We start from the raw sequence: 55,585 nt of genomic DNA on the forward strand, positions 1-55,585 counted from the left end.
TCCGGTGTCCATCAGGGGGCATCGCCTACGGTCTGCTGCGCGACGACCTCCTCTCGATGTGTCCGGCTGCGCCGTACGGCGCTGCGCGCCCACCCCCTGATGAACACCTCCACTCGGCCTCCCGATAGGGGCGGGTGGATCAAGATCAAGAGCTGCAGGCGAGCTAACGCTCGGCCTGTTGAGTGGTGGTGGGGCCTGTTTTTGCAGACGTATGCGGACTAAATGTGGGAGCGAGCCTGCTCGCGATGGCGGCCTGACAGCCGACCAATCTCTTGCAGATGTACGCCAATCAAAACTGTGTGCTGGCTTGCCTGCGAAGGCGGCCTGACAGCCGACCTATCTCTTGCAGATGTACACCAATCAAAAGTGTGGGAGCTGGCTTGCCTGCGAAGGCGGCCTGACAGCCGACCAATCTCTTGCAGATGTACGCCAATCAAAACTGTGGGAGCTGGCTTGCCTGCGATGGCGACCTGAGAGCCGACCAATCTCTTGCGGATGTACACCAATCAAAAGTGTGGGAGCTGGCTTGCCTGCGAAGGCGGCCTGACAGCCGACCAATCTCTTGCAGATGTACACCAATCAAAACTGTGGGAGCTGGCTTGCCTGCGAAGGCGGCCTGACAGCCGACCTATCTCTTGCAGATGTACGCCAATCCATTGTGGGAGCGAGCCTGCTCGCGATGGCGACCTGACAGTCGACCAATCACTCACAGATGTACGCCAATCAAAACTGCGAGAGCGCAGCTTTCTGGCGATAGCGATTTTACCAATGCCATCGCTGGCAAGGGCCAGGCGCGCGCCTGCTCTGGGTCACGGATTGATTTCAAACGCGGTGCTTCCCAGTCGCTCGCCATTGACCATGATGTGTACCGCATGCGTGCCCGCGTAATGTTTGCGGGTGGTCAGCTCGCGGATCTGCTGGGTGCGTCTGAGAGTTTGGCGGGCGTGGGCGGGCAGGGTGAGGCCCTTGAGTTTGAAGACTTTCGCCGAGGTTGCGCCTGAGGCCTTGACGTAGTCGATGGCGTAATCGACCACCAGTTGCTGGTTGTCACTGGCGGTTGAATGAAGGTCGAACGAGAGCTTTATGGTCTCGCCGAGACTGATCACCGCCGGTTCAACCTTGAGGTTATGGATCTGGACCTCGGGTTTGCCGCCAGCGCCGAAAATAGCCAGTGCCCGTTGGTTGCCCTGTTTGATCAGGCTGCGCAGGGCGTGTTTGGCGATCCACGCGGTGCGCGGGTCTTCCAGCGACCAGCCTTCGATCAGGCTCAGCACCCACTCGGGGTGGTCCTTGGTGATGTCGTTGAGGTGATTGGCCACCGACTTGCGCACGTAAAGGCTGCTGTCGGCCTTGAGGTTGTCGAGGATTGCTGCTGCCAGCGTCGGGTTTGCTTGTACCGGTTCGAGGCGAAACGACCACGGCAGACGCGGGCGACTGCCTTCGCTGGCCAGACGGCGGACGTGTTCGTTGTCGTCCAGCGACCAGTCGTGCATCAGTGCCAGTGAGCGTTCGAAGTCGCTGCGCAAGAAATGCCGGATCGCGAACTCCGAGGATCCGAACGTGGTGAAGTACTTGAGCGCGTCCATCGACAGCTCAAACGCGTGGGCACCATAAGTGGCGACGTACTGAGGCAGGAACATGCTGACGAAGCCGCTGTTCAAGCGTGGTGCGAGCGGGCGCAGGATCTCCAGTGTCTGCTCATAGCTCAGCGGTAACACCGCGTGCAGGCACTCACCGACCCGTGCCATGCGCTGCATCACTGACAACTCGGCCAAACCTTCATTGGCCAGTTTCAGGAACGCCCTGGCGTTGAACGCGGGGTACACCGCCCGCATTTCGGTGGCGATGTGTTGCAAGCGCTCGGCGTTGAAGATTTCCTTCAGGGCGGGGGAGGATTGTTCAACGGTGCTCATCAAGGATTCCTTTGAAAAATCGTTTATCGGATAGATCGCGATGGGCATAACTATCTATACATCATTGTGTTCCTACTTCCGTAGCAGCTGCCGAGCCTGCGAGGCTGCGTTCGAGGACGAAGTCCTCGCAAATCCTGGCTCGACGTTTTACCTGGAAGAACGCGTTGCCTGATTTAACGACTGCTTTGCAGCCGAACGCAGCCTCGCAGGCTCGGCAGCTGCTACGGACATAGTCCTTCACCGTACTTCAAAGTTGCGTAGATACCTATGCCGCGATGAGCTCCTCAATGCTGCCCCGTCTCTTCCTCAATCCGATCCGCCTCGAACAACCGCGCCAGTTCGGCTCGGGCTTCCTGGGCGCTCTGCATGACTTTCGCGGCATCGTCGTAGATCGCGTGCTGGGCTTCGAGCACTTGTTCGTCGTGATGCTTGAAACGCTCGATGCGGGCGTCGGCCTGGGTCTGGCTCAGGCCTAGACCGAGCAGGGTCCGGCGACTCATTTCCAGGCTGGAATAATAGGTCTCCCGGATAGCCTCGGCGCCGAGGTCGACCAGGCGGTGCACGTGCTGACGGTTACGCGCACGGGCGATGATTTTCATGTGCGGGTAGAGCTTGCGCACCAGTTCGGCGGTCTTGATGTTGGTGTCCGGGTCATCGGTGGCAATCACAAAGAATTCCGCCTGCCCGACCTTGGCCGCGTGGAGTATTTCCGGGCGCATCGGATCGCCATAGAACACCGGCACACCGCCAAAACTGCGCGACAGCTCGATGGTTTCCACCGACGTATCGAGGGCCACGAACTGGATTTTTTGCGCCCGTAGAATCCGCGCAACGATTTGTCCCATACGGCCCATGCCGGCGATCACCACGCGGGGGGCGTCGGTGTCGATTTCGCGCAAGTGCGGCGGCACGGCGACGGGCTGGACTTTCGATTTCACCAGTCGGCCGCACATCAGCAGCAACAGCGGGGTCACGGCCATCGACAGGGTGATGGTCAGCACCTGAAGGTCGTACATCTGTGGGTCGAACAGGCCTTGATCGCGGCCGATCTTGAACACCACGAACGCAAATTCACCGCCCGCCGCCAGCACGATGCCCAAGCGCAACGCACTCAGCCGATTCAAACCGCCGGCCAGTCGCCCGACGACAAACAGCATGGGCAGCTTCAGCATGATCAGCAGCAGGGTCAGGCCCAGCACCGTTGCCGGGGCGCTGAACAGCAGGCTGATGTTGGCGCCCATGCCGACACTGATGAAAAACAGCCCCAGCAGCAGGCCCTTGAACGGTTCAATCTGCGCTTCCAGTTCATGGCGATATTCCGAATCCGCCAGCAGCAGGCCGGCGAGGAATGCGCCGAGGGCCATCGACACGCCGACCAGGTCCATCAGCCACGCGGTGCCGATCACCACTAGCAGCGCAGTGGCGGTCGAGACTTCCGGCAGGCCGGTTTTGGCGACCACGCGAAACACCGGCCGCAACAGGTAACGCCCGCCGATCACTACCACTGCGATGCTGCCCAGCACCCGCAGGACATGGTTCAAATTGTCAGCGGCGGACGTGCTGTGATCACCGCCGGCGAGCAGCGGCACCATGGCGATCAGCGGGATCGCGGCGATGTCCTGAAACAGCAGAATCGCAAACGCCAGCCGCCCGTGCGGGCTGGTCAGCTCCTTGCGTTCAGCCAGGCTTTGCAGCCCGAAGGCGGTGGACGACAACGCCAATCCCAGGCCGAGCACGATCGCACTGTTGAGCGCCTGGCCGAACACGTAGAACGCCAGAACACCGATCACCGAACCGGTCAGCAGCACTTGCGCCAGACCGACGCCAAACACCGCTTTGCGCATCACCCACAACCGTCGCGGAGACAGCTCAAGGCCAATGATGAACAGCAGCAAGACCACGCCGAGCTCGGAGATATGGCTGACGCTTTGCGGGTTGCCGATCAATCCCAGCACCGACGGCCCGATGATGACGCCGGCCAGCAGATAGCCCAACACCGCGCCCAGTTGCAGGCGTTTGGCCAAAGGCACGGTGAGCACCGCCGCGAACAGAAAGACTACAGCGGCTTGCAACAGGTTGCCTTCATGGGGCATGGCTTACTCCTGGGAAAACGTCGAACGACAAAAATTGCGGACAATCATGGGTTGGAAAGGCGACAAGGATAAAGGCTGGGCCGGCGTCAGTCAGTCATGAGTGCCGTCTATTGCGGATTTTCGCGTTACATTTTGCATCAGTTTGTTACATTCATAGGATAAGCTGATCAATTCGTTTGCCGCTGAGTGCGCTTCATGGCCATCAACTTCGACCTGAATGACTTGCAGGCCTTTCGCGCCGTGGTCGAGCAGGGCAGCTTTCGCAAGGCCGCCGACGCGGTGCGCATCTCCCAGCCGGCACTCAGTCGACGGATTGAAAAACTCGAAGATGCGCTGGGGGTCAAACTGTTCGAACGCACCACTCGCCGCGTTAGCCTGACCCAGGCAGGGCGAGCGTTTGCGCCGAGTGTCGACCGGTTGCTGGATGACCTGGATGTGGCGTTGCTGGGGATCAGCGACGTGGCGTCGACCCGTTTGGGCTACGTTACTGTGGCCTGCGTGCCGTCGGCGGCTTACTACTTCATGCCGCAGGTGGTTGCCCAATACCATCAGCGATTTCCGCGAATCAAGGTCAAGGTGCTCGACTCCAGCGCCCATGACGTGTTGAGTGCGGTGGTCAATGGCGAGGCGGATTTCGGCTTGAGTTTCATGGGCACGCTGGAGGCCGATGTCGAGTTCGAACCGCTGGTGCAGGAACGTTATGTGGTCGCTTGCCGGCGTGATCACGCCTTGGCCAACCGTGCCAGTGTGAGCTGGAGCGAGCTGTACCAGCAGGATTACATCTCCCTCGACAAGACGTCGGGCAATCGCTTCCTGCTGGATCAGGCGTTGAGCGGGATTGTTCCGGCGCGTCAGAGCATCTGCGAAACCCGACACGTCACGACCATGATCGGCCTGGTTGAAGCCGGGCTGGGTATTGCTGCGGTGCCGTTGATGGCGATGCCCGGCAGTGACCACCCGATTCTGACTCACGTACCGCTGACTGATCCGCAAGTGATGCGAAGCGTCGGCCTGCTCAAGCGCAGGGGGCGGACGCTGACGCCTGCGGCGTTGGAGCTGGAACGGCTGATTATTGAAATGAAGGTCAAGCCGGCCTCAGCCTGGATCGGCTGAGGCCGGCGCCAGGCTTATCGGCTGACCGAGTCCAGTCCGGTTGCCTTGACATCTGGCTGGGCGGCCGGGGAGGCGAGGTAGTCGAGCAAGGCCTTGGCTTGCACCGGATGTTGCGCACCAACCGGGATGCCGGCGGCGAAGCGTGTCACTGACTGCACGGATTCCGGGATCTTGCCAACGAAGGTCACGCCAGGCACCGGGAGCAATTCACTGACCTGTTGAAAGCCCAATTGGTAGTCGCCCGTGGCAACCACCGAAGCCACCGGAATTTTCGGCACCATGGTCGATTTGGCTTTGAGCTGCGGCTCGATACCCAGGCGCTTGAACATCTGGTCCTGGATGTACACGCCGCTGGCGCTGTCGGAATAGGCCACGGACTTGGCATTGAGCAATGTCGCCTTCAGCGCCTCGACCGAGCTGATGTCGGGCTTCGCCGCCCCCTCGCGCACCACCAGACCAATCCTCGAATCGGCCAGTTCAACCCGTGACCCGGGCAAGACCTTGCCTTGCTTGATCAACTCATCCAGGGCGTAGCCGACCATGATCACCACATCGGCGTGCTCGCCACGTGCCAACCGGTTGGGGATCGCTTCAGGCGCCTTGCCCATTGATGGGCCGAGCGCCGTATCGAGCGTGTTGCCGGTGGCGGCGGCGAACTTCGGACCGAGCACTTTGTAGGCGGCCGTGAAGCCACCGGAGGTCATCACGTGCAGCTCTTCGGCCTGGGCAACGCTGCTCAGACCAAGGGCGCCGATCAGGGTCAGCGCCGCAAGGTTCAGTAATTTTTTCATCGATACCTCTCTGTCAGGGGGCTTATTGCAAGGCGGCTTGTAAACGACCGGTCGAGCGCCGGTACAGGTACAGCGTTGCGCACAACGCACACAGCGCGGCGAAACTCATCCAGTAACCAGGGGCGGCCTTGTCACCGGAGTACTGAATCAGGAAGGTCGAAATCGCCGGGGTGAAGCCGCCGAACACCGCGGTCGCCAGGCTGTAGGCCAGGGAGAAACCGGCCACGCGAACTTCCACCGGCATGATTTCGGTCAGCGCTGCAACCATGGCGCCGTTGTACAACCCGTAGATGAACGACAACCACAGCAGCACCAACAGCATGTTGATGAAGCTCGGTGCCTGGACCAGATACGTCAATGCCGGGTAGGCCGTAGCCAAGGTCAGCAGGGTCATCGCCACCAGCACCGGACGCCGACCGATGCGGTCCGAGAGTGCGCCGCCCAGTGGCAGCCAGCAGAAGTTCGACACGCCGACCAGCAAGGTCACCAGCAGCGCATCGGAAGTGCTCAGGTGCAGCACGGTTTTGCCGAAGGTCGGCGCGTACACGGTGATCAGGTAAAACGCGGTGGTGGTCAGCGCCACCATCAGCATCCCGGCGATCACGATCTGCCAGTTTTGCAGCAAGGTGCCGAACACCTGACGCATGCTTGGGCGGTGGCGGCGGGCGGTGAACTCTGCGGTTTCTTCAAGGCTGCGCCGCAGCAGGAAAATGAACGGCACGATCATGCAACCGACGAAAAACGGAATGCGCCAGCCCCAGTCGGCAATCACTGTCGCCGGCATCCATTGGTTCAGCGCGTAGCCCAGCGCCGCAGCAACGACGATCGCCACTTGCTGGCTGGCCGACTGCCAACTGGTGAAAAAGCCCTTGCGGCCTGGCGTGGCGATTTCCGCCAGGTACACCGACACGCCACCGAGTTCCGCGCCAGCGGAGAAGCCTTGAAGCAGGCGACCGATCAACACCAGCGCCGGGGCAAACAGGCCGATGGTCTCGTAGCCGGGCACCAGCACAATCAGAATCGTGCCGCTGGCCATGATCGACAGGGTGACGATCAAGCCTTTGCGGCGGCCGACATCATCGATGTACGCACCGAGAATCACCGCGCCCAAAGGACGCATCAAGAACCCCGCGCCAAACACCGCGAAGGTCATCATCAGCGAGGCGAATTCGCTGCTGGCAGGGAAGAACGCCGCCGCAATATAGGTGGCGTAGAAACCGAAGAGGAAGAAGTCGAACTGTTCCAGGAAGTTGCCCGAGGTGACCCGGAAAATTGCACTGACCTTGCTGCGAGCGGATGTCGCTGGCGGATGGGTTGTAGTCTGCATGTTGTGTCTCCCGCGCTTTTATGACATGCGCAACGTGGCGCATGGATCTTATTAAGGCCGGATACTGGGGCAGGTCGATCGATATGATAAGTGCATATTTAACATCCATTGATGCGTATGGATTATCACTGCGGTGGGATCAATCACAGAATCATCGCTACAGTGAGGTGTGAGCGTTTCGAATGGCTGGACGCAAACGCGGTCCCAGAGCGGGCGCCACGAATTCACTGGAGGAATACCGATGCTACGTCAAAGAAGTCTGGCTGCCATGGCGGTGCTTGTGAGTCTTGCGGTTGTCTGCCCAACGGTCCTGGCCGCCGATACTCTGCAAACCGTCGTCCAGTCGGCGCCAATCAATGCCCGCAACCTGCACGTCGGCGACCAGGCGCCGGATGTCTACACCCGAAGCGAAAAAGCCCTGGTCGACTGGAAAAGACGCGGCTTGAACACCCCGCAAAGCCAGAGCCAGTGGGTGCAAGTCAACGACAAATACATGCTGGTGCATACCGGCAACGGGCAGATTCTGGCGATCATGCCGATTGAGCGTTGAGCCGCTGCCCGCACCAGCGTCTTCAACAGGATTGCCCTGCAAGGCGAAATCTGAGAAAACGCGGGCCGTGTTTAGAGTCATCGCTAACGTGAGAGCAGTAATGAACGAAGAATTGCAGGTCATCGACCTTGAACTGGGCGACGGCAAAGCCGCCGTCAAAGGCGCCTTGATTACCACCCAGTACCGCGGTTTTCTGGAGGACGGTACGCCGTTCGATTCTTCCTGGGAGCGCGGCAAACCCTTTCAATGCGTGATCGGCACCGGTCGTGTAATCAAGGGCTGGGATCAGGGCTTGATGGGCATGAAGGTTGGCGGCAAGCGCAAATTGCTGGTGCCGGCGCACCTGGCGTATGGCGAGCGCTCGATGGGCGCCATCCCGCCCAACTCCAACCTGGTTTTCGAGATTGAATTGCTCGAAGTGCTGACGCGCGACGACTGACCGCTGTTACGCCTCGAACCCCGGCAACTGGCTGATTCGCTCGCTGAGAAACTCGGTGAGCAACCGCGCACGCAACGGTCGGTAGCGGCGTTCGGGGTAGAGCAGGAACGCTTCGTTGGCCGGGCCGTTCCACTGCGGCAGCACGCGTACCAGTTGGCCGTTTTCCAGCAAGTCGCTGACCAGCCAGGCTGGCGTGATGCACAGTCCTGCGCCCAGCAGCAGACCGTCACGAATCGCCAATGAACTGTTGGCTCGATAGCGTCCTTGAGCAATGACGGATGCGCGTTCACCGTCGGGGCCGCTCAGCTCCAATTGATCGCCGCTGGTCAGCCAGGCGAAACGCAGGAAGTTGTGCCGGGCCAGATCCGACGGGTGCTTCAATGGCGGATGTTTGTGCAGGTAAGCAGGCGCCGCCACCAGAATTCGTGGCGATGTGGCGACACGACGGGCAATGACATTCGGCGGCAGTGCGCCTCCCAGGCGCAGGGCCAGGTCGACGTTTTCTTCGGTCAGGTCGACAAAGCGGTCATTGAGGATCAGCTCGACCTCGATCTCCGGGTACTGCGCCATGAATTCCAGCAGCAAGGCATTCAGGCGCAACACGCCGAGGCTGACCGGCGCGTTGATGCGCAGCAATCCTTGGGGGCGTTCAGTCAGGCCTCTGACGTCGGCGAGCGCTTCGTCGTACTCCTCAAGAATGCGTTTCGTGCGTTCGTAGAAGCGTTTGCCCGGCTCCGTCGGCGTCAATCCGCTGGTGCCACGGGTCAGCAGGCGCGCACCCAGTTGTTTTTCCAGCGCGGCGATCAGCTTGCTGACACTGGGTTGAGTAGTCGCAAGCTCACGAGCGGCAGCGGACAGACTGCCAAGCTCTAGTGCACGGACAAAGCACCGCATGGCTTTCAGGTCATTCATGACATTCAATTCTGGAATGGGCCGTATACGATTTAACCTTCTACCACGTCTTTTATGAATGGAGCACGCTGCTCTCCTCGAAACACGTCCTCCAGGAGATTCAGTATGAAAAACCTTCACCGCGCATTACCCGTCATTCTGTCGCTGAGCGCCTTGTTCGCCATAGCGCCGGTCAATGCCCAGGAGCATTGGGTCAGCACCTGGACCGCCAGCCCTCAGCCGATCTGGGGGCAGGAACTGCCATTGCCCACGCGCATTCCCGAAACCCTCACCGATAGCACGGTGCATCAGCGGCTACGGATCAGCAGCGCGGGCGAACGGGTGCGCGTGGTGATTTCCAACGAGTACGGTCAGCAGCCGCTGGTGATCGGCGCTGCACGGCTGAAGCGGGTCGAGGAGGGCGAGACCGGACAATCGCTGACCTTCAATGGCCAGACGCAAGTGCGCATCGCCCCCGGCGAGAAACGCACCAGCGACCCGATAGACCTTCACGTCCCGGCCCTCGCAGAGCTGCTGGTCTCGCTGTACCTGCCGCAACGCACACCGCTGACCACCTTCCATTGGGACGGCAAGCAAACAGCTTTTATCAGCCAGGGCAATCAGACCCAGGCTACACATGTGGACGGTAACAGCGAGGTCGAAGCACGGTTGTTTCTCAGTGAAGTACTGGTCGACGCTGCCCCCGAAACCCGTGGCGTGGTGGTGCTGGGGGACTCGATCACTGACGGTCGTGGCTCGACGCTGAACGGCAATCGACGCTGGACCGATTTTCTAGCGCAACGCTTGAGCACCCAGTCGGTCGCCGTGCTCAACGCCGGGATCTCCGGCGCGCGGCTACTCGACGACGGCATGGGCGTCAGTGCGGCCAAGCGCTTCGAGCGCGACGTGTTGCGCCAGCCTGGCGTCAGCAGCGTAGTGCTGATGCTGGGGATCAACGACATCGCCTGGCCGGGCAGCACCTTCGCGCCCCATGCGCCGATGCCAACGCTGGACACGTTGATCGCCGGTTATCAGCACCTGATCGCCCAAGCGCGGGAGCATAAGGTGCGCATCATTGGCACGACCTTGATGCCGTTTGAAGATGCGCTTCAGGGCACGCCGATCGTGCACTACTACAGCGCCGAGAAAGACCAACTGCGCCAGGCGCTCAACCAGTGGATTCGCAGCAGTGAGGCGTTCGATGCGGTGATCGACTTCGACCGGATCATGCGCGACCCACAGCATCCGACGCGTTTTCTGCCAGCGTACGACTCCGGTGATCACCTGCATCCGGGGGATGTCGGAAATCAGGCGATGGCTGAGGCAGTTGATCTGAGCGCCTTGTTCTAGCGCCGTTTCGCGGAGTGCTCAATGACCATTGGGTGAATGCAGGGTTGCCAATATTGACGTGATCGACGACTATCCTTTCCGCAGATAGGTATAGGGGGTATGGGTATGTCGCACATTCATGAACACAAAGACGATCTGCTGAAGCGGGTTCGTCGGATTGCCGGCCAGGTTCAAGCCGTCGAGCGGGCATTGGAGTCGGAGGCCGACTGCGCCAAAACCCTGCATCTGGTCGCGGCGATCCGTGGTGCGGTCAACGGTCTGATGGACCAGTTCATCGAAGCCCACGCCCGTGAACACGTGGCCAGCCCCGAGCTCAGCGATCAAGAACGCGCCGAAGGGCTTGAAGAGTTGCTGCAAGCGATTCGTCGTTATTCAAATTGAAGGTCATGCAACTCATGAGCAGTTCACCTCAGGTTTCACGTTATTCCCACGATCACATGTTTCTGGGAGCCACCCACGATGAGAATGCCAGACGCACGCTGTGGGTCGTTGCGCTGACGTTCGTCATGATGGTTGGCGAGATTGCCGCTGGTTACATCACCGGTTCAATGGCGCTGTTGGCGGACGGTTTCCATATGGCAACCCATGTCGGTGCGCTGGGTATTACCGCAATCGCCTACGGGTTTGCCAGACGCAACGCCGGCAATGCGCGCTACAGTTTTGGTACCGGCAAAGTAGGGGACCTGGCGGGCTTCGCTTCGGCCATGGTGCTGGGGCTGGTCTCGATCGCCATTGGCGTAGAGTCCGTCATGCGGCTGTTTCAACCGACCACCGTGGCCTTCACCGAAGCGACACTGATCGCCGTGCTGGGGTTGGCCGTGAACATCGTCAGCGCGCTTTTACTGGCCGGTAACTCTGCGCATCATGACCACGGTCACGGTCACGGTCACGGTCACGGTCACGGTCATGATCATGGCCATCATCACGACAACAATCTGCGTTCGGCCTATGTTCATGTGCTGGCCGACGCGATGACTTCCGTGCTGGCAATCGCTGCGTTGTTGGCCGGTCGCTATCTAGGTTGGGTCTGGCTGGACCCGGTGATGGGTATCGTCGGCGCAATCGTCATCGCCAATTGGGCCTATGGCTTGATGCGAGACAGCGCCGCAGTGCTGCTGGACACGACCGATGAACACGTTGCCGCCGAAGTTCGTGAGCTGCTTGAATCGACCGGCGATGTCAGCATCACCGACCTGCATGTCTGGCGCGTAGGCCCGCAAGCCCGGGCAGCGATTGTCAGCGTCGTGACCTCGGCAGCCGTCACAGCCGATGCCATCCGCGAACGGCTGGCCCCGGTCCATGAGCTGTCACACCTGACGGTTGAATATCGCAACGCTTGAGCAATCGCTTGCGATCATCACTAAACCTCCTACCGCTCGCGAAACACCGGAATCCGCCCGTTCAGTGACGGGCGGTACTCCCAGGCAAGCTGATCCAGCAAGCCGTTGTGCGTCAGGATTTCGCTGAGTGTGGCGCTGGCGATACTCAAGGCCAGTGTCTGGCCGGGGCATTGATGACGGCCGGTGCCGAAGGTGAAGCTGCGGCGGGTTGGGCGGTCGAGGATCAAGGAGTCCGGGTTGTCATTGAACTGTGGGTCGCGGTTGGCCGAGGCCAGCAGCACCAGAATGACATCGCCAGGTTTGAGACTCACGCCGTCGATCTCACAAGGCGCGCTGACGAAACGACGGGTGTTCTGCACCGAAGGGTCATGGCGCTGGACTTCCGCCAACAGATCTTTGACCCGCGCCGGGTCGCGCTGCATTTCAGCCTTGAGTTGCGGATTGCCGATCAATGCCAGCACGGCGTTGCCGATCAACCCGGCGGTGGCCTCATAGGTCTGGGAAAGCAGGCCAATCAGGTTGGCGAGCAGGGTGTCGGGGTCTGCCAGACGTTGACGAATCCCTTCAAGTAGAGGGCTTTGGTGATCCTGCGCGCTGAGGCGTTCTACGAAGTAACCGTTCAACTGTTCCGCCGCCGCATGGGCCGTGTCCAGCTGGGCCGGGTTGCTCAGGGGCGACAGGCACGCGACGAAATCAGCCGTCAGTTTACTGAGGGTTCGAGCTTCGGCTGGCGTAAAGCCGAGCAACGCAGCGACCACGCATACCGGGCCCATGAACATGGCCTTGTGCAGTCCGTCAGCAGATGGGCTGATCAACCGGGCGCAGACCAGTACGCTGACTTCATCGATGTCGATCACTTCAAGTCCCGGCTGTATGGCCGACCTCGGGCAGCGCTGGCGTTCGCCATCGTTCATTCGCATCAAATGACCAAACACCTTGCCAGCCGCGCCGTGCGCAATGGCGTTGGGCACCGGTTCGTGGGCCGGCCGGACCTTGCAGTCAGGATGAGCCAGCACGGCGGCAACGGCCTGGGCGCTGCTGGCCACCCACAGACTCAGTCCTTGATGAAATGAAAGTCCGCCGTCGGCGCGCAGGCTGGCGTAATAAGGGTAGGGGTCGGTATGTGTCGCGGCGATGATCGGGTCCATGAAACGCTGCCTTATTCGTGGGGGGAAAGTGTTGCTACTATCTCCAGTCAGGCAGGGCGATGATTCGTCAGGGAGCGAAATATGAACGTAGAGCAGCACGACATCGGCGTCTCGCAAGTGGCGGCAGCCATTGCCGAGCCGGCCCGAACGAAAATCCTTTGCTCACTGATGGACGGCCACGCGCGCACCAGTACTGAGCTGGCAGTGATCGCCGACGTCAGTGCCTCCACCGCCAGCGCCCATCTGGCGAAACTCAAGGAACTTGCCTTGGTGCGGCTGCATGTTCAGGGCCGTCATCGTTATTACAGCCTGGCGGACCAACGGGTCGCCCAGGCCCTGGAAGCGCTGATGGTGATCGGCCAAAACGCCGCGCCAACCTTTACTCCCCGAACCCCGGATCGCCTGCAATTTGCTCGCACTTGCTACGACCATATGGCCGGCACCTTGGCAGTGTTGCTGCATGACCGGATGCTGGAAGCGGGTTGGTTGGCAATGTCGGAGCAGGGTGATCAGCAGCACGCGCTAAGTGAAACCGGTGAGCGGTTTTTCGAAGGGCTGGGCATCGACGTGAAGTCCTTGAGCAGTCTGCGTCGACGTTTTGCCTGCCCTTGTCTCGACTGGAGCATGCGTCGCCCGCATCTCGGCGGCTCACTGGGCGCGGCGTTGCTGCAAACGGCGATCAAACGCAAATGGCTGACACAGGATCTGGACAGTCGAGCGCTGGCGTTGACGGCGATCGGGCGTAAAGAGATCACGACCAGATTCGCGATTGAACTGCCGACGCTGGCGAAGGTGAACCTGCAGGGTGCCACTGAGGCAGGCAGTCGCCCGGTGGTCAGCCCTTCGCCATAACGGCGGTATTCGCTATCGGCTGGCCGAGGCCATTAGCACGCCGAAGCTGGCGAATGTAACGCCTGACACCTTCGCCGCCAGCCAGGAACCTTTTTGACTCGACAGCCAGCCTTTGGCCGCATTGGCGAGCAGGGCATAGCTGCCGTGGATCAGGATCACCAGCACGCTGTAGGAACTAACCAGGGTAAAAAACTGGCTGTAGTAGTGCGCCGAGGTGTCGATGAACTGCGGGAACACCGCGAGAAAGAAGAACACGGCTTTTGGGTTCAACAGCTGAAGCGATGCCGCCTCGACGAAGCGATACCCTGGACCCGACGAGTTCACTTCACGCTCTGGGATGAAACGATCAGTGCGCCAGCTTTTGTAACCCAGGTACAAGAGGTACGCCGCACCGGCATATTTCAGCACGGTGAATGCGCTCGCGGAGGTCGCGAGTATCAGGCCCACGCTGGTCGCGCTGATCCCGGCGACGACAAAGGCCCCCAGAGCGATGCCGAGGATACCCGGCAGCGCGCCGGTCCAGCCATGACGCAGGGCGTTGGTCAGCGTGAGCACCACGCCGGGCCCGGGACTCAGAATGGTCAGGGCGGCGAACAGTAAAAACAATCCGTAGCTATTCATCTCTCACTCCATCAGGTGGCATTGGCTGCATGCCCGCAGATTGGCGTGACGATGAAGGCGTGACAAACGCTTTAATTGCACGGCATATGTGACTAAATTAGACGCATGATTAATCAATTACCTCCCTTGAATGCGGTTCGCGCTTTCGCGGCCGCCGCTCGTCATCAGAGCTTCAGCCTCGCGGCCGAGGAACTGCATGTCAGCCACAGTGCTGTCAGTCGGCATATCAAACGGCTTGAGGAGCACCTCGGCGTGCTGCTGTTCGAGCGGCGTATCCGGCAATCGGTGCTGACCCCGGCTGGACAGAGCTTCTATGAACAGGTCAGCGCGGGCCTGTCACAGATTGCCAATGCCGCCGCTGCGCTCAAGCAACACGCCTCGTTGCGTACCGTGAAGATCAACGTCCGTCCGACCTTTGCCCAGCGCTGGCTGACACCCAGGCTGGCGGATTTCATGGCGCTGCACCCGGAGATCAAACCTGAAGTGGTCACGTCCACGCTGGCGCCCGATCACGCACGAGACGGGTTCGACGTCGTTATTCGACGGGGTCGCGACGGCTGGGCGCCGGACATTCACGCTCAGGTACTGTTTGAAGACGAATTGCTGCTGGTCGCGGCGCCTTCGCTGATCAAGCGTCTGCCGCTCGACGATTTGAGCGCCCTCAGCCGACATACGTTGCTGACCGCCAAGACCCGCCGCGAGGACTGGCACAACTGGGCCCTGCTGTTCGGCGAAACGCAGTCAGCGACTCAGATGACGCTGCAGTTCGATCACATGCAACCGGTGCTTCAGGCTGCTGTGGAAGGACAAGGCATTGCCTTGTGTCCGGCCTCCTTGCTGGGCGATGACCTGTCGAGTGGCCGGCTGATTTGCCCATTACCCGAACTGCGCATGCCGTTACCGCGTTATTACTACGGTGTTGCGCCGGACGTGACAGAGCAGACCCAGGTGTTTCTGGAATGGCTGTTTGCCCGGCTCGACGTAGATGCCGGCTAATAAAAAACCCACCCACCGCGTAAGCGATGGGTGGGCTTTTCAGTGCCGCAAGCGCTGGATCAGACCTTGACGATCCAGCCCTCTGGCGCTTCGATGTCGCCGGTCTGCACACCGGTCAGCTCTTTGTAGAGCTTCTGGGTGACCGGGCCGACTTCGGTTTCGCTGTGGAACACATGCAGTTTGCCGTTGTATTCGATGCCGCCGATTGGCGTGATCACCGCAGCAGTACCGCAGGCGCCGGCTTCCTTGAAGTCGCTGATCTTGTCGATGAACACGTCACCTTCAACGACTTCCATACCCAGACGCGATTTTGCCAGCTCGATCAACGACAGGCGGGTGATGCCTGGCAACACCGAAGGGGATTTCGGCGTGACGAATTTGTTGTCGTGGGTGATACCAAAGAAGTTGGCCGAGCCGACTTCTTCGATTTTCGTATGGGTCATTGGGTCCAGGTAGATGCAGTCGGCGAAGTGCGCCTTCTTGGCCTCGGAACCGGGCATCAGGCTGGCAGCGTAGTTGCCACCGACCTTGGCGGCGCCGGTGCCTTGTGGCGCAGCGCGGTCGTAGCTGGAGATCAGGAAGTTGTGCGGGGTCAGGCCGCCCTTGAAGTAGGCGCCGACCGGGATGCAGAAGATCGAGAAGAGGAACTCGGGAGCAGTACGCACGCCGATGTTGTCACCCACGCCGATCACGAACGGACGCAGGTACAGCGCGCCGCCAGTACCGTACGGCGGAATGAAACGCTCGTTGGCACGGACCACGGCCTTGCAGGCTTCGATGAAGTCTTCGGTTGCCACTGGTGGCATCAGCAGGCGAGCGCAGCTGCGCTGCATGCGCAGGGCGTTCTGGTCCGGGCGGAACAGGTTGATCGAGCCGTCCTTGCAACGATAGGCCTTCATGCCTTCGAAGCATTGCTGGCCGTAGTGCAGGGCGGTCGAGCCTTCGCTGATGTGCAGCACGTTGTCTTCAGTCAGGGTGCCCTTGTCCCAGGAACCGTTGCGCCAGTACGACAGATAACGCTTGTCTGTCTTGATGTAGTCAAAGCCCAGCTTGTCCCAATTGATGCTTTCGTTACCCATGACACCCTCTATCTCTTAACAATCGCCTGAACGGTTCAAGGCTTCTGACGTTTTTCTGGATGGGGACAACAATACTTCATTCCGGACCGAAATCGCAGCCCGGATTTCGGTCTGTGATCGTTCCCACGCTCCGCGTGGGAATGCCTCAACGGACGCTCCGCGTCCGCTTTAGGGACGCAGAGCGTCCCGGGCTGCATTCCCACGCAGAGCGTGGGAACGATCGGTGTGAGACTGTTACAGGTGCAACGCGTGCCCCAATGCTCGCAATGCCGCTTCCTGCACCGCTTCACCCAACGTCGGGTGCGCGTGGATGGTGCCGGCGATGTCTTCCAGGCGTGCGCCCATTTCCAGGGACTGGCCGAATGCCGTCGACAACTCGGACACCCCGACACCCACCGCTTGCCAACCGACAATCAGATGATTGTCACGCCGCGCGACCACCCGTACGAAGCCGCTTTTAGACTCCAGGGTCATCGCCCGGCCGTTGGCGGCGAACGGGAAGTTCGACACGATGCAATCCAGGCCAGCGGCCTTGGCTTCGTCCGGGGTTTTACCGACTACCACCAGTTCCGGGTCGGTGAAGCACACGGCGGCGATGGCGGTGGGGTTGAACTCGCGGTGTTTGCCCGAGATCAGCTCGGCGACCATTTCACCCTGCGCCATGGCGCGGTGGGCGAGCATCGGCTCGCCGCTCAGGTCGCCGATGGCCCAGACGTTGCGCATGCTGGTCGCGCAGCGGTTGTCGATCTTGATCGCCGAACCGTTCATGTCCAGGTTCAACGCTTCAAGGTTCCAGCCCTGGGTGTTGGGCTTGCGTCCAACCGCCACCAGCACCTGATCGGTGGCCAGGTTCAGGATTTCACCGTTCGGGTCGCGCACTTGCAAGGTATTGGCTTGTGAATCAAAGCCTTCAACGCTGTGCTTCAAGTAAAGCTTCACGCCGAGTTGCTTGAGCGCTTCGTTCACCGGCTGGGTCAGTTCGGCGTCGTAGGCCGGCAGAATCCGATCCTGCGCCTCGACCACGCTGACTTCGGCGCCGAGCTTGCGGTAGGCAATACCGAGTTCAAGCCCGATGTAGCCGCCACCGACCACGATCAGCCGTTTTGGTACGCTTTTCGGCGCCAGGGCTTCGGTGGAAGAGATGATCGGCCCGCCAATCGGCAGCATCGGCAGGTTGACGCTTTTCGAACCGGTGGCCAGCAGCAGGTGCTCGCACTGGATACGGGTGTCACCGACTTCGACGGTCTTGCCGTCGATCACCTTGGCCCAGCCTTGAATGACCTGGACCTTGTGCTTTTTCAGCAGCGCCGCGACGCCGGTGGTCAGGCGATCAACGATGCCGTCCTTCCACTCGACGCTTTTACCGATGTCCAGGGTCGGCGCCGAGACGTTGATCCCGAGGGCCGAATGCTGGCTGTGGTGCTGGGTCTGATGGAACTGCTCGGCCACATGGATCAGCGCTTTCGACGGAATGCAGCCGATGTTCAGGCAGGTGCCGCCGAGCGCCTGGCCTTCGACCAGAATGGTGCTGATGCCCAACTGGCCTGCGCGAATCGCCGCCACATAACCGCCAGGACCGCCGCCGATGATCAGCAGCGTGGTGTTCAGAGTCTGTTGCATGCCTTACTACTCCACAAACAGGGTTGCGGGTTGTTCGAGCAAGCCACGAATGGCCTGGATGAATTGCGCCGCGTCCATGCCATCGACCACCCGGTGATCGAAGGAGCTGGAGAGGTTCATCATCTTGCGAATCACGATCTGGCCTTTGATCACCATCGGTCGTTCGACGATCTTGTTGACGCCGACGATCGCCACTTCGGGCAGGTTGAGCACCGGGGTGCTGACGATGCCGCCCAAGGCGCCGAGGCTGGTCAGGGTGATGGTCGAGCCGGACAGTTCATCGCGGCTGGCTTTGCCATTGCGCGCAGCCGTGGCCAGACGGGAGATCTCCGCGGCGCTGTCCCACAGGCTGCGAGCCTCGGCGTGACGTACCACGGGCACCATCAAGCCAATGTCGCTTTGGGTTGCGACGCCGACATGCACCGCACCGAGGCGGGTGATGACCTGGGCTTCGTCGTCGTAACGGGCGTTGATCTGCGGGAAGTCGCGCAGGGCGACGACCATGGCGCGCACCAGGAACGGCAGCAAGGTCAGCTTGCCGCGAGTCGCGCCGTGCTTTTCATTCAGATGGGCGCGCAGTTCTTCCACCGCAGTCACGTCGATTTCTTCGACGTAGCTGAAGTGTGCAGCACGCTGAGTCGCATCCTGCATACGCTGGGCGATCTTGCGACGCATGCCGATCACCGGGATCTGCTGCTCGTCGTTGCGTTCGGCGTAAGCGGCCACAGTGCTCGATGCATTCGACTGACCTTGCGCCAGATAGGCCTCGAGGTCTTCGTGCAGAATCCGCCCGGCAGGGCCGGTGCCACGGACCAGGCGCAGTTGAATACCGAGGTCCAGCGCGTGTTTGCGTACGGCCGGGGAGGCCAGCGGACGTTCATCGGCTTCGCGAGCGACCATCGGGCCTTGCGGCGCAACTGGGCGAACCGGTGCAGCGGGTTTGCTTTCAACCACGGGTTCGACTTTCGGTGCGGCAACCGGCGCAGGCTTCGGTGCTTGCGCAACCGGTGCTGGCTGAGACGACGCTTTGACGTTGCCTTCGCCTTCCACTTCGATGCTGATCAGAATGCTGCCCACGGCCATGACTTCACCTGGCACACCGCCCAGGGAGATCACCTTGCCATGCACCGGAGACGGAATGTCGACCATCGCCTTGTCGGTCATCACATCGGCCAGCACCTGATCTTCGACGACCATGTCGCCAACCTTGACGTGCCATACCGACAGTTCAACTTCTGCAATGCCTTCGCCAATGTCCGGCATTTTAATAACGTGCGTGCCCATTCAGACCTCCATGACCCGTTTCAAAGCCGCGCCCACACGGGACGGACCAGGGAAATACGCCCACTCTTGCGCATGCGGGTAGGGGGTGTCCCAACCGGTCACACGCTCGATTGGCGCTTCCAGGTGGTGGAAGCAATGCTCTTGCACCAGTGACACCAATTCGGCGCCAAAGCCGCAGGTGCGGGTGGCTTCGTGGACGACCACGCAACGGCCGGTTTTCTTCACCGACTTGACGATGGTTTCCAGGTCCAGCGGCCACAGGCTGCGCAGGTCGATGACTTCGGCATCGATGCCGGTTTCTTCAGCGGCCACTTGCGAGACATACACGGTGGTGCCGTAAGTCAGGATGGTCACGTCCTTGCCCGGACGGGTGATGGCGGCAACGTCCAGCGGAACGGTGTAGTAGCCGTCCGGCACTTGCGCGGCCGGGTGTTTCGACCACGGGGTTACCGGGCGGTCGTGATGGCCGTCGAACGGGCCGTTGTACAGGCGTTTTGGCTCAAGGAAGATCACCGGGTCATCGTTCTCGATGGAGGCGATCAGCAGGCCTTTGGCGTCGTAAGGGTTGGACGGCATCACCGTGCGCAAACCGCAGACCTGGGTGAACATCGCCTCGATGCTCTGGCTGTGGGTCTGGCCGCCGTAGATGCCACCGCCGCAAGGCATGCGCAGGGTCATCGGGGCGGTGAACTCGCCGGCCGAGCGATAGCGCAGGCGTGCCGCTTCGGAAATGATCTGGTCGGAGGCCGGGTAGACGTAGTCGGCGAACTGGATCTCGGCCACTGGCCGCAAACCGTAGGCGCCCATGCCAACGGCGACGCCGACGATGCCGCTTTCGGAGATCGGTGCATCGAACACCCGCGAGGTGCCGTATTTGCTCTGCAGGCCTTCGGTGCAACGGAATACGCCGCCGAAGTAACCCACGTCCTGGCCGAACACCACGACGTTGTCGTCACGTTCGAGCATCACGTCCATGGCCGAGCGCAGGGCCTGGATCATGGTCATGGTGGTGGTCGTCATGGCGGTTTCCAGCTCGATATTATTGTTGTGATCGTTCATGTCAGATCCCCAACTCTTGACGCTGGCGCTTCAAGTGCTCCGGCATCTCTTTATAGACGTCTTCGAACATGGTCGCAGCGCTCGGAATCTGGCCACCGGCCAGAGTGCCGTACTGTTCGGCTTCTTTTTGCGCAGCGATGATTTCGGCTTCGAGTTCGGCGCTGAGGGCTACGTGTTCCTCTTCGGACCACTGACCGATTTTCACCAGGTGCTGCTTGAGGCGCGCAATCGGGTCGCCCAACGGGAAGTGGCTCCAGTCGTCGGCAGGGCGGTATTTGGAAGGATCATCAGAAGTAGAGTGCGGGCCGGCGCGGTAGGTGACCCATTCGATCATGGTCGGGCCGAGGTTGCGGCGGGCGCGTTCGGCGGCCCAGGCAGAGGCGGCATACACCGCGACAAAATCGTTGCCATCGACCCGCAGTGAGGCGATGCCGCAGCCGACGCCGCGACCGGCGAAGGTGGTGGCTTCACCACCGGCAATCGCCTGGAACGTCGAGATCGCCCACTGGTTGTTGACCACGTTGAGGATCACTGGCGCCCGGTAAACGTGAGCGAAGGTGAGGGCGGTGTGAAAGTCGGATTCGGCGGTGGCGCCGTCGCCGATCCAGGCCGAGGCGATTTTGGTGTCGCCCTTGATCGCCGACGCCATGCCCCAGCCCACGCCTTGCACGAACTGGGTGGCAAGGTTGCCGGAGATGGTGAAGAAGCCGGCGTCTTTAACGGAGTACATGATCGGCAACTGACGGCCTTTGAGCGGATCGCGCTCGTTGGACAGCAGTTGGCAGATCAGGTCCACCAGCGGCACTTCGCGAGCCATCAGAATGCTTTGCTGACGGTAGGTGGGGAAGCACATGTCGTCGATATTCAGGGCCAGGGCCTGGGCGCTGCCGATGGCTTCTTCGCCAAGGCTCTGCATGTAGAACGACATCTTTTTCTGACGTTGGGCGACCACCATGCGGTTGTCGAAAATCCGCGTCTTGAGCATGGCGCGCATGCCTTTACGCAAAATCTCCACGGGCACGCCTTCCGCCCACGGACCGAGGGCATTGCCCTGATCGTCGAGCACACGAATCAGGCCCTTGGCCAGATCAGCGGTGTCGGCAGGTTCTACGTCGATTGGGGGTTTGCGCACCGTACCGGCATCGGTCAGGCGCAGATAGGAGAAGTCGGTTTTGCAGCCGGGGCGGCCCGAGGGTTCGGGAACGTGCAGGCGCAGGGGTTCGTACGCTTGATTCATGGCTTTCTACGCTCGATCTTGTGAATTTCTTGTAGTGAGCTGACCGTCATCCTTCGGGTAGAAGAAATCTTGTCCTACAACAATCATAGGCCGGGGCAAGAAGAATATTTATCTCTGTTTCGTTGCAGTTGAAGCCATTTGAGGATAAAAAATCTGCATAAACATAAAAAACAGGTTGTTTTGTCTCATGCGCAAACTGGACCGTACCGACATCGGCATTCTCAACAGCCTTCAGGAGAACGCCCGCATCACCAACGCCGACCTCGCACGCTCGGTGAATCTGTCACCGACACCGTGCTTCAATCGGGTCAAGGCGATGGAAGAATTAGGGCTGATTCGCGAGCAGGTCACGCTGCTGGATGCCGACCTGCTGGGGCTGCACGTCAACGTGTTCATCCACGTCAGCCTGGAGAAACAGGTGGAAGAGGCGCTGGCGCAATTCGAGGCCGCGATCGCCAACCGTCCGGAAGTGATGGAGTGTTACCTGATGGCCGGCGACCCGGACTATCTGATCCGTGTCCTGGTGCCGACCATTCAGTCGCTGGAGCGCTTCATGATGGACTTTCTGACCAAAGTCCCGGGCGTCGCCAACATCCGCTCAAGTTTTGCGCTCAAGCAGGTGCGCTACAAAACTGCGCTGCCATTGCCGGCCAATGGTTTGACCCTAGCCAACTGAGATCTCCCCACATACCCGTAGCAGCTGCCGAGCTCCGCGAGGCTGCGTTCGGCGGCGCAGCCGTCGCAAAACCTGCCACCGCGTTCTTTCAGGCAGACCGTATCAGCCGGATTACGACGGCTGCGCCGCCGAACGCAGCCTCGCGGGGCTCGCCAGCTGCTACGAGTAATGTGTGGGGTCCCAACGTGTTGGGGTCAGAACTGGTTGATGGGGATCTTCAGGTAGACCACGCCGTTGTCTTCAGCCGGCGGCAAATTCCCCGCCCGCACATTCACCTGAATCGCCGGCAGCATCAGTGTCGGCATACACAAGCCCCCATCGCGCCGGGTGCGCATTTCGACGAACGCCGTTTCGTCGATGCCGTCATGCACATGAATATTGTTTTTGCGTTGCTCGCCAACGGTGGTCATGCACTGGGAAGTGCGGCCGGCTGGCGGGTAGTCGTGGCAGACATAGAGACGAGTGTCGGCGGGGAAGGCCAGCAGTTTGTGCATCGAGGCAAACAGCTGATTGGCGTTGCCGCCAGGGAAGTCGCAGCGGGCGGTGCCGACGTCGGGCATGAACAGCGTGTCGCCCACCAGAATCAATTCATCGTCGATCAGATAGGCCATGTCGGCCGGGGTGTGTCCCGGGACATGCAGCGCCTTGGCCTTGAGGTTGCCGATGGCAAATTCCTCGTCCGGTGCAAACAAATGGTCGAACTGCGAACCGTCGCTGCGAAACGCCGGCTCAAGGTTGAACAGGTTCTTGAAGACGTCTTGCACCTGGCTGATGGCCTGGCCGATGGCGATCTTGCCACCCAACTCGCGGCGCAGGTAAGGCGCGGCAGACAGGTGATCGGCGTGGGCGTGGGTTTCCAGCAGCCATTGGGTTTGCAACTGGTGCTCGCGAACGAAGGCAATCACCCGGTCAGCCTGTGTGGTGGCGGTTCGACCGGACGCAGGGTGGTAATCGAGCACTGAATCGACAATGGCGCACGGGCCGCCGTCGTGTTCATAGATCACATAGGTGTAGGTCTTTGATGCGTCGTCAAGGAAGGCTTGGATCAACGCTGGCATGGCGGCGGGTCCTGGCTGGGTGGCGGAAAGACACAAAGGCTTGCAACACTTTATGTTTAAACATAATGTCCGCAGCTTAAGTGACGACTAAGGTTATCTGCAAATGCAATCCAGCCTGAGTGAAGGTGAAGTAGCGCAATTGCGTGCCTCGGCCTCCAAGGCCTGCACGCTGCTCAAGGCATTGGCCAATGAGGACCGTCTGCTGATCCTCTGCCAGTTGACCCAGGGCGAGCGCAACGTCGGCGAATTGGAAACCATGACCGGCGTGCGTCAGCCGACGTTGTCCCAGCAGTTGGGCATTTTGCGCGATGAAGGGCTGGTGAGCACCCGGCGTGAAGGCAAGTACATTTTCTACGGCCTGGCCAGTCACGAAGTGATTCAGGTAATGAAAACACTCTCGGGCCTGTATTGCGGCGCGGTGATAAAAAGCTGGGCGTGAGCCTTTTCGGGCAACGACCCTTGCGTGTAGCCATAGAGGCAATAACTTATGAAGGATCAACACTGGGGCCAGACCATCAGTGCCGACATCGTGGTGATAGGCGGCGGTACCGCGGGTATCGGCCTGGTCGCCAGCCTGCTCAAGCGCGATCCGCGCTTGAACATCACCGTCATCGAGCCCAGCGCCCAGCACTATTACCAGCCGGCCTGGACGTTGGTCGGCGGTGGTGCCCATGAGCTCAAGAACACTGTGCGGCCAATGGCTGCGGTGATGCCGCGACAGGCTCAATGGGTGCAGGCTGCGGTCAGCAACGTCGACCCCGAAAACCGTCTGCTGACGCTTGATGATGGGCGCAGCGTTTCCTATCAAAACCTGATCGTGTGCCCGGGCCTACGACTGGCCTGGGAGAAAATCGAAGGTCTGCAAGAAGCCCTTGGGCAGCACGGTGTGACGTCCAACTACAGTTATCAGCATGCAGCCTACACTTGGCAACTGGTCAAGGGGCTGCGCGGTGGCAAGGCGATCTTTACCCAGCCGGCGGTCCCGATCAAATGCGCCGGGGCGCCGCAAAAGGCGCTGTACTTGTCGTGTGATCACTGGCTCCGACAGGGTGTGCTGAAGAACCTCGATGTCGAGTTCAATCTGGCCGGCGCCGCGTTGTTCGGCGTGGCGACCTTCGTTGCGCCGCTGATGAAGTACATCGAGAAATACCGTGCCCGGCTCGCGTTCAACTCCAACCTGGTGAAGGTCGACGGGCCGGCGCAAACCGCCTGGTTCGAGGTCAAGGACGCCGCCGGAACGGTCACGCTGCAAGCGAAAAAATTCGATCTGTTGCACGTGGTGCCACCGCAGGTGTCGCCGGACTTCATCCGTCAGAGTTTGCTCGCCGATGCCGCTGGCTGGTGTGAAGTGGACGCCCACCGTTTGCAGCATGTGCGTTATCCGGACGTGTTCGCCCTCGGCGATGTCTGCTCCACCAGCAACGCCAAGACCGCCGCCGCCGTGCGCAAGCAAATCGTCGTGGTCGCGGAGAACTTGCTGGCCTTGCGCAAGCAGCAACCCTTGCCGCTGAAGTACGACGGATATGGCTCCTGTCCGCTGACGGTGCAGAAGGGCAAGGTGATACTCGCCGAGTTCGGCTATGCCGGTAAGCTGCTGCCGACCTTTCCCCTCGACCCGACTGTGGCGCGGCGTTCGGCATGGTTTCTCAAGGCGACGCTGCTGCCGTGGTTTTACTGGAACGGCATGCTCAAAGGTCGTGAGTGGCTGACACGTGTGTCCAAGGTCGATTGAGAAAACCCTATGCTGCTGGCGACATTGTTTGGTGTGGTAATGGGCCTGGTCCTGGGGCTGACCGGGGCCGGCGGGGGCATTCTTGCAGTTCCGGCCCTGGTGCTCGGGCTGGGTTGGAGCATGACCCAGGCGGCGCCGGTGGCGTTATTTGCGGTGGGCAGTGCCGCGGCGGTCGGAGCCATCGACGGCTTGCGCCATGGGTTGGTGCGCTACCGTGCGGCGTTGTTGATCGCATTGCTGGGGGCGGTGTTCTCGCCGGTGGGTATCTACTTCGCCCATCAGTTGCCGGAAAAAGTCCTGATGATCCTGTTCAGTCTGCTGATGATCATTATCGCCTGGCGGATGCTGCGGCGAGAAAAGCCGCAAGCGGGGCCGAGCGATCACGGCCACGCCAACTGGGGTCAGAAGAACTGCATGCTCGATCAACAGACCGGACGCTTTTCCTGGACCGCCAAATGCACCGCAACCCTGGCTGCATTGGGGGCGGTGACCGGGGTGGTTTCAGGCTTGCTCGGGGTCGGTGGCGGTTTCCTGATCGTGCCGGCATTCAAGCAACTGACCGACGTACAGATGCGCGGCATCATCGCCACCTCTTTGATGGTGATCAGTTTGATCTCGGCAACCGGAGTGATCGGCGCCTTTCATGCCGGGGTGACCATCGATGCTCAGGGCGCGGCTTTTATCGCCGCCAGCATCACCGGGATGGTCGTAGGGCGGCGACTGTGCGCCCGGGTTCCGGCCCGGGCACTTCAAGTGGGGTTTGCCAGTGTGTGCCTGATGGTGGCCGGTTACATGCTGCTCAAGGCCTGAAATCAGCGGTTGCTGTGCGGCGAACTGGCAAGAAATCTCTGGCTCAGGTTTACTGCCTTCCATACCGATGACAAGGCCACGCAATGGATCACTACGCCCCGCGCAACTGGCAGCCCCACGAACGGCCAAGCTTGCCCGGTTCCCCCTCGACCCCTCTGCACCCCACGCCAAAGCGGCTGGCTTATGCGTTGGTCGGATTGTTGGTGGCCTTGACCGGGGGTTTGGGCAATGCGTTGGTGGTCGCCAATCTGCCTTACCTGCAAGGGGCGCTGGGGGCGACGACCGCCGAGATGGCCTGGCTGCCGGCGGCTTACGTGATGACCAACGTCTCGATGAACCTGCTGCTGGTGAAGTTTCGTCAGCAGTACGGCCTGCGGGCGTTCACTGAAGTGTTCCTGGTGCTGTATGCGCTGGTAACCTTCGGCCATTTGTTCGTCAACGACCTGGGTTCGGCAATTGCGGTGCGCGCCGCCCACGGTATGGTCGGTGCGGCGCTGAGTTCGCTGGGTTTGTATTACATGGTGCAGGCTTTCCCGGCGAAATGGCGCATGAAGGCGCTGGTGCTGGGCCTGGGCACCTCGCAACTGGCATTGCCACTGGCCCGGCTGTTTTCCGAAGACCTGTTGCAAATCGCTGAATGGCGCGGGCTCTATCTGTTTGAACTGGGCATGGCGCTGGCGTCCTTGGGCTGTGTGTTCATGCTCAAGTTGCCGCCGGGCGACCGCTTCAAAACTTTCGAAAAGCTCGATTTCCTGACCTTCGCCTTGCTGGCGGGTGGAGTGGCGCTGCTCTGTGCGGTGTTGTCGTTGGGCCGTATCGATTGGTGGCTTGAAGCGCCGTGGATCGGCGTCGCCTCGGCCGGCTCGATCGTGTTGATCATGGCCGGTCTGGCCATCGAACATAACCGCAGCAATCCGATGCTGATGACCCGCTGGTTGGGCAGCGGAGTGATGATTCGCCTGGCATTGGCGGTGATTCTCATCCGTATGGTGCTCACCGAACAATCCACCGGGGCCGTGGGTTTGCTGCAAACCCTGAACCTGGGCAGCCAGCAGATGCACAGCCTTTACGTGGTGATGCTATTGGGCAGCGTCGCTGGCCTTGCCACCAGCGCGCTGACAATCAATCCCTCGCACCTGTTGATGCCGTTGATCATTTCTCTGGCGCTGATGGCCACAGGTTCCGTGATGGACAGTTTCTCGACCAACCTGACACGCCCGGAAAACATGTATCTCAGCCAGTTTCTGCTGGCCTTTGGCGGGACGTTTTTCCTCGGGCCGACTATGGTGCTCGGTACGCGCAACGTGTTGACCAATCCGCGCAATCTGGTGAGTTTTTCAGTGCTGTTCGGGATCTGCCAGAACCTCGGCGGCTTGATTGGCGCGGCGTTGTTGGGGACGTTCCAGATCGCCCGGGAAAAATTCCATTCCAGCCATATCGTCGAGCGCCTGACCCTGATTGACCCGCAAGTGGCCAGCCGTGTGCAAGGCAGTAGCGCGAGTTATGTGTCGAGTATCGCCGACCCGTCGGCCCGCACCACCCAGGGCATTCGTAGCCTGGCAGCGGCTGCGACCCGGGAGGCGAATGTCATGGCCTATAACGACGTGTTCATGCTGATCGCGGTGATCGCAATGCTGACCATGCTCTGGATCTTCATTCGCAGCCTGTGGCTGCTGAGCACGACCAAAGCTGTCGCTCCGGCGCCGGCCAGTCCGACTTCCGTTCCCTCCAGCGGTGCCTCTTCTTCATGACCGACCCGATCACCACAACCACCAATGCCATCGCCTCGACTCCCGAGGGCGTGGCACCGCCTAAAACTTCTGGCACCGAGCCGCGTTCGCTGCCGGTGCGGATCATTTCGTCGCTGGGCTTTGCTGCGATAGCCATCGTCGGGGTGCTGATCGTGCTGTATGCCTGGCAGTTGCCGCCATTTGGCAGCGCCATCGAAAGCACCGAAAATGCGCTGGTTCGTGGCCAGGTGACAATCATCGGCCCGCAACTCAGTGGCTACGTGTTTGAGGTACCCGTGCAGGACTTCCAGTTCGTCAAGACCGGCGACCTGCTGGTGCGACTGGATGACCGGATCTACAAGCAACGTCTGGATCAATCGCTGGCACAACTGGCGGTGCAGAAAGCTGCGCTGGCGAATGCGGTGCAGCAACGCAACAGCGCCGAGGCGACCATCAAATTACGCCAGGCGGCGCTGACCGACAGTCAGGCCCAGGCGCAAAAAAGTGCGGCGGACTTGCGGCGTAACGAAGCGTTGATCAGCGACGGCTCGGTGTCAAAGCGCGAGCTGGACGTGACCCGTGCCGCTAATGCGCAAACCATCGCAGCGGTGGCACAGGCCCAGGCCAGTCTGGAAATTGCCCGGCAGGACCTGCAAACGGTGATCGTCAATCGCGGTTCGCTGGAGGCGGCGGTGGCCAGCGCCGAAGCGGCGGTCGAGCTGGCGCGGATCGATCTGTCCAATACCCGCGTGGTCGCCCCACAGGACGGTCAGCTCGGGCAGATCGGCGTGCGTCTCGGCGCCTACGTCAACTCCGGTGCGCAGTTGATGGCACTGGTGCCGAGTCAGCTGTGGGTAATCGCCAACATGAAAGAAACCCAGATGAACAACATCCACATCGGCCAGCCCGTTACCTTCACCGTTGATGCCCTGAACCATCAGAAATTTCACGGTCGGGTTCAACGTATTTCACCGGCCACCGGTTCCGAATTCAGCCTGTTGCAGGCCGATAACGCCACCGGCAACTTCGTCAAAATCGCCCAGCGTGTGCCGGTGCGAATCACCGTCGACGCGAATCAGGCGCAAAGCGAACGCCTGCGGCCCGGCATGTCGGTGGTGGTGAGTATCGATACGTCCGGGCAAGGCAATGCCGTCGCTGGCAATCCGTAGGTGCCGATGATCGTTCCCATGCGGGAACGATCAGTTACCGGCCACCATCGGCGGCAATGTACCCAACAGGGAAACTGCCGCCACGGCCGCTATCCCCAGCAACCACTCCAGCATCACGCTGGTGCGCAGTGCCGAGAGGCGTTGCTCGCAGTGTTTGATTTTCAAGCGATTGAACAGCGCCAGGCCAAGCATGGCGCTGACCAACAGCACCTTGATCAACAGAATCAGCGCGAACCCTGACAGCAGCGGTGTCGGCCAGAAAGCGCCAGTCAACACCCGGACGTTGATCAGTCCGGTCACCAGCAAACCTGCCACCAGCCCATAACCGATCCCGCTGAAGCGTTGCAGTATCGGCCCGACCGCGTGGGGCGTCGGTCGCAGCAGAATCATCATCAGCAGCATGAGTCCACCCAGCCAGGCACCGACGCAGGTCAGGTGAATCACTTGATTGAGGATCAGCAACTGGCCACTCAGGCCATCGAGCATCGCGCCATGACCGACCGGGGCTAGGGTCATCAGCAGCAGGCTGCTCAGGAGCATACGCAACGCAAACGAGTTGCTCAGCGGGCTCAGCAGGCAGACCACCAGCAGCCCGTTGAACAGCAGATGCCAGCTCCAGACCTGCCCGAAGAACGTATTGGCCAAAACTAACTCTACGGTTGGCCAATCAAACGCCGCCGACAGCGAGCCGGCCATGCTGGCGGTGATCAACAGCAGCCAGCAAATCCCGGTGAACAAGGCGAACCCGGCGAGCAGCCGACTCAGCCCGGCGAGACGTTGATCGAGTGTCGCGAGCGCTTGGGTCAGCGCTTCATGGCGCAACAACAGCGGCCTGAACAGACAGGCCCCAAACAGCATCAGCACGGCGACGAAATGCAGGAAGCGGCACAGGACCAGCGCGCTCGACATTGATTACTGACTCACCTTGAAGCTGTAGTTGCCATCGCTTTTATGGGTGTCGACTGACACTGCATGCCATTCAACTTTGTAGTTACCGGCGCTCAGAGGGGCGGCGGGTGTGACGACCAAGGTCTTTTTATCGGCGCTTTCGGTGGCGATGCTTTTCACGGCAACGGCCACGCCATCCTTGCTGATATCGACTTTGGTGAAACTGGCTTCAACCCCTTCGGAGAACACCAGGCGCAACTCGGCAGGTGCGGCAACGTTGCTGTCGGCGGCCGGCGTCGAGCTTTTCAGGTGGGCGTGAGCAAACACCGAGGAGGCGGCGAACAGCGAGCCGAGGAGGGCAGTCACAGTCAGGGCTTTTTTCAGCAACATGGGTCAGCACCTATCAGGCAGATTGGAAGATGCGACAGTTTACCTATGCCTCGCACCCTGTACGACGTTTCGTTTCGCAGGTGGCGAATGCTAGTCTTGACCCATGCCGCTGTCAGGGAGCCCTTATGGGCAATCACAAGATCGAGATCCGTCGCAGTAACGTCGAGAAAATCCTCCTGGCCGCCGAGAAGGTCTTCGCCGAGAAAGGTTTTGGCAGCACCGCGATGGCCGACATCGCTAAAGAAGTGCAACTGCCGCGCTCCAATCTGCATTACTACTTCAGCACCAAGGCTGAGCTGTACAGCGCGGTGCTGTTCGATTTGCTGGAAGTCTGGAAGCAGGACGCGCTGTGCTTCGAAATGTTCGATGACCCGCGGGTGGTGCTCAGCAGTTACATCCGCGCCAAGATGAACCATTCCCGCAGCCGGCCTTACGGCTCGAAAGTCTGGGCCAATGAAATCATCCACGGTGCGCCGACATTGGGGGAGGCGCTGGACGCCAGCCTGTACGACTGGGCCAAGATGAAGGAAGCGAAAATTCGCCAATGGGTGGAGGACAAACGCATCCTGCCGGTGGAGCCTTCAAGCCTGCTGTACATGATCTGGGCCTCGACCCAGCATTACGCCGACTTCGATCACCAGATCAACATCCTCAACGACCATCAAGCGCTGTCGGACATGCAGTTCGAACGTGCAGTGCAGACGGTGACCAGCGTGATTTTGCGGGGGATTGGGTTGGAGCCGTGAGATTTGTTGTGTGGCTGATGGCCTCATCGCGAGCAAGCTCGCTCCCACATTGGATCTCCAGCGTTCACCAGATCCCTGTGGGAGCGAGCTTGCTCGCGATGGCGTCCGATCAGGTGACGCGGATCTCAACCGGTGACATGGTAGGGGTTGCGAGGATCATGGTCCCAGTCCAGAAACGCTTTCCCGTTATCGACCGGCACCATCTCGATGCAGTCCTGCACCGGGCAGGTGATCTGGCACAGGTTGCAGCCTACGCACTCGTCGTCGATCACCTCATATTTATGGGTGCCGTCCGGCTGTTTCAGGCTGGCAATGGCCTGGTGCGAAGTGTCTTCGCAGGCGATGTGACAACGGCCGCAACCGATGCAGGCTTGCTGGTCGATCTTGGCGATCACCTGATAGTTGATGTCCAGGTATTTCCAGTCCGTGGTATTGCACACCGCACGCCCGGAAAAGTCCTGCACGCTTGAGTAGCATTGGCTGTCCATCCAGCGCGACAATCCGTCCTTCATCTCCTCGACGATCCGAAAGCCATGCAGCATCGCCGCCGTGCACACCTGCACCGCGCCACTGCCCAGCGCCATGAATTCGGCCGCGTCACGCCAACTGCCAATACCGCCGATGCCACAAATGGGCAGGCCTTGGGTCTGCGGGTCGCGGGCGATTTCGGCGACCATGTTCAATGCAATCGGTTTGACCGCCGAACCGCAGTAACCGCCGTGGGTGCTTTGTCTGCCGACCATCGGATGCGCGACCATGCGATCCAGGTCGATGCTGGTGATCGAGTTGATGGTGTTGATCAGCGACACCGCATCGGCGCCGCCACGGTGGGCTGCCCGGGCGGCGACGCGGATGTCGGTGATGTTCGGCGTGAGCTTGACGATCACCGGCAGCGAGCAATAGGTCTTGCACCAGCGGGTGACTTGCTCGACGTATTCCGGCACCTGACCCACTGCCGCGCCCATGCCACGTTCCGGCATGCCGTGGGGACAGCCGAAGTTCAGCTCGATGCCGTCGGCGCCGGTGGCTTCGACCAGCGGCAGGATGTTTTTCCACGATTCTTCAACGCAAGGCACCATTAGCGACACGATCAGTGCGCGATCCGGCCAGTCTTTTTTGACCTGGGTGATTTCTCGCAGATTGATTTCCAGCGAGCGGTCGGTAATCAGCTCGATGTTGTTGATGCCCATGACTTCACGATTGGCGCCAAAATGCGCGGAGTAACGCGACGAGACGTTGACCGCCGCCGGGTCTTCACCCAGGGTTTTCCAAACCACGCCACCCCAGCCGGCCTCGAACGCACGGACCACGTTGTAAGCCTTGTCGGTGGGCGGCGCGGAGGCCAGCCAGAACGGGTTGGGAGCTTTGATGCCGGCGAAGACAATCGAGAGATCGGCCATTTACGCAGCCTCCACGTTGAGCATGAGTTGGGCATGGATCGCTTGCGCCGCGAGTTTGCCGTGCTGCACGGCCTGCACGGTGAGGTCCTGATCAAGGCTGGTGCAATCGCCGCCGGCATAGACGCCGGGGATGCTGGTACGCATGTGCTCGTCTACCTGAATCCGCTCGCCCTGGCGCTTCAGCTCGCGGGCCAGTGGATCGCTCAGCGCGCTGTCGTCGAATTTTTGGCCGATAGCTTTGAAGATCGCATCGGCGGCCAGTTCGAAGGTGTCCCCGGTGCTGATCAGCCGGCCATTGTCCATACGTGTGCGGGCGAAACGCATGCCGCGCACCTGGCCTTTATCGTTGAGCAGGACTTCCTGTGGTTGCGCCCAGGTCATCAGTCGTACCTGATTGGCCTTGGCGATGTCCTGCTCATGATCGGTTGCGCCCATGTCCTCAAGGCCACGGCGGTACACCAGGTTCACGTCGTGTGCACCGAGGCGGGCCATTTGCACGGCCATGTCGATCGCCGTGTTGCCGGCGCCGAGGACGATGCAATGGTCGGCCAGCGGCAGTTGCGTCAAGTCGTCGGCCTGGCGCAGTTCGCGGATGTACTCGGTGGCGGCCAGCAGCCCTGGAGCATCTTCGTCAGCCAGCCCCAGCTGTTTGCTGGCAGCCAGGCCAAGACCGAGGAAAACCGCGTCAAACTGCTGATGCAGTTCGCTGAGGCTCAGGTTCTCGCCGAGCTTTTGCCCGTGGCGGATTTCGATGCCACCGATTTCCAGCAGGAAATCCAGTTCATGCTGAGCAAAGTCATCCACCAGTTTGTATTTGGCGATCCCGTATTCGTTGAGGCCACCGGCCTTTTCCCGCGCCTCGAAAATCACCACCTCGTGGCCATGCATGGCACTGCGGTGTGCACAGGACAAACCGGCAGGCCCGGCACCGACCACGGCAATCCGTTTGCCGGTGGCCGCTGCGCGTTGGAACGGGTGTTCGCTGAAGTGCGCGTTGTCGATGGCGTAGCGCTGCAACAGACCGATCAGCACCGGCGCGCATTCCTCGGCGTTGTTGCGTACGCAGGCGTGCTGGCAGAGGATCTCTGTCGGGCAGACCCGGGCGCAACTGCCCCCCAGGATGTTCGCCGAGAGGATTTTCTGTGCGGCACCCTGGACGTTCTCTTGATGGATGTTGCGAATGAACGACGGGATGTCGATCTCGCTCGGGCACGCATTGACGCACGGCGCGTCGTAGCAATACAGGCAGCGCGAGGCTTCGAGATGCGCCTGACGCTCGTTGAGCGGCGGCGCCAGATCGGTGAAATGGCCGGCGAGGGTGGCCGCATCCTCGGCGGGATGGGGCAAGTGGTTCAGAGTCTTGATCACGGTGTTGGCCTCACGGTTATTTGAGGTACTGCCTCTGATGGGCATTGTTTTTTTGTTTTCAGTGACGACGCCATCGCGAGCAAGCTCGCGCCCACATTTGAAATGCATTCCCCTGTGGGAGCGAGCTTGCTCGCGAAGGCCGAAGGCCTCGGTTTCAGCGTTTCACAGCCGTCGGCTTGTGCAACTCAGCCCGCTTGCTCAACAGGTCGAACACCGCCGGGTACGCCGGGCGCTCGATGTAGCGCCCGGCACCGCGTTCGGCACGCAGGTCGCCGTCGGCCCAGACCAGGCGACCCTGACTGATGGTGTGGCTGGGCACACCGCGCACGGTCTTGCCTTCAAAGATGTTGAAGTCGACGTTTTGGTGATGGGTCTTGGCGGAAATGGTCCGCGTACCTTGCGGGTCCCAGAGCACCAGGTCGGCATCGGCGCCGACACGGATCGATCCTTTGCGCGGGTAGAGGTTGAAGATTTTTGCAGTGTTGGTAGAGGTCAGCGCAACGAAATCCTGCATCGACAGGCGCCCGGTGTTGACCCCTTCATCCCACAGCACCGCCATGCGATCTTCGATGCCGGCCGTGCCGTTGGGAATTTTGCTGAAGTCGTCACGGCCCGCGGCTTTCTGTTCGGCACAGAAGCAGCAATGGTCGGTAGCGGTGGTGTGCAGGTTGCCCGATTGCAGGCCATGCCAAAGTGCTTCCTGGTGGCCGCGAGGACGGAAGGGCGGGCTCATCACGTAACCGGCGGCGGTTTGCCAGTCCGGGTGCTGGTAGACGCTGTCATCCAGCAGCAAATGCCCGGCCAGCACTTCGCCGTAGACCGGTTGACCCTTGCTGCGGGCGTAGGTGATTTCATCCAGCGCCTCCTTGGTCGATACGTGCACCAGGTACAGCGGCGTGCCAAGCGTTTCAGCAATACGGATCGCCCGGCTCGCGGCTTCACCTTCAACCTGGGACGGCCGCGACAGCGGGTGCGCTTCAGGCCCGGTGATGCCCTGGGCCATCAACTTGCGTTGCAAGTGATAGACCAGCTCGCCGTTTTCCGCGTGCACGGTCGGCACTGCGCCGAGCTCCAGACAGCGCTCGAAGCTGGCGACCAGCGTGTCGTCGGCCGCCATGATCGCGTTTTTATACGCCATGAAATGCTTGAAGCTGTTGACCCCATGATGGCTGACCAGCTCGGCCATTTCTTCACGAACCTGTTCGCTCCACCAGGTGATGGCGACGTGAAAGCCGTAGTCGGACGCTGATTTTTCAGCCCAGCCGCGCCATTGATGGAAGGCTTCCAGCAGTGACTGCTGCGGATTGGGAATCACGAAGTCGATGATCGAGGTGGTGCCGCCCGCCAGACCCGCTGCTGTGCCGCTGAAAAAGTCTTCGCTGGCCACGGTGCCCATGAAGGGCAATTGCATGTGTGTGTGCGGGTCGATGCCGCCGGGCATCAGGTATTGACCGCTGCCTTCGAGCACTTCGCAGCCTGCGGGGGTATCAAGGTTCTGACCGATGGCTTTGATCACGCCGTCGGCGCACAAGACATCGGCGCGATAACTTTCATCATGGGTAATAACTGTGGCGCCACGGATCAACAGAGACATTCCGAGTTCCTCGCAGGCTTGACCGACTTTTGCCGGTTCTAAATGTTTTTATATGTAGCAGGCTAAGGAAGCTGTATTCCTGTCAGCGCTGTCAGGAATAAACGCTAGCTGGAGATATCGGATTGGGCAAGAATATTTTTTATAAGCTTATAACTGTATTAACTTATTGATTATAAAAGGATTAATGTACAAATCACCAAAATGGTGAGGCCTCTCACCATTTTGACGCACTTGACAGGATCGAAATATGGTCAAGATTTCCTATGTGAAATCAGCTATTTGAGGTGCGCCTGTGGCTGACAGAAAAAATACAAAATAAATGTAACGCACCAGATTGAGTCCTGACGGTTCGGACAACTTGCCTGGCATTTTGCCTGAGTGCCCTGGCATGTATTCGCGGGCTCGCTTGTTGTTTGAATAAAACTGATGAACATCAGTTGTTTACATGGATTTTACCGACGCGCAAAGGTCGTCAGCAAAGCCTCCGGCATGCTTATTGATTGCTGCCGCTGACACCTTGGCCGGCCGGTAAAAGTCGTAAGTTCTCCGGCCATCGTCCGGCTCGTGGTTTAACCGCAGGCCAGCCCGATGAGCAAAATAATCAAAAAAACAGTGGAGCGGCCATGCAACAGAACAGATCGCAAGTCACCGAGCGCGAAGGGTTGTACGAACTGGACGCCGGTAGCGACGTCCTCGACAGTCCCCGGTACAACCACGACATTGCGCCGACCAAGGTGCACGAACGAACCTGGAACAAATGGCACATCACCGCGTTGTGGATCGGCATGTCGGTGTGCGTGCCGACCTACACCCTCGGCGGAGTACTTACCGCCTACTTTGGCCTGACCGTTGGCGAGGCGCTGCTGGCGATTCTGCTGGCCAACGTCATTGTGCTGATTCCACTGACCCTCAACGCCTTTGCGGGCACCAAGTACGGGATTCCGTTTCCGGTATTGCTGCGTTCTTCGTTCGGGGTGATCGGTTCCAACGTGCCGTGCCTGATTCGCGCGCTGGTGGCCTGCGGCTGGTTCGGTATCCAGACGATGTTTGGCGGGCTGGCGATTCACCTGTTTCTCGGTTCGGTTTTCGAGGGCTGGAAATCCCTCGGAGGCACCGGCGAAGTGATCGGCTTCATGATGTTCTGGACGCTGAACCTGTGGGTGGTGCTGCGCGGTGCCGAGTCGATCAAATGGCTGGAAACACTCTCGGCACCGTTGTTAGTGGCGGTGGGGTTGGGGCTGCTGGTCTGGGCCATGCCGAATGTGTCGCTGACCGAGTTGCTGGCCCAGCCACCGAAACGCCCTGAAGGCGCCAGCGTGACCGGTTACTTCCTTGCCGGGCTGACCGCGATGGTCGGATTCTGGGCCACCTTGTCGCTGAACATCCCGGACTTCAGCCGCTACGCCAAAAGCCAGAAAGACCAGATCCTCGGACAGATTTTCGGTTTGCCGCTGACCATGTTCCTGTTCGCCTCGCTCGGGGTGGTGATGACTGCCGCGTCGGCGAAACTGGTGGGTGTGACCGTCTCTGATCCGGTCAGCCTGATCGGGCATATCCAGAGCCCGGTGTGGGTGGCGTTCGCCATGGCGCTGATCATTATCGCGACGCTGTCGACCAACACCGCTGCCAACATCGTTTCGCCGACCAACGATTTCCAGAACCTGGCGCCTAAACTCATCAACCGCACCAAAGCGGTGATGTTGACCGGCCTGGTAGGGCTGGCGCTGATGGGCCACGAACTGCTGAAGAAGCTTGGGCTGATCGTCTCCAATGTCAGTTTGGAAACGGTCTATTCCAACTGGTTGCTCGGGTATTCGAGCCTGCTCGGGCCGATCGCCGGGATCATGGTGGTGGACTATTTCCTGATCAAGAAACAACAACTGGACCTGGCTGGCCTGTACCGCGATGACGTGTACCCTGCGTGGAACTGGAACGGCTTCATCGCCTTCGACGTGCCGGTGGTGTTGACCTTGCTGTCGCTGAGCAGCGATGCCTTCAGCTGGTTCTACAGCTACGGCTGGTTCACCGGCTCGGCCCTTGGCGGGCTGATGTATTACGGGTTGTGCACGATGCGTTCTAGCCCGTCTGTTGTGAAATCTCCGGTGTGAGGGATGGCCTAATCGCGAGCAAGCTCGCTCCCACATGGGCTTTGTGAACACCTGAGATCCAGTGTGGGAGCGAGCTTGCTCGCGATTAGGCCTAAAAATTCACCAACGATTTGCCTGAGAAAACCCATAACAATTGCCTGAAGGAGATCACCATGAACGCTGCCGTAGACGTTCTGCAGTCCGACCATCAGCACATCAACCGCGACCGCCTCTGGCAGTCGCTCATGGAGCTGGCCAAACTCGGTGCCACGGTCAAGGGCGGCGTCTGTCGCCTGGCCCTGACCGACCTTGATCGCCAGGCCCGCGACATTTTTGTCAGATGGTGCGAGGAGGCGGGCTGCACGGTGAGCATCGACGCCGTCGGCAACATCTTCGCCCGCCGCGCCGGGCGCAATCCGCAACTGCCACCGGTGATGACCGGCAGCCACATCGACACTCAACCCACTGGCGGCAAATTCGATGGCTGTTTCGGCGTACTGGCCGGGGTCGAAGTGCTGCGCACCCTCAACGACCTGGGCGTGGAAACCGAGGCGCCGCTGGAAGTGGTGGTCTGGACCAACGAAGAAGGCTCGCGCTTCGCCCCGTGCATGATGGGCTCCGGGGTATTTGCCGAAAAATTCACCCTCGAAGAAACCCTGGCCAAGACCGACGCCAGCGGCGTGACCGTGGGTGAGGCGCTGAATGCCATCGGCTATGCCGGTCCGCGCAAGGTCAGTGGCCACGCAGTCGGTGCCTACTTTGAAGCGCACATCGAGCAAGGCCCGATTCTGGAAGACGAGCGCAAGACCATTGGCGTGGTGATGGGCGCGTTGGGGCAGAAGTGGTTCGACCTGAAACTGCGCGGCGTCGAGGCTCACGCCGGGCCAACGCCGATGCATTTGCGCAAGGATGCATTGGTCGGCGCCGCCGCAATCGTCGCCGCCGTGAACCGTACCGCGCTGGGTCATCAACCTCATGCATGCGGCACCGTCGGTTGTCTGCAAGCCTATCCGGGCTCGCGTAACGTCATCCCCGGCGAAGTGCGCATGACCCTGGATTTCCGTCATCTTGAACCGGCGCGGCTGGACTCGATGATCGCGGAAGTACGGCAGGTGATCGACAGTACCTGCGATGAGCACGGCCTGACTTACGAACTGACGCCGACTGCCGACTTCCCGCCGCTGTATTTCGACAAGGGCTGCGTCGAGGCCGTGCGTAGCGCGGCGCAAGGTCTTGGGCTGTCACACATGGACATCGTCAGCGGGGCGGGGCATGACGCGATCTTCCTCGCCGAACTGGGGCCGGCCGGGATGATCTTCGTGCCGTGCGAGGGTGGCATCAGCCACAACGAAATCGAAAACGCCACCCCGGACGACCTGGCGGCCGGTTGTGCGGTGTTGTTGCGGGCGATGTTGGCGGCCTCGGCGGCGATTGCCAATGGTGAGTTGGCGGCCTGAGGTCTCACCCAGTGTGGGGGGGAATGTGGAAAACCTCCCCACCCGAACACACACTTCAACACCCCATTGTTCTGTCACATTTTCGTTATATTGCTGTGAGATTTTGCCCTGCCTGACATATCGGGTAATACCTGCAGCAGGGTGGACGCTCTGTTACGTAATGTGAATATGGATGTTAAGGACGAGTGATGTCGATGTACCGCTTCGTGCACGCCCTGGACTTGCCTTGTCCAAGAGAGCGGCACCTGTCATGAGGGTGGTGACCTCGGGGTCGGCCTATCTGGATATCGATGCCTATGCGTGCTGCATCGCTTATGCCGAGTGGCTGAATCTCACCGGCGTCGATGCCAGGGCCGTGAGCAGTGCGCGGCCGAACGCCAGTGTTTCGGCAACGGTGTTGGGGTGGAACAAACACTTTGATGATTACATCCCTCGACCCGATGACGAATTTGTGGTGATGGACGTGTCCGACTATCACCACTTCGACCCGGTGGTGAAGCTCGATCGTGTGGTGGAGGTAATTGATCATCATCCTGGCTTCGAGGCCTATTGGGCCGAAACCTTGGGGCCGAATGCTGACATTCGGCCGATCGGCGCAGCAGCGACTCAGGTTTTCCAGCGCTGGGAAAACTCGGGCCTGCTGCCTCACATCAGCGTACAGAGTGCGGCATTGCTGGCCACGGCGATTCTGGATAACACCTTGTGTTTCACCGGATTACACAGCACTGATGAGGACCTCAGGGCCTTTGAGGTTCTGAGGCCGATAGCGGGGTTGGCGTCTGACTGGCCTGAGCGTTACTTTCTCGAATGTCAGGCGGCGATTGAAGCCGACCTGCCGGTGGCTTTGGCCGCGGACCTGAAAATAATGCGGCCACAGAGCAATTTGCCCCAAGTGTTCGCGCAGATGGCGGTTTGGAACGCCGAGGCCCTTGTACAACAGCACCGATCAGCGATGAGCGGATGGCTCGGTGCGCAAGGGGATGACTGGATACTCAACGTCATCAGCATCGGTGAGGCTAAAAGCTACTTACTGGTCGAACCTGTGGTCAGTCAACATAAGCTTAACCGTCTATTGCAGGTCGACTGTCAGTCAGGGCTGGTCGTTGTCGAGCCGCCACTGCTCAGGAAAGAGTTACTGTCTATGGGGCTCGCGGTCAATCGCTGAAAGAAAACGCTTCGGCTCAAGACCAATGTGGGCGATCAGGCGGGATCGCAACACACCAGCGGGTTCAACGACGGGTCTGCAGGACGTTGAAAATGAGCATGCCCGCCAGCATGGCAATCACAAACACCCAGGCCTGCCAATGCCCGGTGGGCAGCAGCACCAGCGCTGGGCCCGGGCACATACCGGCAATGCCCCAGCCGACGCCGAACAGCAGACTGCCACCGATCAGGCGTCGATCCAGTTCACGGCTTACCGGCAGTTGCATGGGTAAGCCCAGCAGGGATGTTTTCTGTTTCATGGCCCAGTGAAACGGTACCCACGCCACCGCAATGGCGCCGATCATGACCAGGGCCATTGAAGGGTCCCAAAGCCCGGCAATATCCAGAAAACCCAGCACTTTGGCCGGGTTGGTCATGCCCGACAGCAGCAGGCCGATGCCGAACAGCAAGCCGGCAACAAACGCAGTCAGTTTGCTCATGTTCAATTCCCCAGCAGATGACGCAAGACGAACACCGTCGTAAAACCGGTGAACATGAAGCACAGCGTGGCGATGATTGAACGCGGAGAGAGCCGTGAAACACCGCACACGCCATGACCACTGGTGCAGCCTGCGCCATAGCGGGTGCCGATGCCCACCAGCAGCCCGGCCACGATCAGGCCCAGGGCGCCGGTCTTGAACTCGATGCCCGGCTGTCCCGCGAACAGCATCCACAGCACAGGTGCCGCCAGCAATCCCAGGAGGAACAGGGCTTTTTCTCCCGAGGCCGAATCTCTGGGGCCTAGCAGGCTGCCCAACAACCCGCTGATGCCTGCGATACGACCGCTGGCGACCACCCACATACCGGCGGCGAGACCGATCAGCGCGCCTCCAGCCAGCGCGGACCATGGGGTGAAGTGAAGCGAATCGAACGTCATGACAACTCTCCGGGTGGGTAACGGGCGGCACTAAACCACTCTTTTAATCTTGAGCATAGGGCCGTTTGTGAGGACCAAGGGGGAGGTAATCAACGGGACGTAGACGCGGGCAAGGTCCGTGAACATTCAGTCCCGCTTTTGGCCGATGCACTGCCTACAGCCACGCGCGATGGCTTGTTATAGTTCTGAGCTTATTTTCAGCGCCAGCAAGGATCACTGCCATGTCCGAATACCAAGCCTTCCGCGTCGAACTGAGCGACAACATCGCCCATGTGCAGATCAACCGCCCGGAAAAAATCAACGCGATGAATGCGGTGTTCTGGACTGAAATCATCGAGATTTTCCAGTGGATCGACGACACCGATGAAGTCCGTGCAGTGGTGATCAGCGGCGCCGGCAAGCATTTTTCTTCGGGCATCGACCTGATGATGCTGGCTTCGGTGGCCAATGAAATGGGCAAGGATGCGGGTCGCAATGCGCGCCTGTTGCGGCGTAAGATTCTGGCGTTGCAGGCTTCGTTCAACGCTGTCGATAATTGCCGTAAACCGGTGCTGGCGGCGATCCAGGGCTATTGCCTGGGCGGCGCCATCGATTTGATTTCTGCCTGTGATATGCGTTACGCGGCAGAAGACGCGCAATTCTCGATCAAGGAAATCGACATGGGCATGGCCGCCGATGTCGGCACTTTGCAACGCTTGCCGCGGATCATTGGTGACGGCATGCTGCGTGAACTGGCATACACTGGTCGCACCTTCGGCGCGCAAGAGGCGCGCAGCATCGGCTTGGTCAACCGGGTTTACCCGGACACGACCAGCCTGCTGGACGGGGTGATGGGCATTGCCCGTGAAATTGCTGCCAAATCGCCGATTGCGATTGCCGGGACCAAAGAGATGATCAGCTACATGCGCGATCACAGCATCAACGATGGCCTGGAATACATCGCTACCTGGAACGCCGCGATGTTGCAATCCACAGACCTGCGGGTCGCCATGGCGGCGTCGATGAGCAAGCAGAAACCCGAATTTCTGGACTGAGCACACATGACTTCACGCTGGACCACTGCAGTACTCGACACCGACTTGCCAGGCGGCTGGGCCGTGGCCCGCAGCCCTGAAGGTTTTTTGTTCGACGATAATGGCGCGCTGTTTCCGCGGGAATGGCTGAAACGACAGGACCTGTCGATTCTCGCCGAGCACGGCATCGGTCATCTCGACGGTGAGCCGGTGTATTTGCTGGAGCTCAAGGCTCACAGCGAGGTGCCGGGCTGCAACTGGAAAGGCTTGCGGGCGTTCATGCTCGATGGCGATCACACGGTCTACAAAGTGTTGGGGTATGCCGCGCAAATCGGCACCTGGGCACGTGAGCACCGGTTTTGCGGCAACTGCGGTCAGCGCATGACACAACTGCCGCGTGAGCGGGCGATGTACTGCGAGCCCTGTGATTTGCGCAGCTATCCACGGATTTCACCGAGCATGATCGTGTTGATCACCCGCGGCGACGAAATCCTGCTGGCGCGCTCGCCGCGCTTTGTTCCTGGGGTCTACAGCACCCTGGCAGGCTTTGCCGAACCCGGGGAGTCGGCCGAGGATTGTCTGATTCGTGAAGTGCGTGAAGAGGTGCAGATCGAGGTCAGGAATATCCAGTACCTGGGCAGCCAGTGCTGGCCGTTCCCGCATTCGATGATGCTTGGGTTTCATGCCGAATACGCCAGTGGCGAGATCGTGCCGCAAGCCGATGAGATCGAAGACGCCCAGTGGTTCAACATTCACGCGCTGCCGCCGTTGCCGGCGGGGCGCTCGATTGCCCGCTACCTGATCGACATTTATGTAGCGCGGCGCTTAGGCCATGCTGAACCAGTGCTGCCAGGCTAGACGCACGGTCAGGCCCAGCACCACGGTGATGAATACCGGGCGAATGAACTTCGCCCCACCGCTGATGGCGGTGCGGGCGCCGAAGAACGCGCCGACCATCACCGACAGGCCCATGCTCAGGCCGATGATCCAGTCTACTTGCCCGGAAAAGATGAACACCGACAGCGCCGCGATGTTGCTGACGAAGTTCATGCTGCGCGCTACGCCGCTCGCCTTGACCAGGTCGATGGGGTAGAGCAGCAGGCTGCTGACGGTCCAGAAGGCACCAGTGCCGGGACCGGCCACACCGTCGTAGAAACCCAGGCTGAAACCCTGGCTCGACTGCCACTTCTTCTTGATCGGTGCGTCGCTGTCCAACGGCGCTTTCGGCGTGCCGCCAAACAGCAGATACGCACCACAGGCGAAGACGATCACCGGGAGCATCTTGTTCAGCCATTCGGCCGGCAGGTAGTGCGCAACGATTGCGCCCGTCAGTGCGCCGACCAGGGTTCCGATAATTGCATGTACCCACTGCCGTGGGTGGAATAGCTTGCGTCGGTAGAAGGTGAAACTGGCGGTGGCCGAGCCGAAGGTCGAGCTGAGTTTGTTGGTGCCCAGCACCAGGTGCGGTGGCAAACCGGCAGTGAGTAGCGCCGGGGTGGTCAGCAGACCGCCACCGCCGGCAATGGCATCGATGAAACCGGCAATGAACGCGACGATGGCCAAAATGGCCAGAGTGGTGAGGTCTACGCTGAGTTCGAAAGGCATGGGGTCGACTTATTCGGCGGGGCAGGGAGAGTAAAGCGGGGGCGCCATCTTACCCATAACCGCCAACCCCTGCGACTGCCCTTATACCCGGCATGATCGCTCCCACAGGGTTTGCGACAACAATGCGCTATCATTGCTGGTTTCCCCCTGAAAGACATGATTGCCATGACTGCCGAAACCCTTCTCAACGCCCTCGAACACTGCGCCATGGTCGAAATTGACGGCTTGCACGCCTTCGAATTCGCTCTCGACGAAGACGACAATCTGCACATCGAATGCATGGACGGCCGAGCGGCCAAACACTGGGAGTTCAGCCCGGCTCAGGTGCAAGCGGCAGTATTCGATCAAACCTTGCAGAGCTGGACCATCACCGGTGATTCCGGCGAGCACCGACTGGTGTGCATGGAAGCGTTCGGCGGTGATGACGAAGGGGATGACGAGCATGAGGATGCGTAACGTCTGGCCACTGTTGATGGCCGGTAGTTTCGGCGCGATGGGGGTGCAGGCCGCCCCCGCCGACATCCATGAACTGCTGATCGGCACCTACACCCAAGGCCAGAGCCAGGGGATCTACCGACTCAAATTCGACAGCCAGAGTGGTCAACTCGACGCGACGCCGTTGCAGGTGGTCAAGAGTGCCAACCCGTCGTGGCTGACCTTGTCCAGCGATCAGTATCGTCTGTTTGTGGTCAACGAGAACGGTCCGGGTCAAGTTGACCCTGTAGGGCGTGTCAGCAGCTTCACCGTCGAGCCAAAAACCCATGCGCTGAGCCTGATCAGTCAGGTGCAGAGCCTGGGCAACGAGCCGACCCATTCCAGCCTGAGCGCTGACGGCAAGTACCTGTTTGTCAGTAATTACTCGGTGGCCGAAGACCCGGGTGGCAGCCTGGCGGCATTGCCGGTGAGCGCCGATGGCAAGCTGGCGCTGCCGGTGCAGTTGAGCAGCCATCAGCCGAGCCGGGTCAATCCCGAGCGGCAGATGTCGGGGCACGTGCATTCGACGGTGTCCTCGCCGGACGGTCAGTACGTGTTTGCCAATGACCTGGGTGCCGACAAGGTCTTTGTCTATCGCTATGACCCCAAGGCCAATCCGGAACGGCCGCTGAGCGCTGCCACACCGGCTTCGGTTCAGTTGCCGCCCGGCAGCGGGCCGCGGCATTTGCTGTTCAGTGCCGACGGCAAGCACGCGTACCTGACCCTGGAAATGAGCGCGCAAGTTGCGGTGTTCGATTATCAGGCGGGCAAACTGATCCAGCGGCAGTTGGTCGACCTGGCAGCCGGCAAACCCCCGGCGCAGAAAGCCGCCGCTGCACTGCATGCCTCGTCGGATGGCAAATTCCTCTACGTCAGCAACCGTGGCACCGCTAACGAGTTGCTGGTGTTCGCCATCGATCCGGTCACTGGTGAGCTCAAGGAGCTTCAACGGCGCCCGGTGGAGGGGGATCACCCGCGTGAATTCAGCCTCGACCCGAGCGGCAAGTTCGTGCTGGTCGCCAACCAGAAGAGCAATCAGATCGTCATCATCGCGCGTGATGTGAAGACCGGTCTGCTGGGCAAAACCGTGCAAAAACTGCCGTTCGACTCACCGAGCGATATCAGGTTCTTCCTGCGTCAATAAGCCGCAGGCCCCGTGCGCCGGGGCCTGCGCGGTTCTATTAATCTGAGTGATATCCGCTACTGCTGCAAAAGATTTCAAGAGCGCCAACCCTCGGGCGTAAGTTTGCTTCACGGCCTAAACAGGCAAGCAAGCCAACTGAATCTACGAGGGTTACCGCCATGAACTTCAATCTCTTCTCCGTAATTGCCGCATCCGCCATCTCTGCCACTGTTGCTCTGCCAGCCAGTGCCAGTGTTGAGATCAGCTCGAAAAAATCCGGCACCCACAGCTACACCCAGAAATACCTGCAACAAAGTGCCAACTTCTACGCCGCGCTGGATCACAAGATCCAACACTGAAATTCAAGCCCTGCCGACTTTATGCAGGAGCGAAGTCACTTGATCCGATCGGCGATTCTTTCGCTGGAAAGACCAGAGTGATGTCGCTCCTGCATAAAGCATTTGCGACTCCGCACCCCAATCAGCACAAATATCGCGTGTAATATCACATAGCCATGTGTTTAAATTTGACGCTAATTTATTGACTCAATCTTTCCCAAGGATCGATGACATGGCGATGCGTCTGGCTGTGGTGCTGCTGTTTCTCTATTCCACTCCGATTCTCTCGGCTGCCCGCCCGGTTGACGGCGAGCCTGAAGCCGCGCACGAACGTTTGATGAGCGTGTTGCAGGACTGAAAGTCGTCGGATTTTCGATCAATTAAACTGATAGCTACTATGCATAAAGGTCGCTATTCATAACAGGCTGTTTGATTGATCCTGTGGGCACTGAAACATGCCCACGGAGAATCCCATGGCCAGCGCAATCCTTTCTTCTGCCAAACACGGCGCGTATGTAGCCATTGGTTTATACGTGGCGATGGTTCTGGTGGTCAGCCTCTCGGCCCAGTCGCAGCGCGTCATGCAAGCGCCGATTCAGGTCGCTTATCCCGCCATCCAGTTTGAGCACGCGCAGCACGCCAACGCTGAGCATTCCGACGTCGCGGGAGTGGTCGGGGTATGAAGGGGCGCAAACTGATGGTCGTCGCCTTCCTGGCATTCCTGACCAATGGATCTTCACTGCTCGGCATCGGCCAAGGCTCGGCGGGTTCGCTGGCACGGGCCATCGAGTGCAATCACAACATCGCCCACAACATCCAGACCGCCAAGGCGCTGGGGTTGTTGGCGGGTAATCCGCCAGCCAAACCCAAGGCGGTGGTTCTGGGACCGTTTGAGGTTGATTGTTCGGCGCTGCAAATGTGCAGCGCGTTGGCATAAGCAAATGTGGGAGCGAGCTTGCTCGCGATGACTGACTGGCATTCAACATTAATATCGACTGCCATACCGCTATCGCGAGCAAGCTCGCTCCCACATTAGGTCTTTGCCATGACCGCGGTAAAAAGATCTGACTCAAGAATCCCTTGAAGCCACGCCTGCAAATGCCGATAAGGCGTCTGCGCAAACCACTCGCGGTCGACATGCGCGAACTGGCGTATGAACGGCGCTAGGGCAATGTCCGCCAGGCTCAGATGATCGGCCACCAGATAAGCTCGCTGTTGCAGCAACTCATCCAGTTTGCGCAAAAACACTTCGCCTTCTGCGCGGTAATGCTCCATGGGGTGTTCCGGGTAGCGTTCAGCGTATTTGTAGCGATTGAGGTGCAGCTTGAACGTCTGATCGTTTGCTTCGATCAGCGCAGTGCTCAGTTGCTGCGCCGCAGGATCGTCCTTGAGCAACCAATCCTGCGGGTCGTTCTGTTCCAGCGCCCACTGCATGATCTCCAGGCTTTGCTCTATTACCCGACCGTCAAGGCTCAGCACCGGAACGGTGCCCTTGCTCGACAACGCGAGCATCTCCGGCGGCTTGGCCTTCAGACTGACTTCGACAACATTCAGCGCCACTGAACTGTAACGCAGCGCCATGCGTGCGCGCATGGCGTAGGGGCAGCGGCGGAAGGAGTAGAGCGTCGGCATGCTCATTTGACCTCCAGCGTGCTCAGGCCATTGCCTTGGCGACGAACCTGGATCTGCACCGGGATTCGCTCGTGCATTTCCTGTACGTGGGAGATCACCCCGACCTTGCGACCCTGCGCCTGCAGGCCATCAAGGGCGTCCATCGCCAATTGCAGTGACTCGGGATCGAGGCTGCCGAAGCCTTCGTCGATGAACAGCGATTCGATTTTCAGCGTGCTCGACGCCATCGAGGCCAGGCCCAGCGCCAGTGCCAGCGACACCAGGAAGGTTTCGCCGCCCGACAGCGAATGCACCGAGCGCAGTTCATCGCCCATCTCCGTGTCCATCACCAGCAAGCCGAGCATGCTGCCACCGCGCTTGAGCCGGTAGCGGCGCACCAGTTGGCGCAACTGGGCGTTGGCGTGATGCACCAGCAAGTCGAGGTTGTAGGCCTGGGCGATCTTGCGGAACGTGTCACCGGTGGCCGAGCCGATCAGAGCATTCAGCCGTGCCCAGCGCTGCCACTCGTTGTAGGCATCGCTAATGCGTTGTGCCAGCGCCTGATTGGCGTCCTGACGGCGTTGATCTTCGGTTTGTTGCGCACGCAGTTCGGCGCAGAGCTGTTCGCTGATGCCGAACTGCTCTTGCAGCTCGCTGAGGGCGCTGGCCAGTTGTTCGGCATCAAGGTTGCCGTTGTGCTGCGCCTGATGGCTGTGCAGGCGCTGTTCGCGTTCATGCAGCAGCACCTTGGCTTGCTCAATGGCTTTTTCGCCGAGCTGAAGCTGTTGGCGCAGCAGACTGACCTGCTCGTCGCTGAACGCCAGTAACTGCTCCAGACCGCCATCGTCCAGTTCCGGATGAAGGGCACGCCATTCGGCGATCTTGCCGCTCAGCTCATGACTTTCGGCTTCCAGTGCGTGCTGGCGTTGTTGCTCCGCCCTGAGCTCGGCGGCCAGTTGAATCTGCTGGCTGCGGACTTCTTGCAGCTGCTGATTGGCCATCGCTTCGGCCTGTCGAGCCTGTTCGACGGCCTGATCCAGTTGCTGTTGCCACTGCTCGGCGCTCGGCTGCTCGCCCAGCAGTTCGGCGAGTTTCTGTTGGGCGGCGTGTTGCTGCTCGGCGAGTGCACTGAATTGCAGCTGTGCGGCTTCCAATTGCTGCACACGTGTCAGCTGCCGGTCCTGTTCTTTCTCCAGTTTTTGCTGACGCTGTTGTTGCTCGCTGAGTTCTTCGCGTTGCAGTTCCAGCTGTTCCAGACGCTGGGCAACCTGCTGATCGAGTTGCATGAAGGTCGCGGCGGGTTCGTTGCGCAAACCGTCAAGGGTCGCCGCCGGGAGCAGGGCGCTGAACGCTGCCAGTTCTTCTTCAAGGCGCTGGCTGTCATTGCTCAACTCGCGCTGCTGGATTGCCAGTTGCTGGGCAGCCTGTTGGCTGGCCTGGTCGGCGGCTTGCAATTGTTGCTGAAGACGCGCGGCGTCTTGCTGCAAGGTGAGCAGGGCGCTTTGTCGCTGTTCGTCCTGGGCAATACTCTGATTCAACTGAGCGCTTTGCTGACTCAGCCAGGCGTCGCGTTTGCCGGCTTCCTGGGTCAGCAACTGGGCGGCCAGTGGATGCGCTTCAAGGCTCGGTGTCAGGCTCTGCTGCTGGGTCGCCAGCTGTTCCTGTTGTTGCAGCAGTTCTTTTTGCTGGGCAATCAATCCGCCGACTTCGGTGCGCAGGTCTGCAAGTTTTTCCTTCAGCAGGTCAACGGCTTTTTGCGCGTTGGCCTGTTCGTTTTCATCGTGCCGACCAAGGCTTTGCAGCAACGCTTCTGGCTGATGATAAGGATGCTCGACGCTGCCGCAGACCGGGCACGGTTGATCGTCCTGCAACTGCCCGCGCAACTCTTCGACGCTGGCACTGCGCGCCAGGCGCTGACGCTCCAGCAGTTCCTGGGTGACCTTCAGGGTTTGCTCGGCGACAGTCAGTTCGGCTTTGGCCTGGACGCCTTCGCGGGTCAGGCGTTCGCGTTCTGTCTGGACGGTCTGCAGGCGCTGTTGCAGGTCCTGCGTGCGCGTGTCCAGCTCTTGCTGACGGGCCCACAATCGAGCGAGCTCTTCGATGGCGCGCTGCTGCTTGCGGTTGTCTTGCAGCAGGCTGCCGAGGATCTGAATTTGTTCGGCAACGGCCGCAGGTTCAGCGCCGGCTTCGCTGTAGAGCAGTTCCAGGCTTTGGCGTTGTGTGCTGAGTTGGCTCGCGGTGTCGGCCGCCCGTTGCTCCAGCCCGAGCAGTTCGGCCTGGCCTTTTTTCAGGCGATTGCCTACCAGCATCAGTTGCTGCAAGCGTTCGCGGTAAGCATTCCAGGCGTCACTGACGGGAGCCAGTTGGAGGCTCTGTTCCAGTTGCGTCGCAATCGTCGCCAGGCGTTCGGCAACCCGCTGTTGCTGTTCAAGCATTCGCGCGATGGCTTGCTGGCCTTCGGTGCTGGCCTGTTCGGCGTTGTGCTTGAGTTCGGTTGAGGCGTTGATGGACTGGGTCAGGCGCGCAAGGTTGCTTTGTTCTTCGAAGGCCTGACGCAGCAACGGGGCATTGCTGCTGTGTTGGCCTTGGGCCTGGGTCAACGCGGCTTTTGCGGATTCCAGGCTGGTTTCGAGTTGCACCTGGCGGGTTTGCAACTCGCTTTGCTGTTGGCTGTGTTGCTGAATCAGCGCGGCCAACGGGCTCAGTTGCGCGCTCAGCTCGGTTTGCCGGGCAAACTGATGCCGCTGTGGCGCCAGTTGTTCCAGGCGCGCCAGGTTCAGCCGTTCGCCAGTCTGGGCGTCCCACGACTGTTGTGCCTGTTGCAACTGCTCGGCGGCGGCCTGTTGCTGGTTCTGCAACTGCTGCAGTTCTTTGAGCCAGGTGTTTTGCAGCTCGAGCTGCTTGAGCTGCGCTTGCTGGGTTTTGAGTTGTTGCTGGGCGTCGTTGAAGCGCTGATCGAGTTCAGCGCGGGCCTCGGGTTCAAGCGGTGTTACGCCAGTGGCCTGATCTTGCAGCAGCTTGTGGGCTTCGCGGGTTTCCTTGCTTTTGTCGAACGCGCGCTTGCCCAGGCGCGTGTAGAGCGCGGTGTCGGTGAGTTTTTCCAGCAGTTCGCTGCGATCGTTGTCATCGGCCTTGAGAAATGCGCTGAACTCGCTTTGAGCGAGCATCACCGCGCGGGTGAACTGTTCGAAGTTCAGGCCCAGCACGGCTTCAAGTTGAGTCTTGTATTCGCCTTTCTGGCTGGCCAGCAGTTGATCGGTGTCGAGGTCGCGCAGGCTTTGACGGCTGGTTTGCAGTTTGCCGTTGGCTTTTTCACGGGCGCGATTGGCCTCCCAGCGCGCGCGGTAGCGACGGCCGTCGATGCCGACAAAGTCGACCTCGGCATAGCCGTCACCGGTGCCACGGCGCAGCAGGGTGCGCGGGTCGCCCGTGGCGATCTCGCCGTCTGCATCTGGCACTTTGGCGTCGCGTCCGGTGTTGTTGAGGCGTGGCACTGCGCCAAACAGCGCCAGGCACAACGCATCGAGCAAGGTGCTTTTGCCGGCGCCGGTCGGCCCGGTAATCGCGAACAGGCCGGAGCTGGCCAACGGTTCGGCGGTGAAGTCGATTTCAAACGGTCCCGCCAGTGAGGCGAGGTTTTTCAGGCGGATCGCGAGAATTTTCATGGCTGTTCGCTCTCCTGCTGAACGTCTTGCAGCAGCACTGCAAAGTCCTTGAGTGTCTGTTCGTCGACGGCGCTGCCGTAGTTATCGAGCCAGGCACGGCTGAATAATTCCTGTGGCGTGAGCTGGTCCAGTTCGACCAACTGACCCGTGTCATCCGCGCCATCTCGACCGCCATTGCCGGCGTATTCGGCAGCGATTCGCACCAGTCGCACGGCTTTGCCTTGCAGCGCGGTTTCAATCTGTTGGCGCAAGTCCGGCTGCGGTTCATCGAGGCGCACGCGGACTTCAAGCCACGGTTGGCGCTGGAGATCGGCCAGCAGGTCGATGTTCGGCAAATCCGCAAGTTGCGTCAGGATTTCACTGAGCGGAGCAGGGCCCAGGCGTTGCAGGTTGACCGCACGGGGAATCAACCGCGGCTCGACACTGAGCAGCGTCTCGCCGTCGAGCGTGATGTCGAGAATCTGATGCTGATAGCCGATTTCGGAAAACGACAACGGAATCGGTGAGCCGCTGTAGCGAATGCGCTCCTCGCCGTTGACCTTCTGTGGCTTGTGCAAGTGGCCGAGGGCGACATAGCTGATGCTCGGGCCGAACAGGCTGGCGGGCAGGGCCTCGGCGTTGCCGATGATCAGGCTGCGCTCGGAGTCCTCGGACACCGAACCACCGGCCATGTGCGCGTGGCTGATAGCGATCAATGCCTGACCGGGTTGGCGCTTGGCATTGGCGGCTTCAATCAGCCACTCATGCACCTGACCGATGCCACGCAGGTAGTTGTCGCCCAGATGCGCACCGGTAACTTCGGCGGGGCGCAGAAACGGCAGCGCCAGGCACCAGCCGGCAATTTCACCCGAGGCATCGGGCAGCGGAATCAGCAAGCGTTCGGCGTCCAGTTGCCCGTCATCGAGCCACAACACCCGGCCCAGCGCGTGAGTGCGCAACCGGCGCATCAGCGGCGCGGGCAATTCAATCCTGGAGCCGGAGTCGTGGTTGCCGGCGATCATCACGATGGTCAGCGATGGCTGCTGCTCGTGCGCGCTGACGATGAAGTCGTAGAGACGCTCCTGGGCTTTGACCGGCGGATTGACCGTGTCGAAGATATCGCCAGCGATCAGCAGCACATCGGGCTTTTCCAGCGCCAGCTGACGCAGCAGCCAGTCGAGGAAACAGCCGTGTTCAAAGTCGCGCTCCTGGCCATGCAGGTTCTGCCCAAGGTGCCAGTCGGAGGTGTGGAACAGACGCAAGGCAAACTCCGTAGGAAGTAAGGTGATGGCCGCGAGGAGAATGACAGCGGCTAAAGAGGGGAGAGTTTACTGGCAAAAGACCGGGGATGCTGAATGCCTTGAAAGTTTGCCTGTCGACTGGAAGGGGCCTCAGTATGGTGGACAGCAGGCCGAGATGAGGAGGCGGACGCTGTTGCGCAACACCAAGGAGTTTTGAATATTTAAGGAAGCGTCATGACCCAACGGTTACTTCAACTTGATCATGTGTCGTTCAACCTGCCCGACGGGCGCGTTTTGTTCGATGACTTGAACCACACCTTCACTGCCAGGGCCACCGGCATCGTTGGTGCCAATGGCTGTGGCAAGTCCTTGCTTGGTCGACTTCTGACGGGGGAACAGTTGCCCACCAGCGGCATCGTCCGTCGCGAAGGGCGGGTTTACGCCGTGGCGCAGTTACTGGAACCCGAGCGCTATCCCAGCGTTGCCGCGCTGGCCGGCGTCGACCATATTCTGGCGGCGCTGGACCGAATTGCTCAGGGCAGCGTCGACGATGAGGACCATTCGCTGGCGGTCGATCAATGGGATTGCGCGATACGCCTTGAGGCGGAACTGGAGCAGATCGGTCTGGGCCATTTGAACGCCGACGCGCGCACCGATGCGCTCAGTGGTGGCGAGCGGCAACGGGTGGTGTTGCTGGGCGCGTGGTTGTCAAGGGCTGACTGGCTCATTCTGGATGAACCCAGCAACCACCTGGATCTTGATCAGCAACACAAGCTCGCGCAGCAGATCGATCGCTGGCCCAACGGCCTGGTGTTGATCAGCCACGACCGAAGCCTTTTGGAACACATGAGCGAAATCGTCGAGCTTTCGCCATTGGGGCTGGCGGCCTATGGCGGCAACTACAGTCAGTATGCGGCGGCGCGCGAGCAAGAACAGCAGTCGTTCCAGTCGGCGTTGCAAGGTGAGCGGGCACAGGCCAAGCGTGAGCAACGTGAGATGGTCGTGCAGATGGAACGTCAGCAACGGCGTAACGCGCGCGGTGATCGTCAGGCCCGCGACGGCAATCAGACCAAACTGATCACCAATGCCCAGAAAGAACGCAGTGAAAACAGTCAGGGAAAATTGCGCCTCAACCAGCAGTTGGCTCGAGAGCAGCAACAACAACGTATCGCCGAGGCCCGCGCGCGGTGTGCGCCGGATATTCAGCGCATGATGCTGTCCCCGGAAAGCATGGTGCCCAATGGCAAGCTGATATTGCAGCTCAACGACGTCGTGCTGCCGTTCGGTTACACGGCGCCTGTCAATCTGACGCTGACAGGGCCTATGCGCATGGCAATCCTGGGCGCCAACGGTAGCGGGAAGTCGACCCTCTTACAGGTGATCGCCGGCCAACTGCCGGTGCGCAAAGGCGAGCTCATACGCAGTTGCCATATCGGCTGGCTGGATCAACACGCCGGATTACAGTATCCCGAACGCTCGGCGGTGCAATGGCTCTACGAGAGTAATCCGGAGCTGCCAGAATCAGAGGCGCGAACCCGGTTGGCGCAGATGGGTATTGATGCGGATCGCGCGATGCTCAAGACCTGTCAGTTGAGTGGCGGCGAACGCCTGAAAATAGCACTCGCTGCGCAGTTGTATGCACAGCGGCCACCGCAATTGCTGTTGCTGGACGAACCGGACAACCATCTGGACCTGCCCAGTCGAATCGCGTTGGAGCAGATGCTTAATCAGTACCAAGGGGCATTGATTGTCGTCTCTCACGACAGCGCTTTTTTACAGGCAATTCATCTGGACGCCGAACTCCATCTCAAAAACTGAAGACCCTCACTTCGGATAAAGCGGCGGCAAACCACTGTCGCCGACCGGATCATGGACCCGTTCGGCAATCGGGATGGCGCGGATCGCGCGCCAGAGTTCTTCGCCTTGCCAGTAATGCCCGGTTTCGCTGTAGAGCGCGCCGTTCAAACCGTCGAGTGCGTCGGACAGCGGTACGAAGCGTGCGGCCATGTCGGCCAGGGTTTCCGGCTGTTGGCGGGCCCAGGCGTCGAGGGCCTGACGGGTGGCTTGAGGGTCGTTCGCCTGGCAGGCACGCTTGAGGTCGTCGAGTAGCGTGCGCGGGCTAGGGCCCGTTTGCGCGGCGCGCAGAATCGCCGGCTGCCAACGCGCACGCCACCAGAGGCCGAAGCCAAGCAGGGTGGTGCAAGCGAGGATCAAGGTGCTGAGCTTCCAGTACCAGAGTGCTTCACTGCTGACCGCCAGGGTAGCCGGCACGTTACTCGTTGGAGCGTCGACCATCAGGCTCGGGTTGTTTACGGCGTTCAGGGTGCGAGCGGGCAGGCTGCTGCGCTCCAGATGATCTTGAAGGGTGTTCCACCAGACCACGTCCACGGGCGGCAATTCTATTTGCCCGATGCGAGTGGGCACCAGTGCTTCGCGGTCTTCGCGGATGCCGATCAACCCCTGGTCACTGGGTTGATTGCTCAATTGTGGTTGATCGGGATAACGCCGCAATCCGCTGGTTTCAGTGGCGGGCAGGGGCGGCAGTTGCGAACTGGCCAGGCCTTCGGCTTTCAGGGTCAGGCTGCGGGTCATGGAGTCGCCCACTTGAACGTGATCAGGCGCAGGGTTCCAGTTTTCACTGAGACTCAGGCTGCGCGCCGGCAGCCAAGGGGCGTCGGCGGGGTAATCGGCCGGTTTGGGCTTGACGGTCAGGTTGAGCCCGGTGGAACTCACGCGAATCAGTTTGCCCGCTTTTGGTCCTTGCGCGGCCGGCTCCTGAGAGGGTTGCGTCTCCGCCAGGGTGGCGCTGAACATCTGTGCGGGAATCGTCAGCAGGCCACTGTGTTGTGGGTATATTGCGTACCGCCGTTCGATCACACCGTGGCGCAGGTCATTGATGACTTTTTCGTAAGTGCGCGACTCACCGAGTTGTTCGACGCGCGCATCGGGGATTTGCAGCGGAGTCAGGCTGCTGTCGTCATACAGCGACACCGAATGATAGATGCGCAAGGTCAGAATCGCCTGGGCCTGCACGTACACGGTGTCCTGATCGAGGCTGGTCTCAATGAACACGGGCGCCAGTTTGTCGGCGCTGTCCTGCTTTTCGCTTTCGACCACTTGCAAGTTGATCGGTTGGCTTTTGTACTCACCGAGTGGCAGCGGCGGGATGATCAGTGTGCCGTTGTGCTTGGGCAGGAGGGTGATGATCCAGCGGGTGGTGGCGCGGCTGTCGTCGCCCAGGGTGGTGAGCTGGTTGACCTGGCGGGTGCCGCGAACTTCGAACAGTGGATCAAGTGCGCTCAGGTCAGGTTTGCCGAACTGCGTGACATCACTGGATTCGAGGGTCAGTTCGACCGTTTCGCCGGAATTCACGCGGCTGCGATCGATGCTGGCAACCAGACCCGCAGCCTGGGCACCCACGGTCCAGAGCGAAAGGCTGAGCAATAGAGCGGTGAAGCGGGTCATCGAGTTTTTCCCTGATCCTGATGTTGTTGCTGTTCGTACCAGAATTTACGTTTAAGCAGTTCGCCCGGCTCATCCGGGATTTTACGCAGCCATTGCTCCAGGGCCTGGCGGCGCTCGCCGTCGAAGTTGGCGTCGGCGGTGCGGATAGGCGGTGTGGTGCTTTGTTCGTTGCCCAACTCACTG

At 60.3% G+C, this 55,585-nt stretch carries 53 protein-coding genes (1 of these 53 cut by a window edge); 27 read left to right on the forward strand and 26 right to left on the reverse strand.

From position 1 onward, the window contains the following. Window positions 1-809: 809 nt before the first annotated feature. Window positions 810-1,913 (reverse strand): DNA alkylation repair protein, encoded by a 1,104-nt coding sequence (locus tag AC1DIG_RS07665; protein ID WP_477766797.1) that lies wholly within the window; start codon window positions 1,911-1,913, stop codon window positions 810-812. A gap of 284 nt (window positions 1,914-2,197) precedes the next feature. Continuing rightward, window positions 2,198-4,006, reverse strand: a complete 1,809-nt coding sequence (locus AC1DIG_RS07670) for a monovalent cation:proton antiporter-2 (CPA2) family protein (RefSeq protein WP_477766798.1) — start codon at window positions 4,004-4,006, stop codon at window positions 2,198-2,200. 195 nt (window positions 4,007-4,201) lie between these two features. On the opposite strand from AC1DIG_RS07670, the gene AC1DIG_RS07675 reads away from it, so the two are divergent. Beyond that, window positions 4,202-5,119, forward strand: a complete 918-nt coding sequence (locus tag AC1DIG_RS07675; RefSeq protein WP_477766799.1) for a LysR family transcriptional regulator — start codon at window positions 4,202-4,204, stop codon at window positions 5,117-5,119. A 14-nt stretch (window positions 5,120-5,133) separates the two neighbouring features. On the opposite strand, the gene AC1DIG_RS07680 is transcribed toward AC1DIG_RS07675, so the two are convergent. Both AC1DIG_RS07680 and tcuC read right to left on the reverse strand, forming a co-directional pair. Further along, the gene (locus AC1DIG_RS07680; RefSeq protein WP_477766800.1) at window positions 5,134-5,910 is read right to left on the reverse strand and encodes a substrate-binding domain-containing protein; all 777 of its coding nucleotides are present in this window, start codon (window positions 5,908-5,910) and stop codon (window positions 5,134-5,136) included. 22 nt (window positions 5,911-5,932) lie between these two features. Next, window positions 5,933-7,237 carry a tricarballylate/proton symporter TcuC gene (gene tcuC / locus AC1DIG_RS07685; RefSeq protein WP_477766801.1) on the reverse strand — a complete coding sequence of 435 codons (1,305 nt, stop codon included), beginning with the start codon at window positions 7,235-7,237 and terminating at the stop codon, window positions 5,933-5,935. A 241-nt stretch (window positions 7,238-7,478) separates the two neighbouring features. Here tcuC and AC1DIG_RS07690 point away from each other — a divergent pair, with 241 nt between their 5' ends. Together AC1DIG_RS07690 and AC1DIG_RS07695 are read left to right on the forward strand one after the other, a co-directional pair. Then, window positions 7,479-7,787, forward strand: coding sequence for an RcnB family protein (locus tag AC1DIG_RS07690; protein ID WP_477766802.1), 309 nt, complete (start codon window positions 7,479-7,481; stop codon window positions 7,785-7,787). A gap of 100 nt (window positions 7,788-7,887) precedes the next feature. Beyond that, window positions 7,888-8,226, forward strand: a complete 339-nt coding sequence (locus tag AC1DIG_RS07695; RefSeq protein ID WP_054597673.1) for an FKBP-type peptidyl-prolyl cis-trans isomerase — start codon at window positions 7,888-7,890, stop codon at window positions 8,224-8,226. Between the two features lie 6 nt (window positions 8,227-8,232). On the opposite strand, the gene AC1DIG_RS07700 is transcribed toward AC1DIG_RS07695, so the two are convergent. Beyond that, the gene (locus tag AC1DIG_RS07700; protein ID WP_477766803.1) at window positions 8,233-9,138 is read right to left on the reverse strand and encodes a LysR family transcriptional regulator; all 906 of its coding nucleotides are present in this window, start codon (window positions 9,136-9,138) and stop codon (window positions 8,233-8,235) included. Window positions 9,139-9,243: 105 nt separating this feature from the next. Between AC1DIG_RS07700 and AC1DIG_RS07705 the strand changes: the two genes are divergently transcribed. The 3 genes from AC1DIG_RS07705 (at window position 9,244) to dmeF (ending at window position 11,807) form a co-directional block, all read left to right on the forward strand. Then, window positions 9,244-10,467 (forward strand): SGNH/GDSL hydrolase family protein, encoded by a 1,224-nt coding sequence (locus AC1DIG_RS07705; protein WP_477766804.1) that lies wholly within the window; start codon window positions 9,244-9,246, stop codon window positions 10,465-10,467. Window positions 10,468-10,572: 105 nt separating this feature from the next. After that, window positions 10,573-10,848: a metal/formaldehyde-sensitive transcriptional repressor gene (locus tag AC1DIG_RS07710; protein ID WP_054598351.1), complete on the forward strand. Its 276-nt coding sequence runs from the start codon at window positions 10,573-10,575 to the stop codon at window positions 10,846-10,848. A gap of 14 nt (window positions 10,849-10,862) precedes the next feature. Further along, window positions 10,863-11,807, forward strand: a complete 945-nt coding sequence (dmeF, locus tag AC1DIG_RS07715) for a CDF family Co(II)/Ni(II) efflux transporter DmeF (RefSeq protein WP_477766805.1) — start codon at window positions 10,863-10,865, stop codon at window positions 11,805-11,807. 29 nt (window positions 11,808-11,836) lie between these two features. On the opposite strand, the gene AC1DIG_RS07720 is transcribed toward dmeF, so the two are convergent. Next, the gene (locus AC1DIG_RS07720; protein ID WP_477766806.1) at window positions 11,837-12,955 is read right to left on the reverse strand and encodes a cytochrome P450; all 1,119 of its coding nucleotides are present in this window, start codon (window positions 12,953-12,955) and stop codon (window positions 11,837-11,839) included. A gap of 81 nt (window positions 12,956-13,036) precedes the next feature. Between AC1DIG_RS07720 and AC1DIG_RS07725 the strand changes: the two genes are divergently transcribed. Then, window positions 13,037-13,807: an ArsR/SmtB family transcription factor gene (locus AC1DIG_RS07725; RefSeq protein WP_477766807.1), complete on the forward strand. Its 771-nt coding sequence runs from the start codon at window positions 13,037-13,039 to the stop codon at window positions 13,805-13,807. 12 nt (window positions 13,808-13,819) lie between these two features. Here AC1DIG_RS07725 and AC1DIG_RS07730 read toward each other — a convergent pair whose 3' ends face one another. Further along, window positions 13,820-14,428: a LysE family translocator gene (locus AC1DIG_RS07730; protein WP_477766808.1), complete on the reverse strand. Its 609-nt coding sequence runs from the start codon at window positions 14,426-14,428 to the stop codon at window positions 13,820-13,822. Window positions 14,429-14,533: 105 nt separating this feature from the next. Between AC1DIG_RS07730 and AC1DIG_RS07735 the strand changes: the two genes are divergently transcribed. Then, on the forward strand, window positions 14,534-15,424 hold the full coding sequence (locus tag AC1DIG_RS07735) for a LysR substrate-binding domain-containing protein (RefSeq protein ID WP_477766809.1): 891 nt from the start codon (window positions 14,534-14,536) through the stop codon (window positions 15,422-15,424). Window positions 15,425-15,483: 59 nt separating this feature from the next. On the opposite strand, the gene AC1DIG_RS07740 is transcribed toward AC1DIG_RS07735, so the two are convergent. The 5 genes from AC1DIG_RS07740 to AC1DIG_RS07760 all read right to left on the reverse strand — a co-directional run bounded on the left by AC1DIG_RS07740 (window position 15,484) and on the right by AC1DIG_RS07760 (window position 21,703). Next, window positions 15,484-16,503: a branched-chain amino acid aminotransferase gene (locus AC1DIG_RS07740; protein WP_477766810.1), complete on the reverse strand. Its 1,020-nt coding sequence runs from the start codon at window positions 16,501-16,503 to the stop codon at window positions 15,484-15,486. A 234-nt stretch (window positions 16,504-16,737) separates the two neighbouring features. Continuing rightward, window positions 16,738-18,123: a dihydrolipoyl dehydrogenase gene (gene lpdA, locus AC1DIG_RS07745; RefSeq protein WP_054597665.1), complete on the reverse strand. Its 1,386-nt coding sequence runs from the start codon at window positions 18,121-18,123 to the stop codon at window positions 16,738-16,740. A gap of 6 nt (window positions 18,124-18,129) precedes the next feature. Next, window positions 18,130-19,407: a dihydrolipoamide acetyltransferase family protein gene (locus AC1DIG_RS07750; protein ID WP_477766811.1), complete on the reverse strand. Its 1,278-nt coding sequence runs from the start codon at window positions 19,405-19,407 to the stop codon at window positions 18,130-18,132. Continuing rightward, a complete protein-coding gene (locus AC1DIG_RS07755; RefSeq protein WP_216744083.1) occupies window positions 19,408-20,466 on the reverse strand; it encodes an alpha-ketoacid dehydrogenase subunit beta in 1,059 nt (352 codons plus the stop codon). Window position 20,467: 1 nt separating this feature from the next. Continuing rightward, window positions 20,468-21,703: a 3-methyl-2-oxobutanoate dehydrogenase (2-methylpropanoyl-transferring) subunit alpha gene (locus AC1DIG_RS07760; RefSeq protein ID WP_054597662.1), complete on the reverse strand. Its 1,236-nt coding sequence runs from the start codon at window positions 21,701-21,703 to the stop codon at window positions 20,468-20,470. 187 nt (window positions 21,704-21,890) lie between these two features. Between AC1DIG_RS07760 and bkdR the strand changes: the two genes are divergently transcribed. Further along, entirely contained in the window at window positions 21,891-22,379 is a 489-nt protein-coding gene (gene bkdR, locus AC1DIG_RS07765) for a Bkd operon transcriptional regulator BkdR (protein ID WP_019690099.1), read from the forward strand. A gap of 194 nt (window positions 22,380-22,573) precedes the next feature. Here the strand turns inward: bkdR and AC1DIG_RS07770 are convergent, their stop codons facing one another. After that, window positions 22,574-23,437, reverse strand: coding sequence for an MBL fold metallo-hydrolase (locus AC1DIG_RS07770; protein WP_477766812.1), 864 nt, complete (start codon window positions 23,435-23,437; stop codon window positions 22,574-22,576). A 103-nt stretch (window positions 23,438-23,540) separates the two neighbouring features. On the opposite strand from AC1DIG_RS07770, the gene AC1DIG_RS07775 reads away from it, so the two are divergent. From AC1DIG_RS07775 to AC1DIG_RS07795, 5 genes are all read left to right on the forward strand, one after another. Next, window positions 23,541-23,876: an ArsR/SmtB family transcription factor gene (locus AC1DIG_RS07775; protein ID WP_477766813.1), complete on the forward strand. Its 336-nt coding sequence runs from the start codon at window positions 23,541-23,543 to the stop codon at window positions 23,874-23,876. Between the two features lie 48 nt (window positions 23,877-23,924). After that, entirely contained in the window at window positions 23,925-25,169 is a 1,245-nt protein-coding gene (locus AC1DIG_RS07780) for an NAD(P)/FAD-dependent oxidoreductase (protein ID WP_477766814.1), read from the forward strand. Window positions 25,170-25,178: 9 nt separating this feature from the next. Beyond that, window positions 25,179-25,979: a sulfite exporter TauE/SafE family protein gene (locus AC1DIG_RS07785; protein ID WP_477766815.1), complete on the forward strand. Its 801-nt coding sequence runs from the start codon at window positions 25,179-25,181 to the stop codon at window positions 25,977-25,979. An 83-nt stretch (window positions 25,980-26,062) separates the two neighbouring features. Continuing rightward, window positions 26,063-27,730, forward strand: a complete 1,668-nt coding sequence (locus AC1DIG_RS07790) for an MFS transporter (protein ID WP_477766816.1) — start codon at window positions 26,063-26,065, stop codon at window positions 27,728-27,730. Further along, window positions 27,727-28,878, forward strand: a complete 1,152-nt coding sequence (locus AC1DIG_RS07795) for an HlyD family secretion protein (RefSeq protein WP_103316638.1) — start codon at window positions 27,727-27,729, stop codon at window positions 28,876-28,878. Before AC1DIG_RS07790 ends, AC1DIG_RS07795 begins: the two co-directional genes overlap by 4 nt. A gap of 30 nt (window positions 28,879-28,908) precedes the next feature. Here AC1DIG_RS07795 and copD read toward each other — a convergent pair whose 3' ends face one another. Both copD and copC read right to left on the reverse strand, forming a co-directional pair. Beyond that, window positions 28,909-29,787 carry a copper homeostasis membrane protein CopD gene (copD, locus tag AC1DIG_RS07800; protein ID WP_477766817.1) on the reverse strand — a complete coding sequence of 293 codons (879 nt, stop codon included), beginning with the start codon at window positions 29,785-29,787 and terminating at the stop codon, window positions 28,909-28,911. Between the two features lie 3 nt (window positions 29,788-29,790). Further along, complete coding sequence (gene copC, locus AC1DIG_RS07805) at window positions 29,791-30,156, reverse strand: copper homeostasis periplasmic binding protein CopC (protein ID WP_477766818.1); 366 nt, start codon at window positions 30,154-30,156, stop codon at window positions 29,791-29,793. Window positions 30,157-30,281: 125 nt separating this feature from the next. Here copC and AC1DIG_RS07810 point away from each other — a divergent pair, with 125 nt between their 5' ends. Beyond that, complete coding sequence (locus tag AC1DIG_RS07810; RefSeq protein WP_477766819.1) at window positions 30,282-30,902, forward strand: TetR/AcrR family transcriptional regulator; 621 nt, start codon at window positions 30,282-30,284, stop codon at window positions 30,900-30,902. A 125-nt stretch (window positions 30,903-31,027) separates the two neighbouring features. Here AC1DIG_RS07810 and preA read toward each other — a convergent pair whose 3' ends face one another. The 3 genes from preA to hydA all read right to left on the reverse strand — a co-directional run bounded on the left by preA (window position 31,028) and on the right by hydA (window position 35,264). Next, window positions 31,028-32,302 (reverse strand): NAD-dependent dihydropyrimidine dehydrogenase subunit PreA, encoded by a 1,275-nt coding sequence (preA, locus tag AC1DIG_RS07815; RefSeq protein ID WP_477766820.1) that lies wholly within the window; start codon window positions 32,300-32,302, stop codon window positions 31,028-31,030. Continuing rightward, a complete protein-coding gene (locus AC1DIG_RS07820) occupies window positions 32,303-33,670 on the reverse strand; it encodes an NAD(P)-dependent oxidoreductase (RefSeq protein WP_477766821.1) in 1,368 nt (455 codons plus the stop codon). 154 nt (window positions 33,671-33,824) lie between these two features. Then, window positions 33,825-35,264: a dihydropyrimidinase gene (gene hydA / locus AC1DIG_RS07825; protein ID WP_477766822.1), complete on the reverse strand. Its 1,440-nt coding sequence runs from the start codon at window positions 35,262-35,264 to the stop codon at window positions 33,825-33,827. Window positions 35,265-35,887: 623 nt separating this feature from the next. On the opposite strand from hydA, the gene AC1DIG_RS07830 reads away from it, so the two are divergent. The 3 genes from AC1DIG_RS07830 to AC1DIG_RS07840 all read left to right on the forward strand — a co-directional run bounded on the left by AC1DIG_RS07830 (window position 35,888) and on the right by AC1DIG_RS07840 (window position 39,973). Continuing rightward, window positions 35,888-37,372, forward strand: coding sequence for an NCS1 family nucleobase:cation symporter-1 (locus tag AC1DIG_RS07830; protein WP_477766823.1), 1,485 nt, complete (start codon window positions 35,888-35,890; stop codon window positions 37,370-37,372). A gap of 152 nt (window positions 37,373-37,524) precedes the next feature. Then, window positions 37,525-38,808 carry a Zn-dependent hydrolase gene (locus tag AC1DIG_RS07835; protein ID WP_477766824.1) on the forward strand — a complete coding sequence of 428 codons (1,284 nt, stop codon included), beginning with the start codon at window positions 37,525-37,527 and terminating at the stop codon, window positions 38,806-38,808. Window positions 38,809-39,058: 250 nt separating this feature from the next. Next, window positions 39,059-39,973 (forward strand): DHH family phosphoesterase, encoded by a 915-nt coding sequence (locus AC1DIG_RS07840; protein WP_477766825.1) that lies wholly within the window; start codon window positions 39,059-39,061, stop codon window positions 39,971-39,973. Between the two features lie 64 nt (window positions 39,974-40,037). Here the strand turns inward: AC1DIG_RS07840 and AC1DIG_RS07845 are convergent, their stop codons facing one another. Continuing rightward, window positions 40,038-40,451: a DUF6691 family protein gene (locus AC1DIG_RS07845; protein ID WP_477766826.1), complete on the reverse strand. Its 414-nt coding sequence runs from the start codon at window positions 40,449-40,451 to the stop codon at window positions 40,038-40,040. Between the two features lie 2 nt (window positions 40,452-40,453). After that, a complete protein-coding gene (locus AC1DIG_RS07850; protein WP_477766827.1) occupies window positions 40,454-40,888 on the reverse strand; it encodes a YeeE/YedE family protein in 435 nt (144 codons plus the stop codon). Between the two features lie 221 nt (window positions 40,889-41,109). Here AC1DIG_RS07850 and AC1DIG_RS07855 point away from each other — a divergent pair, with 221 nt between their 5' ends. Beyond that, window positions 41,110-41,922, forward strand: coding sequence for a crotonase/enoyl-CoA hydratase family protein (locus AC1DIG_RS07855; protein ID WP_477766828.1), 813 nt, complete (start codon window positions 41,110-41,112; stop codon window positions 41,920-41,922). A gap of 6 nt (window positions 41,923-41,928) precedes the next feature. Continuing rightward, window positions 41,929-42,759 carry an NAD(+) diphosphatase gene (gene nudC / locus AC1DIG_RS07860; protein ID WP_477766829.1) on the forward strand — a complete coding sequence of 277 codons (831 nt, stop codon included), beginning with the start codon at window positions 41,929-41,931 and terminating at the stop codon, window positions 42,757-42,759. On the opposite strand, the gene AC1DIG_RS07865 is transcribed toward nudC, so the two are convergent. After that, window positions 42,727-43,506 (reverse strand): TSUP family transporter, encoded by a 780-nt coding sequence (locus AC1DIG_RS07865; protein ID WP_477766830.1) that lies wholly within the window; start codon window positions 43,504-43,506, stop codon window positions 42,727-42,729. The genes nudC and AC1DIG_RS07865 overlap by 33 nt on opposite strands. A 165-nt stretch (window positions 43,507-43,671) precedes the next feature. Between AC1DIG_RS07865 and AC1DIG_RS07870 the strand changes: the two genes are divergently transcribed. From AC1DIG_RS07870 to AC1DIG_RS07895, 6 genes are all read left to right on the forward strand, one after another. Further along, window positions 43,672-43,962 carry a DUF5629 family protein gene (locus tag AC1DIG_RS07870; protein WP_477766831.1) on the forward strand — a complete coding sequence of 97 codons (291 nt, stop codon included), beginning with the start codon at window positions 43,672-43,674 and terminating at the stop codon, window positions 43,960-43,962. Further along, window positions 43,949-45,124: a lactonase family protein gene (locus tag AC1DIG_RS07875; protein ID WP_477766832.1), complete on the forward strand. Its 1,176-nt coding sequence runs from the start codon at window positions 43,949-43,951 to the stop codon at window positions 45,122-45,124. The genes AC1DIG_RS07870 and AC1DIG_RS07875 overlap by 14 nt, the downstream gene beginning before the upstream one ends. 158 nt (window positions 45,125-45,282) lie before the next feature. Next, window positions 45,283-45,462, forward strand: a complete 180-nt coding sequence (locus AC1DIG_RS07880; RefSeq protein ID WP_477766833.1) for a hypothetical protein — start codon at window positions 45,283-45,285, stop codon at window positions 45,460-45,462. A gap of 211 nt (window positions 45,463-45,673) precedes the next feature. Continuing rightward, window positions 45,674-45,799, forward strand: coding sequence for a hypothetical protein (locus AC1DIG_RS07885; RefSeq protein ID WP_427537509.1), 126 nt, complete (start codon window positions 45,674-45,676; stop codon window positions 45,797-45,799). 115 nt (window positions 45,800-45,914) lie between these two features. Further along, window positions 45,915-46,124 carry a hypothetical protein gene (locus tag AC1DIG_RS07890; protein WP_477766834.1) on the forward strand — a complete coding sequence of 70 codons (210 nt, stop codon included), beginning with the start codon at window positions 45,915-45,917 and terminating at the stop codon, window positions 46,122-46,124. Next, on the forward strand, window positions 46,121-46,378 hold the full coding sequence (locus tag AC1DIG_RS07895; RefSeq protein WP_216743825.1) for a hypothetical protein: 258 nt from the start codon (window positions 46,121-46,123) through the stop codon (window positions 46,376-46,378). The genes AC1DIG_RS07890 and AC1DIG_RS07895 overlap by 4 nt, the downstream gene beginning before the upstream one ends. Before the next feature lie 95 nt (window positions 46,379-46,473). Here AC1DIG_RS07895 and AC1DIG_RS07900 read toward each other — a convergent pair whose 3' ends face one another. The 3 genes from AC1DIG_RS07900 to AC1DIG_RS07910 are packed head-to-tail and all read right to left on the reverse strand — an operon-like array spanning window position 46,474 to window position 51,958. Next, window positions 46,474-47,073 carry a glutathione S-transferase gene (locus tag AC1DIG_RS07900; RefSeq protein WP_477767287.1) on the reverse strand — a complete coding sequence of 200 codons (600 nt, stop codon included), beginning with the start codon at window positions 47,071-47,073 and terminating at the stop codon, window positions 46,474-46,476. Between the two features lie 2 nt (window positions 47,074-47,075). Further along, window positions 47,076-50,717 (reverse strand): AAA family ATPase, encoded by a 3,642-nt coding sequence (locus tag AC1DIG_RS07905; protein ID WP_477766835.1) that lies wholly within the window; start codon window positions 50,715-50,717, stop codon window positions 47,076-47,078. Beyond that, entirely contained in the window at window positions 50,714-51,958 is a 1,245-nt protein-coding gene (locus tag AC1DIG_RS07910; protein WP_477766836.1) for an exonuclease SbcCD subunit D C-terminal domain-containing protein, read from the reverse strand. The genes AC1DIG_RS07905 and AC1DIG_RS07910 overlap by 4 nt, the downstream gene beginning before the upstream one ends. 213 nt (window positions 51,959-52,171) lie before the next feature. On the opposite strand from AC1DIG_RS07910, the gene AC1DIG_RS07915 reads away from it, so the two are divergent. Beyond that, entirely contained in the window at window positions 52,172-53,755 is a 1,584-nt protein-coding gene (locus AC1DIG_RS07915; protein WP_477766837.1) for an ATP-binding cassette domain-containing protein, read from the forward strand. A gap of 6 nt (window positions 53,756-53,761) precedes the next feature. On the opposite strand, the gene AC1DIG_RS07920 is transcribed toward AC1DIG_RS07915, so the two are convergent. Together AC1DIG_RS07920 and AC1DIG_RS07925 are read right to left on the reverse strand one after the other, a co-directional pair. Next, window positions 53,762-55,402 (reverse strand): BatD family protein, encoded by a 1,641-nt coding sequence (locus tag AC1DIG_RS07920; RefSeq protein WP_477766838.1) that lies wholly within the window; start codon window positions 55,400-55,402, stop codon window positions 53,762-53,764. Further along, window positions 55,399-55,585, reverse strand: partial view of a VWA domain-containing protein gene (locus AC1DIG_RS07925; protein WP_477766839.1) — the end only. Its footprint extends 1,565 nt past the window's final position; 187 of the gene's 1,752 nt are visible here — the last part of the coding sequence; its start codon lies off the right edge, out of view; it ends in the stop codon at window positions 55,399-55,401. Before AC1DIG_RS07925 ends, AC1DIG_RS07920 begins: the two co-directional genes overlap by 4 nt.

It is taken from the genome of Pseudomonas sp. 05N431, from assembly GCF_056397005.1.

Excerpts from the sequence above, each read along its gene's own strand:
- AC1DIG_RS07665 (WP_477766797.1), bottom strand. The coding sequence starts at position 1,913 with ATGAGCACCGTTGAACAATCCTCCCCCGCCCTGAAGGAAATCTTCAAC.
- AC1DIG_RS07670 (WP_477766798.1), bottom strand. The coding sequence starts at position 4,006 with ATGCCCCATGAAGGCAACCTGTTGCAAGCCGCTGTAGTCTTTCTGTTC.
- AC1DIG_RS07675 (WP_477766799.1), top strand. The coding sequence starts at position 4,202 with ATGGCCATCAACTTCGACCTGAATGACTTGCAGGCCTTTCGCGCCGTG.
- AC1DIG_RS07680 (WP_477766800.1), bottom strand. The coding sequence starts at position 5,910 with ATGAAAAAATTACTGAACCTTGCGGCGCTGACCCTGATCGGCGCCCTT.
- tcuC (WP_477766801.1), bottom strand. The coding sequence starts at position 7,237 with ATGCAGACTACAACCCATCCGCCAGCGACATCCGCTCGCAGCAAGGTC.
- AC1DIG_RS07690 (WP_477766802.1), top strand. The coding sequence starts at position 7,479 with ATGCTACGTCAAAGAAGTCTGGCTGCCATGGCGGTGCTTGTGAGTCTT.
- AC1DIG_RS07695 (WP_054597673.1), top strand. The coding sequence starts at position 7,888 with ATGAACGAAGAATTGCAGGTCATCGACCTTGAACTGGGCGACGGCAAA.
- AC1DIG_RS07700 (WP_477766803.1), bottom strand. The coding sequence starts at position 9,138 with ATGAATGACCTGAAAGCCATGCGGTGCTTTGTCCGTGCACTAGAGCTT.
- AC1DIG_RS07705 (WP_477766804.1), top strand. The coding sequence starts at position 9,244 with ATGAAAAACCTTCACCGCGCATTACCCGTCATTCTGTCGCTGAGCGCC.
- AC1DIG_RS07710 (WP_054598351.1), top strand. The coding sequence starts at position 10,573 with ATGTCGCACATTCATGAACACAAAGACGATCTGCTGAAGCGGGTTCGT.
- dmeF (WP_477766805.1), top strand. The coding sequence starts at position 10,863 with ATGAGCAGTTCACCTCAGGTTTCACGTTATTCCCACGATCACATGTTT.
- AC1DIG_RS07720 (WP_477766806.1), bottom strand. The coding sequence starts at position 12,955 with ATGGACCCGATCATCGCCGCGACACATACCGACCCCTACCCTTATTAC.
- AC1DIG_RS07725 (WP_477766807.1), top strand. The coding sequence starts at position 13,037 with ATGAACGTAGAGCAGCACGACATCGGCGTCTCGCAAGTGGCGGCAGCC.
- AC1DIG_RS07730 (WP_477766808.1), bottom strand. The coding sequence starts at position 14,428 with ATGAATAGCTACGGATTGTTTTTACTGTTCGCCGCCCTGACCATTCTG.
- AC1DIG_RS07735 (WP_477766809.1), top strand. The coding sequence starts at position 14,534 with ATGATTAATCAATTACCTCCCTTGAATGCGGTTCGCGCTTTCGCGGCC.
- AC1DIG_RS07740 (WP_477766810.1), bottom strand. The coding sequence starts at position 16,503 with ATGGGTAACGAAAGCATCAATTGGGACAAGCTGGGCTTTGACTACATC.
- lpdA (WP_054597665.1), bottom strand. The coding sequence starts at position 18,123 with ATGCAACAGACTCTGAACACCACGCTGCTGATCATCGGCGGCGGTCCT.
- AC1DIG_RS07750 (WP_477766811.1), bottom strand. The coding sequence starts at position 19,407 with ATGGGCACGCACGTTATTAAAATGCCGGACATTGGCGAAGGCATTGCA.
- AC1DIG_RS07755 (WP_216744083.1), bottom strand. The coding sequence starts at position 20,466 with ATGAACGATCACAACAATAATATCGAGCTGGAAACCGCCATGACGACC.
- AC1DIG_RS07760 (WP_054597662.1), bottom strand. The coding sequence starts at position 21,703 with ATGAATCAAGCGTACGAACCCCTGCGCCTGCACGTTCCCGAACCCTCG.
- bkdR (WP_019690099.1), top strand. The coding sequence starts at position 21,891 with ATGCGCAAACTGGACCGTACCGACATCGGCATTCTCAACAGCCTTCAG.
- AC1DIG_RS07770 (WP_477766812.1), bottom strand. The coding sequence starts at position 23,437 with ATGCCAGCGTTGATCCAAGCCTTCCTTGACGACGCATCAAAGACCTAC.
- AC1DIG_RS07775 (WP_477766813.1), top strand. The coding sequence starts at position 23,541 with ATGCAATCCAGCCTGAGTGAAGGTGAAGTAGCGCAATTGCGTGCCTCG.
- AC1DIG_RS07780 (WP_477766814.1), top strand. The coding sequence starts at position 23,925 with ATGAAGGATCAACACTGGGGCCAGACCATCAGTGCCGACATCGTGGTG.
- AC1DIG_RS07785 (WP_477766815.1), top strand. The coding sequence starts at position 25,179 with ATGCTGCTGGCGACATTGTTTGGTGTGGTAATGGGCCTGGTCCTGGGG.
- AC1DIG_RS07790 (WP_477766816.1), top strand. The coding sequence starts at position 26,063 with ATGGATCACTACGCCCCGCGCAACTGGCAGCCCCACGAACGGCCAAGC.
- AC1DIG_RS07795 (WP_103316638.1), top strand. The coding sequence starts at position 27,727 with ATGACCGACCCGATCACCACAACCACCAATGCCATCGCCTCGACTCCC.
- copD (WP_477766817.1), bottom strand. The coding sequence starts at position 29,787 with ATGTCGAGCGCGCTGGTCCTGTGCCGCTTCCTGCATTTCGTCGCCGTG.
- copC (WP_477766818.1), bottom strand. The coding sequence starts at position 30,156 with ATGTTGCTGAAAAAAGCCCTGACTGTGACTGCCCTCCTCGGCTCGCTG.
- AC1DIG_RS07810 (WP_477766819.1), top strand. The coding sequence starts at position 30,282 with ATGGGCAATCACAAGATCGAGATCCGTCGCAGTAACGTCGAGAAAATC.
- preA (WP_477766820.1), bottom strand. The coding sequence starts at position 32,302 with ATGGCCGATCTCTCGATTGTCTTCGCCGGCATCAAAGCTCCCAACCCG.
- hydA (WP_477766822.1), bottom strand. The coding sequence starts at position 35,264 with ATGTCTCTGTTGATCCGTGGCGCCACAGTTATTACCCATGATGAAAGT.
- AC1DIG_RS07830 (WP_477766823.1), top strand. The coding sequence starts at position 35,888 with ATGCAACAGAACAGATCGCAAGTCACCGAGCGCGAAGGGTTGTACGAA.
- AC1DIG_RS07835 (WP_477766824.1), top strand. The coding sequence starts at position 37,525 with ATGAACGCTGCCGTAGACGTTCTGCAGTCCGACCATCAGCACATCAAC.
- AC1DIG_RS07840 (WP_477766825.1), top strand. The coding sequence starts at position 39,059 with ATGAGGGTGGTGACCTCGGGGTCGGCCTATCTGGATATCGATGCCTAT.
- AC1DIG_RS07845 (WP_477766826.1), bottom strand. The coding sequence starts at position 40,451 with ATGAGCAAACTGACTGCGTTTGTTGCCGGCTTGCTGTTCGGCATCGGC.
- AC1DIG_RS07850 (WP_477766827.1), bottom strand. The coding sequence starts at position 40,888 with ATGACGTTCGATTCGCTTCACTTCACCCCATGGTCCGCGCTGGCTGGA.
- AC1DIG_RS07855 (WP_477766828.1), top strand. The coding sequence starts at position 41,110 with ATGTCCGAATACCAAGCCTTCCGCGTCGAACTGAGCGACAACATCGCC.
- nudC (WP_477766829.1), top strand. The coding sequence starts at position 41,929 with ATGACTTCACGCTGGACCACTGCAGTACTCGACACCGACTTGCCAGGC.
- AC1DIG_RS07865 (WP_477766830.1), bottom strand. The coding sequence starts at position 43,506 with ATGCCTTTCGAACTCAGCGTAGACCTCACCACTCTGGCCATTTTGGCC.
- AC1DIG_RS07870 (WP_477766831.1), top strand. The coding sequence starts at position 43,672 with ATGACTGCCGAAACCCTTCTCAACGCCCTCGAACACTGCGCCATGGTC.
- AC1DIG_RS07875 (WP_477766832.1), top strand. The coding sequence starts at position 43,949 with ATGAGGATGCGTAACGTCTGGCCACTGTTGATGGCCGGTAGTTTCGGC.
- AC1DIG_RS07880 (WP_477766833.1), top strand. The coding sequence starts at position 45,283 with ATGAACTTCAATCTCTTCTCCGTAATTGCCGCATCCGCCATCTCTGCC.
- AC1DIG_RS07885 (WP_427537509.1), top strand. The coding sequence starts at position 45,674 with ATGGCGATGCGTCTGGCTGTGGTGCTGCTGTTTCTCTATTCCACTCCG.
- AC1DIG_RS07890 (WP_477766834.1), top strand. The coding sequence starts at position 45,915 with ATGGCCAGCGCAATCCTTTCTTCTGCCAAACACGGCGCGTATGTAGCC.
- AC1DIG_RS07895 (WP_216743825.1), top strand. The coding sequence starts at position 46,121 with ATGAAGGGGCGCAAACTGATGGTCGTCGCCTTCCTGGCATTCCTGACC.
- AC1DIG_RS07900 (WP_477767287.1), bottom strand. The coding sequence starts at position 47,073 with ATGCCGACGCTCTACTCCTTCCGCCGCTGCCCCTACGCCATGCGCGCA.
- AC1DIG_RS07905 (WP_477766835.1), bottom strand. The coding sequence starts at position 50,717 with ATGAAAATTCTCGCGATCCGCCTGAAAAACCTCGCCTCACTGGCGGGA.
- AC1DIG_RS07915 (WP_477766837.1), top strand. The coding sequence starts at position 52,172 with ATGACCCAACGGTTACTTCAACTTGATCATGTGTCGTTCAACCTGCCC.
- AC1DIG_RS07920 (WP_477766838.1), bottom strand. The coding sequence starts at position 55,402 with ATGACCCGCTTCACCGCTCTATTGCTCAGCCTTTCGCTCTGGACCGTG.